The organism is Mesorhizobium sp. M1027 (assembly GCF_040318745.1).
Classification (GTDB): domain Bacteria; phylum Pseudomonadota; class Alphaproteobacteria; order Rhizobiales; family Rhizobiaceae; genus Mesorhizobium.
Genome location: NZ_JAMYMW010000010.1, coordinates 161,966 through 215,776 on the forward strand (window position 1 = coordinate 161,966; position 53,811 = coordinate 215,776).

At 62.9% G+C, this 53,811-nt stretch carries 64 protein-coding genes (1 of these 64 running past the window's edge); 33 read left to right on the forward strand and 31 right to left on the reverse strand.

The features are described from left to right. Positions 1-43 precede the first annotated feature (43 nt). Complete coding sequence (locus NKH50_RS20485; protein ID WP_352704321.1) at positions 44-559, forward strand: hypothetical protein; 516 nt, start codon at positions 44-46, stop codon at positions 557-559. Positions 560-757: 198 nt separating this feature from the next. Here NKH50_RS20485 and NKH50_RS20490 read toward each other — a convergent pair whose 3' ends face one another. From NKH50_RS20490 to NKH50_RS20505, 4 genes are all read right to left on the reverse strand, one after another. Further along, positions 758-1,630 carry an MBL fold metallo-hydrolase gene (locus tag NKH50_RS20490; RefSeq protein ID WP_352704319.1) on the reverse strand — a complete coding sequence of 291 codons (873 nt, stop codon included), beginning with the start codon at positions 1,628-1,630 and terminating at the stop codon, positions 758-760. 151 nt (positions 1,631-1,781) lie between these two features. Then, positions 1,782-2,441, reverse strand: a complete 660-nt coding sequence (locus NKH50_RS20495) for a peroxiredoxin (protein ID WP_023678511.1) — start codon at positions 2,439-2,441, stop codon at positions 1,782-1,784. Positions 2,442-2,615: 174 nt separating this feature from the next. Then, a complete protein-coding gene (locus tag NKH50_RS20500) occupies positions 2,616-2,981 on the reverse strand; it encodes a cell division protein ZapA (protein WP_292655609.1) in 366 nt (121 codons plus the stop codon). Between the two features lie 4 nt (positions 2,982-2,985). Continuing rightward, entirely contained in the window at positions 2,986-3,258 is a 273-nt protein-coding gene (locus tag NKH50_RS20505; RefSeq protein WP_006200774.1) for a DUF4164 domain-containing protein, read from the reverse strand. A 260-nt stretch (positions 3,259-3,518) separates the two neighbouring features. On the opposite strand from NKH50_RS20505, the gene tkt reads away from it, so the two are divergent. The 3 genes from tkt to NKH50_RS20520 all read left to right on the forward strand — a co-directional run bounded on the left by tkt (position 3,519) and on the right by NKH50_RS20520 (position 8,787). Continuing rightward, entirely contained in the window at positions 3,519-5,510 is a 1,992-nt protein-coding gene (gene tkt / locus NKH50_RS20510) for a transketolase (RefSeq protein ID WP_352880709.1), read from the forward strand. 158 nt (positions 5,511-5,668) lie between these two features. Beyond that, on the forward strand, positions 5,669-6,679 hold the full coding sequence (gene gap / locus NKH50_RS20515; protein ID WP_023678507.1) for a type I glyceraldehyde-3-phosphate dehydrogenase: 1,011 nt from the start codon (positions 5,669-5,671) through the stop codon (positions 6,677-6,679). A gap of 218 nt (positions 6,680-6,897) precedes the next feature. Then, positions 6,898-8,787, forward strand: coding sequence for a potassium/proton antiporter (locus NKH50_RS20520; protein ID WP_352880711.1), 1,890 nt, complete (start codon positions 6,898-6,900; stop codon positions 8,785-8,787). Between the two features lie 172 nt (positions 8,788-8,959). Here NKH50_RS20520 and NKH50_RS20525 read toward each other — a convergent pair whose 3' ends face one another. Beyond that, positions 8,960-9,877: a polyprenyl synthetase family protein gene (locus NKH50_RS20525; RefSeq protein ID WP_352505009.1), complete on the reverse strand. Its 918-nt coding sequence runs from the start codon at positions 9,875-9,877 to the stop codon at positions 8,960-8,962. Between the two features lie 79 nt (positions 9,878-9,956). On the opposite strand from NKH50_RS20525, the gene NKH50_RS20530 reads away from it, so the two are divergent. The 3 genes from NKH50_RS20530 to NKH50_RS20540 all read left to right on the forward strand — a co-directional run bounded on the left by NKH50_RS20530 (position 9,957) and on the right by NKH50_RS20540 (position 11,638). After that, positions 9,957-10,715: a biosynthetic peptidoglycan transglycosylase gene (locus NKH50_RS20530; protein WP_352505152.1), complete on the forward strand. Its 759-nt coding sequence runs from the start codon at positions 9,957-9,959 to the stop codon at positions 10,713-10,715. Positions 10,716-10,854: 139 nt separating this feature from the next. Then, positions 10,855-11,037: a 50S ribosomal protein L32 gene (gene rpmF / locus NKH50_RS20535; RefSeq protein ID WP_006203806.1), complete on the forward strand. Its 183-nt coding sequence runs from the start codon at positions 10,855-10,857 to the stop codon at positions 11,035-11,037. Between the two features lie 199 nt (positions 11,038-11,236). After that, positions 11,237-11,638, forward strand: a complete 402-nt coding sequence (locus tag NKH50_RS20540; RefSeq protein ID WP_023720966.1) for a hypothetical protein — start codon at positions 11,237-11,239, stop codon at positions 11,636-11,638. Between the two features lie 10 nt (positions 11,639-11,648). Here the strand turns inward: NKH50_RS20540 and NKH50_RS20545 are convergent, their stop codons facing one another. From NKH50_RS20545 to NKH50_RS20555, 3 genes are all read right to left on the reverse strand, one after another. Next, positions 11,649-12,080, reverse strand: a complete 432-nt coding sequence (locus NKH50_RS20545; RefSeq protein ID WP_352880713.1) for a GlcG/HbpS family heme-binding protein — start codon at positions 12,078-12,080, stop codon at positions 11,649-11,651. 97 nt (positions 12,081-12,177) lie between these two features. Then, complete coding sequence (locus tag NKH50_RS20550; protein WP_023678501.1) at positions 12,178-12,408, reverse strand: hypothetical protein; 231 nt, start codon at positions 12,406-12,408, stop codon at positions 12,178-12,180. Between the two features lie 28 nt (positions 12,409-12,436). Further along, positions 12,437-13,009, reverse strand: a complete 573-nt coding sequence (locus tag NKH50_RS20555) for a winged helix-turn-helix transcriptional regulator (RefSeq protein WP_352704313.1) — start codon at positions 13,007-13,009, stop codon at positions 12,437-12,439. 96 nt (positions 13,010-13,105) lie between these two features. Here NKH50_RS20555 and NKH50_RS20560 point away from each other — a divergent pair, with 96 nt between their 5' ends. Then, entirely contained in the window at positions 13,106-13,957 is an 852-nt protein-coding gene (locus tag NKH50_RS20560; RefSeq protein WP_352880716.1) for an alpha/beta fold hydrolase, read from the forward strand. A gap of 49 nt (positions 13,958-14,006) precedes the next feature. Further along, positions 14,007-14,663, forward strand: coding sequence for a glutathione S-transferase family protein (locus NKH50_RS20565; protein WP_352505005.1), 657 nt, complete (start codon positions 14,007-14,009; stop codon positions 14,661-14,663). Positions 14,664-14,805: 142 nt separating this feature from the next. On the opposite strand, the gene NKH50_RS20570 is transcribed toward NKH50_RS20565, so the two are convergent. The 3 genes from NKH50_RS20570 to NKH50_RS20580 all read right to left on the reverse strand — a co-directional run bounded on the left by NKH50_RS20570 (position 14,806) and on the right by NKH50_RS20580 (position 16,663). Continuing rightward, positions 14,806-15,093 (reverse strand): ArsR/SmtB family transcription factor, encoded by a 288-nt coding sequence (locus tag NKH50_RS20570; RefSeq protein WP_023678497.1) that lies wholly within the window; start codon positions 15,091-15,093, stop codon positions 14,806-14,808. 31 nt (positions 15,094-15,124) lie between these two features. Continuing rightward, positions 15,125-16,372 carry an MFS transporter gene (locus NKH50_RS20575; protein ID WP_023678496.1) on the reverse strand — a complete coding sequence of 416 codons (1,248 nt, stop codon included), beginning with the start codon at positions 16,370-16,372 and terminating at the stop codon, positions 15,125-15,127. A gap of 96 nt (positions 16,373-16,468) precedes the next feature. Further along, entirely contained in the window at positions 16,469-16,663 is a 195-nt protein-coding gene (locus tag NKH50_RS20580) for a DUF1192 domain-containing protein (RefSeq protein ID WP_023678495.1), read from the reverse strand. A gap of 124 nt (positions 16,664-16,787) precedes the next feature. Here NKH50_RS20580 and NKH50_RS20585 point away from each other — a divergent pair, with 124 nt between their 5' ends. The 3 genes from NKH50_RS20585 (at position 16,788) to NKH50_RS20595 (ending at position 19,108) form a co-directional block, all read left to right on the forward strand. Next, positions 16,788-17,798, forward strand: coding sequence for an NAD(P)H-quinone oxidoreductase (locus NKH50_RS20585; RefSeq protein WP_352704309.1), 1,011 nt, complete (start codon positions 16,788-16,790; stop codon positions 17,796-17,798). A gap of 132 nt (positions 17,799-17,930) precedes the next feature. After that, complete coding sequence (locus tag NKH50_RS20590; RefSeq protein WP_023720976.1) at positions 17,931-18,071, forward strand: DUF1127 domain-containing protein; 141 nt, start codon at positions 17,931-17,933, stop codon at positions 18,069-18,071. A 341-nt stretch (positions 18,072-18,412) separates the two neighbouring features. After that, positions 18,413-19,108: a DUF1013 domain-containing protein gene (locus NKH50_RS20595; protein ID WP_254816540.1), complete on the forward strand. Its 696-nt coding sequence runs from the start codon at positions 18,413-18,415 to the stop codon at positions 19,106-19,108. A 107-nt stretch (positions 19,109-19,215) separates the two neighbouring features. On the opposite strand, the gene NKH50_RS20600 is transcribed toward NKH50_RS20595, so the two are convergent. The 3 genes from NKH50_RS20600 to NKH50_RS20610 all read right to left on the reverse strand — a co-directional run bounded on the left by NKH50_RS20600 (position 19,216) and on the right by NKH50_RS20610 (position 20,665). Further along, positions 19,216-19,935: a helix-turn-helix transcriptional regulator gene (locus NKH50_RS20600; RefSeq protein ID WP_254816539.1), complete on the reverse strand. Its 720-nt coding sequence runs from the start codon at positions 19,933-19,935 to the stop codon at positions 19,216-19,218. Positions 19,936-19,953: 18 nt separating this feature from the next. Continuing rightward, the gene (locus tag NKH50_RS20605; protein WP_352821122.1) at positions 19,954-20,355 is read right to left on the reverse strand and encodes a hypothetical protein; all 402 of its coding nucleotides are present in this window, start codon (positions 20,353-20,355) and stop codon (positions 19,954-19,956) included. Positions 20,356-20,497: 142 nt separating this feature from the next. Further along, positions 20,498-20,665, reverse strand: a complete 168-nt coding sequence (locus tag NKH50_RS20610; RefSeq protein WP_254816537.1) for a hypothetical protein — start codon at positions 20,663-20,665, stop codon at positions 20,498-20,500. A 203-nt stretch (positions 20,666-20,868) separates the two neighbouring features. Here NKH50_RS20610 and NKH50_RS20615 point away from each other — a divergent pair, with 203 nt between their 5' ends. After that, positions 20,869-21,030 (forward strand): hypothetical protein, encoded by a 162-nt coding sequence (locus tag NKH50_RS20615; RefSeq protein ID WP_008873884.1) that lies wholly within the window; start codon positions 20,869-20,871, stop codon positions 21,028-21,030. A 115-nt stretch (positions 21,031-21,145) separates the two neighbouring features. Here NKH50_RS20615 and NKH50_RS20620 read toward each other — a convergent pair whose 3' ends face one another. The 7 genes from NKH50_RS20620 to NKH50_RS20650 form a co-directional block, all read right to left on the reverse strand. Further along, positions 21,146-21,877: an SGNH/GDSL hydrolase family protein gene (locus NKH50_RS20620; RefSeq protein ID WP_352880720.1), complete on the reverse strand. Its 732-nt coding sequence runs from the start codon at positions 21,875-21,877 to the stop codon at positions 21,146-21,148. An 86-nt stretch (positions 21,878-21,963) separates the two neighbouring features. Further along, positions 21,964-22,701, reverse strand: coding sequence for a DUF899 domain-containing protein (locus NKH50_RS20625; RefSeq protein WP_352880722.1), 738 nt, complete (start codon positions 22,699-22,701; stop codon positions 21,964-21,966). A gap of 152 nt (positions 22,702-22,853) precedes the next feature. Continuing rightward, positions 22,854-23,879, reverse strand: coding sequence for a class I fructose-bisphosphate aldolase (locus tag NKH50_RS20630; protein ID WP_352880724.1), 1,026 nt, complete (start codon positions 23,877-23,879; stop codon positions 22,854-22,856). 141 nt (positions 23,880-24,020) lie between these two features. Then, entirely contained in the window at positions 24,021-25,217 is a 1,197-nt protein-coding gene (locus NKH50_RS20635) for a phosphoglycerate kinase (protein ID WP_023678484.1), read from the reverse strand. A gap of 162 nt (positions 25,218-25,379) precedes the next feature. After that, a complete protein-coding gene (locus NKH50_RS20640) occupies positions 25,380-26,234 on the reverse strand; it encodes a transglycosylase SLT domain-containing protein (protein WP_352880726.1) in 855 nt (284 codons plus the stop codon). Between the two features lie 4 nt (positions 26,235-26,238). Beyond that, positions 26,239-27,492 (reverse strand): flavodoxin-dependent (E)-4-hydroxy-3-methylbut-2-enyl-diphosphate synthase, encoded by a 1,254-nt coding sequence (gene ispG, locus NKH50_RS20645; protein ID WP_352880728.1) that lies wholly within the window; start codon positions 27,490-27,492, stop codon positions 26,239-26,241. Between the two features lie 207 nt (positions 27,493-27,699). Further along, complete coding sequence (locus NKH50_RS20650) at positions 27,700-27,879, reverse strand: YdcH family protein (protein ID WP_254816530.1); 180 nt, start codon at positions 27,877-27,879, stop codon at positions 27,700-27,702. Positions 27,880-28,118: 239 nt separating this feature from the next. Here NKH50_RS20650 and NKH50_RS20655 point away from each other — a divergent pair, with 239 nt between their 5' ends. Then, positions 28,119-28,322 (forward strand): YdcH family protein, encoded by a 204-nt coding sequence (locus NKH50_RS20655; RefSeq protein WP_023678480.1) that lies wholly within the window; start codon positions 28,119-28,121, stop codon positions 28,320-28,322. Between the two features lie 32 nt (positions 28,323-28,354). On the opposite strand, the gene NKH50_RS20660 is transcribed toward NKH50_RS20655, so the two are convergent. Next, positions 28,355-29,158, reverse strand: coding sequence for an IclR family transcriptional regulator (locus NKH50_RS20660; RefSeq protein ID WP_352880730.1), 804 nt, complete (start codon positions 29,156-29,158; stop codon positions 28,355-28,357). A gap of 128 nt (positions 29,159-29,286) precedes the next feature. On the opposite strand from NKH50_RS20660, the gene NKH50_RS20665 reads away from it, so the two are divergent. From NKH50_RS20665 to NKH50_RS20720, 12 genes are all read left to right on the forward strand, one after another. Further along, positions 29,287-30,168: a transporter substrate-binding protein gene (locus tag NKH50_RS20665; protein WP_254816528.1), complete on the forward strand. Its 882-nt coding sequence runs from the start codon at positions 29,287-29,289 to the stop codon at positions 30,166-30,168. Between the two features lie 68 nt (positions 30,169-30,236). Further along, complete coding sequence (locus NKH50_RS20670) at positions 30,237-30,902, forward strand: amino acid ABC transporter permease (protein WP_352476157.1); 666 nt, start codon at positions 30,237-30,239, stop codon at positions 30,900-30,902. Position 30,903: 1 nt separating this feature from the next. Further along, positions 30,904-31,554, forward strand: a complete 651-nt coding sequence (locus NKH50_RS20675) for an amino acid ABC transporter permease (RefSeq protein WP_254816526.1) — start codon at positions 30,904-30,906, stop codon at positions 31,552-31,554. Positions 31,555-31,558: 4 nt separating this feature from the next. Beyond that, on the forward strand, positions 31,559-32,353 hold the full coding sequence (locus tag NKH50_RS20680) for an amino acid ABC transporter ATP-binding protein (RefSeq protein WP_352489302.1): 795 nt from the start codon (positions 31,559-31,561) through the stop codon (positions 32,351-32,353). 34 nt (positions 32,354-32,387) lie between these two features. After that, the gene (locus NKH50_RS20685) at positions 32,388-32,846 is read left to right on the forward strand and encodes a RidA family protein (protein WP_352880734.1); all 459 of its coding nucleotides are present in this window, start codon (positions 32,388-32,390) and stop codon (positions 32,844-32,846) included. Positions 32,847-32,872: 26 nt separating this feature from the next. Continuing rightward, positions 32,873-34,078 carry an aminotransferase class V-fold PLP-dependent enzyme gene (locus NKH50_RS20690; RefSeq protein ID WP_352880736.1) on the forward strand — a complete coding sequence of 402 codons (1,206 nt, stop codon included), beginning with the start codon at positions 32,873-32,875 and terminating at the stop codon, positions 34,076-34,078. Between the two features lie 166 nt (positions 34,079-34,244). Beyond that, a complete protein-coding gene (locus tag NKH50_RS20695) occupies positions 34,245-35,192 on the forward strand; it encodes a metallophosphoesterase family protein (protein ID WP_352504992.1) in 948 nt (315 codons plus the stop codon). Between the two features lie 11 nt (positions 35,193-35,203). Further along, positions 35,204-35,551: a cupredoxin domain-containing protein gene (locus tag NKH50_RS20700; protein WP_352821106.1), complete on the forward strand. Its 348-nt coding sequence runs from the start codon at positions 35,204-35,206 to the stop codon at positions 35,549-35,551. Between the two features lie 25 nt (positions 35,552-35,576). After that, positions 35,577-36,137: a sigma-70 family RNA polymerase sigma factor gene (locus tag NKH50_RS20705; RefSeq protein WP_352880739.1), complete on the forward strand. Its 561-nt coding sequence runs from the start codon at positions 35,577-35,579 to the stop codon at positions 36,135-36,137. Next, entirely contained in the window at positions 36,134-36,967 is an 834-nt protein-coding gene (locus NKH50_RS20710) for an anti-sigma factor family protein (RefSeq protein ID WP_352880741.1), read from the forward strand. Before NKH50_RS20705 ends, NKH50_RS20710 begins: the two co-directional genes overlap by 4 nt. 124 nt (positions 36,968-37,091) lie before the next feature. Next, entirely contained in the window at positions 37,092-37,589 is a 498-nt protein-coding gene (gene purE, locus NKH50_RS20715) for a 5-(carboxyamino)imidazole ribonucleotide mutase (RefSeq protein WP_352504988.1), read from the forward strand. Beyond that, positions 37,586-38,662, forward strand: coding sequence for a 5-(carboxyamino)imidazole ribonucleotide synthase (locus NKH50_RS20720; protein WP_352704289.1), 1,077 nt, complete (start codon positions 37,586-37,588; stop codon positions 38,660-38,662). Before purE ends, NKH50_RS20720 begins: the two co-directional genes overlap by 4 nt. 91 nt (positions 38,663-38,753) lie before the next feature. Here the strand turns inward: NKH50_RS20720 and NKH50_RS20725 are convergent, their stop codons facing one another. Then, positions 38,754-39,176 carry a lysozyme inhibitor LprI family protein gene (locus NKH50_RS20725; protein WP_352504986.1) on the reverse strand — a complete coding sequence of 141 codons (423 nt, stop codon included), beginning with the start codon at positions 39,174-39,176 and terminating at the stop codon, positions 38,754-38,756. A 235-nt stretch (positions 39,177-39,411) separates the two neighbouring features. Here NKH50_RS20725 and ykgO point away from each other — a divergent pair, with 235 nt between their 5' ends. Then, positions 39,412-39,537, forward strand: coding sequence for a type B 50S ribosomal protein L36 (gene ykgO / locus NKH50_RS20730; protein ID WP_006203764.1), 126 nt, complete (start codon positions 39,412-39,414; stop codon positions 39,535-39,537). A gap of 94 nt (positions 39,538-39,631) precedes the next feature. Further along, positions 39,632-40,231 (forward strand): tetratricopeptide repeat protein, encoded by a 600-nt coding sequence (locus NKH50_RS20735; protein ID WP_352687263.1) that lies wholly within the window; start codon positions 39,632-39,634, stop codon positions 40,229-40,231. A gap of 116 nt (positions 40,232-40,347) precedes the next feature. On the opposite strand, the gene NKH50_RS20740 is transcribed toward NKH50_RS20735, so the two are convergent. From NKH50_RS20740 to NKH50_RS20750, 3 genes are all read right to left on the reverse strand, one after another. Further along, on the reverse strand, positions 40,348-41,430 hold the full coding sequence (locus tag NKH50_RS20740; protein ID WP_352880745.1) for an NAD(P)H-dependent flavin oxidoreductase: 1,083 nt from the start codon (positions 41,428-41,430) through the stop codon (positions 40,348-40,350). Positions 41,431-41,648: 218 nt separating this feature from the next. Then, positions 41,649-43,079, reverse strand: a complete 1,431-nt coding sequence (pyk, locus tag NKH50_RS20745) for a pyruvate kinase (RefSeq protein WP_352687257.1) — start codon at positions 43,077-43,079, stop codon at positions 41,649-41,651. After that, a complete protein-coding gene (locus NKH50_RS20750; RefSeq protein WP_502894192.1) occupies positions 43,076-43,540 on the reverse strand; it encodes a DUF1036 domain-containing protein in 465 nt (154 codons plus the stop codon). Before NKH50_RS20750 ends, pyk begins: the two co-directional genes overlap by 4 nt. Positions 43,541-43,808: 268 nt before the next feature. Here NKH50_RS20750 and NKH50_RS20755 point away from each other — a divergent pair, with 268 nt between their 5' ends. The 4 genes from NKH50_RS20755 to NKH50_RS20770 all read left to right on the forward strand — a co-directional run bounded on the left by NKH50_RS20755 (position 43,809) and on the right by NKH50_RS20770 (position 46,742). Beyond that, positions 43,809-44,606, forward strand: coding sequence for an N-formylglutamate amidohydrolase (locus tag NKH50_RS20755; protein WP_254816514.1), 798 nt, complete (start codon positions 43,809-43,811; stop codon positions 44,604-44,606). A 26-nt stretch (positions 44,607-44,632) separates the two neighbouring features. Then, positions 44,633-44,941, forward strand: a complete 309-nt coding sequence (locus NKH50_RS20760; RefSeq protein ID WP_254816513.1) for a DUF1244 domain-containing protein — start codon at positions 44,633-44,635, stop codon at positions 44,939-44,941. Positions 44,942-44,952: 11 nt separating this feature from the next. Further along, on the forward strand, positions 44,953-45,414 hold the full coding sequence (locus tag NKH50_RS20765; RefSeq protein WP_352687254.1) for a cupin domain-containing protein: 462 nt from the start codon (positions 44,953-44,955) through the stop codon (positions 45,412-45,414). 146 nt (positions 45,415-45,560) lie between these two features. Further along, on the forward strand, positions 45,561-46,742 hold the full coding sequence (locus tag NKH50_RS20770) for an MFS transporter (protein ID WP_352880748.1): 1,182 nt from the start codon (positions 45,561-45,563) through the stop codon (positions 46,740-46,742). Here NKH50_RS20770 and NKH50_RS20775 read toward each other — a convergent pair. Beyond that, positions 46,700-47,611 carry a LysR family transcriptional regulator gene (locus NKH50_RS20775; RefSeq protein WP_352476142.1) on the reverse strand — a complete coding sequence of 304 codons (912 nt, stop codon included), beginning with the start codon at positions 47,609-47,611 and terminating at the stop codon, positions 46,700-46,702. The genes NKH50_RS20770 and NKH50_RS20775 overlap by 43 nt on opposite strands. Before the next feature lie 94 nt (positions 47,612-47,705). Here NKH50_RS20775 and NKH50_RS20780 point away from each other — a divergent pair, with 94 nt between their 5' ends. Continuing rightward, positions 47,706-48,668, forward strand: coding sequence for an SDR family oxidoreductase (locus NKH50_RS20780; protein ID WP_352701388.1), 963 nt, complete (start codon positions 47,706-47,708; stop codon positions 48,666-48,668). Positions 48,669-48,731: 63 nt separating this feature from the next. On the opposite strand, the gene NKH50_RS20785 is transcribed toward NKH50_RS20780, so the two are convergent. From NKH50_RS20785 to NKH50_RS20800, 4 genes are all read right to left on the reverse strand, one after another. Continuing rightward, the gene (locus tag NKH50_RS20785; protein WP_023678456.1) at positions 48,732-48,890 is read right to left on the reverse strand and encodes a DUF3309 family protein; all 159 of its coding nucleotides are present in this window, start codon (positions 48,888-48,890) and stop codon (positions 48,732-48,734) included. A gap of 98 nt (positions 48,891-48,988) precedes the next feature. Beyond that, the gene (locus NKH50_RS20790) at positions 48,989-52,165 is read right to left on the reverse strand and encodes an efflux RND transporter permease subunit (protein WP_352880751.1); all 3,177 of its coding nucleotides are present in this window, start codon (positions 52,163-52,165) and stop codon (positions 48,989-48,991) included. Positions 52,166-52,167: 2 nt separating this feature from the next. Further along, the gene (locus tag NKH50_RS20795; RefSeq protein ID WP_352880753.1) at positions 52,168-53,379 is read right to left on the reverse strand and encodes an efflux RND transporter periplasmic adaptor subunit; all 1,212 of its coding nucleotides are present in this window, start codon (positions 53,377-53,379) and stop codon (positions 52,168-52,170) included. Between the two features lie 383 nt (positions 53,380-53,762). Continuing rightward, positions 53,763-53,811: the final stretch of a patatin-like phospholipase family protein gene (locus tag NKH50_RS20800; protein WP_352880776.1), read on the reverse strand. 1,082 nt of this gene lie beyond the right edge of the window; the window shows 49 of its 1,131 coding nt (coding positions 1,083-1,131); the start codon falls outside the window, past its right edge; its stop codon occupies positions 53,763-53,765.

The following is a 53,811-nucleotide window of genomic DNA, read 5'->3' on the forward strand; positions in this document are numbered from 1 at the left end:
TGCGCCGGGCAGTTGAGCTCGTCTATTGAAAACGAAAGGCAGTATGACGATGACGATTTCCCCGTTTCTGACCGCTCTTGGATCCGAAGGTCCCCCAGCCGATCGTGCAAAAGACATGGCCCTCTATGGATGGCTAATTGGAAGCTGGGAAATGGACTCGGTCCGCTATCTCGACGACGGCACAATCCAGAAATGGGATGGCGAATGCCATTTTGGCTGGGTGCTCGAAGGCCGCGCGATTCAGGACGTTTGGATCAGGCCCAAGCGCCCTGCGCCGTCCACGATGTACGGCACTACCCTGCGCATCTTCGACCCTGGGATCGATGGCTGGCACATCATATGGAACGACCCGCTCAACCGGGATCACTCGCGCCAGATCGGCCGAGCCGAGGGTAAGGACATTGTCCAGCTCGGCGATGACTCGCGCGGTCTGAAAACTCGTTGGCGTTTCACAGAGATCACTGCCAACAACTTCCATTGGATCGGCGAGGAAAGATCTTCCGAGAGCGACCCTTGGCAAATCACGTATGAACATTTAGCCCGCCGAACAAAACCCTGACGCAGAGTAAACACCTAGCTGGCGTTCTGCGCCGCTCCTCATCCGGCTGCCGCCACCGTCTTCCCGTCTGGACCTATCGGATTCAAACATCGCAAAAATCGAATCAGGATCAATAACGATCAATAACTTGGATGACCGTCGCAGAACGATGAGGCGGCCCCAGTTTGGATGGCACTGTAGTGCCAGCGACCCATCTCCTCACAGGCAATCGAGCGGAAACTTCAGATAGCGCCGTCCGTTGGATTCCGGTTCCGGCAGGCGTCCGCCGTTCATGTTCACCTGCAGCGCGTGCAGGATCAGCCGCGGCATCGGCAACGTCCTGTCGCGGGCTTGGCGGAGCGCGACGAAGTCGGCTTCCGTCTTGCCGCCGGCAACATGGATGTTGCTGGCTTTCTGCTCCGCGACCGTGCTTTCCCACCGCGCTTCGCGACCGCCCGGCTGGTAGTCGTGACCGACGAACAGACGTGTCTCGTCCGGCAGCGCCAGGATGTCCTCGATCGAACGCCAGAGCCGCTCGGCACTGCCGCCCGGAAAGTCTGTCCTGGCGGTGCCGCTATCCGGCATGAACAACGTGTCGTGGATGAAGGCGGCGTCGCCAATGACGTAAGTGATCGAGGCCAGTGTGTGGCCCGGCGAGAACAGCACTCTCGCCGGAAGGCCGCCGACCGAAAAAGTTGCGCCGTCGGCGAATAGCCTATCCCATTGCGAACCGTCGGCGGAGAATTCCGACCAGTTGTAGATCACCTTCCACAATTTCTGGACGTCGATGACCTTTTCGCCGATTGCCGTCGGCGCTCCGGTTCTCCCCCTCAAATAATGGGCGGCGGAGAAATGATCGGCATGCGGATGCGTGTCGAGGATCCACTCGACCTCCAGCCCGCTTTCCCTGACGAAGTCGAGCAGGGCGTCGGCGTTCTTCGTTGCCGTTGCACCGGACCTTTCGTCGAAGTCGAGCACCGGATCGATGATGGCGCATTTGCGGGTCGCCATGTCGGCGACCACATACTGGACGGACCCGCTCGGCTCGTCATAGAAGCCGGTGACCTGCGACCTGGCCGATAATGCGTCCAATCCCAGCCTCCTTCGCCCCTCACCACGGCAGGAAGGATTTTCTCTGCCACGGCAAATGAAAGGCATGGTTGTCCGTCAACCAAGCGCCGTCAAGCACCTCATGCTCATAGGGTCAGGAAAACCGAAAATTCTCCGTGCCGCCCCTGCCTGCTCAGGCGGAAGGCTGCTTGGTCTTCCTGAGATATGGCAGGATCGTCTCGTAGGCACCGAAGCGCTTGATGGCATCCTCATTGGAGACGGCAGCGGTGATGATGACGTCCTCGCCCTGCTTCCAGTTCGCCGGCGTCGCCACCTGGTGTTTGGCGGTCAGCTGCATGGAATCGATGGCGCGCAGGATTTCGTCGAAGTTGCGGCCCGTCGTCATCGGATAGGTGAGAACCAGCTTGATCTTCTTGTCGGGCCCGATGACGTAGACCGAACGCACCGTGGCATTGTCGGCGGGCGTGCGGCCTTCCGAGCTCTCGCCGGCACCCGCCGGCAGCATCTCGTAAAGTTTGGCGACCTTGAGATCCTTGTCGCCGATCAGCGGGTAGTTCACCGAATGACCGGTCGCGGTCTTGATGTCGTTCTGCCACTTTTCATGGCTTTGGACGGGATCGACCGAGATGCCGATGATCTTGACGTTGCGCTTCCTGAACTCGCCTTCGAGCCCGGCCATCGTGCCGAGTTCGGTCGTGCAAACCGGCGTAAAGTTCTTCGGATGGCTGAACAATACTGCCCAGCCGTCGCCGATCCATTCATGGAAGCTGATCGGTCCTTGCGTGGTCTCAGCGGTGAAGTCCGGTGCGATATCGTTGATACGAAGGCTCATGGCGTGTCCCTACCCTGTGAGTGCAGATCGCAGCCGGCGTTGACCGGCGCTGCTTTTGCCTTTCTATCACTCCGGCGTCATCCTTCAAATGCCTGTTGCGCCGGCATCAAGGCCGGCGGCGAAATATTTTCATTGCTTCTCGGCAAATGCCGCAGGAATTTTCGCTGCGCTGGCTCAGGCCTTGCTCACTGCCAGCGTCGTCGCCAGGTCTTCCATGCGCTGGGCCAGCGCGCCGAGCGCCCCGGTCAGCACGGAATCGTTCTTATCGGCCTTGGTCAGTGCATCGTCGCGCGTCTTGCGCAGCGTCAGCACTTCGCTTTCCATGCCCTTGACGCGCTTTTGCAGTTCCGAAAGCTCGTCCATGACCATGATGCCGGCCATCACGGTCAGCCGCTGGTCGCCGATCTCGCCAAAAGAATCCTTCAGATGCGAGACATAGCGGTCGAAGCGCTCGGCAAGATCGATCAGATGCTCTTCCTGGCCCTCGTCGCAGGCCATCCGATATTGCTTGCCGTCGATGGAAACCGTGACTTGTGCCATTAGCCTACCTGTCCAGTACCGCGCGGATGGTCTCCATGGCTGTCACCAGCCTTCGCGACACTTCTTTGTTGGCATCTTCCAGCCGTTCGGCGCGAGCTTCGGAATTGTCGAGCTCCTGCGCCAGCCGCGAGCGGTCGGCGTTCATCCGCTGCACTTCGGCCTCGGCTTCCGAATAGTCCCGCTCGTGCTCGAGCTTGGCCGCGACGGCGTTTTCCAGCCCTTCGATGGCCTTACCCAGCCTGGCAATGACTTCCTTGAGGGTCGTTTCCCCGGTCATGGCTTTCGTCCTGCGCCCTGCCCATCACCGAATCATCCACGTTCAGAACGCGTTATCCCTGAAACATTACCCGTCGTGTGAACCGCACGTCAATAAAGCTGTCGCGACTGTCCCCTGCTAACGCTAATGTAAGTCGCGCATGGCCATCACAAGACCGGCAAAAGTACACCGATTTGTTGACTAAAAGGCCGCGCCTGCTATGTGTCGCGCACCCTTTTCAAGGGCTTTCCCAAGGCCCAAACCCCCATTTTGGAGGAAGCATGACCTCGCGCGAACAACATGACCGGATGGCCAATGCGATCCGTTTTCTCGCCATGGACGCCGTCGAGAAGGCAAACTCCGGCCACCCCGGGCTGCCCATGGGCTGCGCCGACATCGCCACGGTGCTGTTCACCCGCTTTCTCAAATACGATCCGAAAAACCCGCATTGGCCGGACCGCGACCGCTTTATCCTGTCGGCCGGCCACGGCTCGATGCTGCTTTACTCGCTGCTCTATCTAACCGGCTACGAAGACATCACCATCGACCAGATCAAGCAGTTCCGCCAATTGGGGTCGAGGACGGCGGGCCACCCGGAATACGGCCATGCAGCCGGCATCGAGACGACGACCGGCCCACTCGGCCAGGGCCTTGCCAATTCGGTCGGCTTCGCGCTCGGCGAGCGCATCATGAATGCCGCTTTCGGCAAAGATCTCGTCGACCACTACACCTATGTGCTGGCCGGCGACGGCTGCCTGATGGAAGGCGTATCCCAGGAAGCCATCGCGCTTGCCGGGCATCTGAAGCTGAACAAGCTGATCGTCTTCTGGGACAACAACAACATCTCGATCGATGGCCCGGTGTCGCTCGCCGATAACACTGATCAGGTCGCCCGCTTCCAGGCGTCCGGCTGGAATGCCAGCCATATCGACGGCCAGGACCCGGAAGCGATCGCCTATGCCATCGAAGCGGCCCGCCACTCCGACAAGCCGACGATGATCGCCTGCAAGACGACGATCGGCTTCGGCGCGCCGACCAAGGCCGGCACCAACAAGGCGCATGGCTCGCCGCTCGGCGCCGAGGAAATCGCTGGCGCCAGAAAATTCTTCGGCTGGGATTATCCGCCCTTCGAGGTTCCGGCCGATATCCTCGACGCATGGCGTACCGCCGGGCGGACCGGCGTCAAGGCGCGCACCGACTGGGAAAGCCGGCTTGCCAAGGCCGACGCCAAATTGCGCGCAGAGTTCGAACGCCGCATCAGTGGCACGCTGCCGGCCAACTTCGACGCCGTCATTGGCGATTACAAGAAGAAGCTCGCCGCCGACAAGCCGAAGGTCGCCACCCGTAAGTCATCGGAAATGGCGCTGGAGGTCATCAACGGCGCCGTGCCCGAAACCATCGGCGGCTCGGCCGATTTGACCGGCTCCAACAACACCAAGACCAGCCAGACCAAGAACATCACCGCCGAGGATTATGGCCAGCGCTATGTCCACTACGGCATTCGTGAGCACGGCATGGCGGCCGCGCTCAACGGGCTGACGCTGCATGGCGGCATTATCGCCTATGGCGGCACTTTCATGTGCTTTTCCGATTATGCCCGTCCGGCGATGCGGCTTGCCTCGTTGATGGGCATTCGCTCGATCTTCGTCATGACCCATGATTCGATCGGCCTTGGCGAAGACGGCCCGACCCATCAGCCGGTCGAGCATCTGGCAGCACTTCGCGCCATCCCGAACCACAATGTCTTCCGCCCGGCCGACGCGGTCGAAACCGCGGAATGCTGGCAGTTGGCCATTGAGTCGGAAAAGACGCCTTCGACATTGGCGCTGACCCGGCAGAACCTGCCGACGGTACGCAACGACTTCGTTGCGGAAAACCTCAGCAGCCGCGGCGCCTATGAACTTGCCGCCGCGAGCGGTGAAGCCGCGGTGACGATCTTCGCTTCGGGCTCCGAGGTCGAGATCGCGCTGGCCGCCCGCGAGGCGTTGGAAAAGCACGGCCATGCGACCCGCGTCGTCTCGGTGCCGTGCTTCGAATTGTTCGATAAGCAGAGCGCCGACTATCGCAGCAGGACGATCGGCAATGCGCCGGTCAAGATTGCCATCGAAGCCGGCATCCGCCAGGGCTGGGATCACTTCATCGGCACCGACGGCATCTTCATCGGCATGACCGGCTTCGGCGCCTCCGGCACTATCGAACAGCTCTACCCGCATTTCGGCATCACCGCCGAAGCAACGGTGAAGGCGGCGGAAGCCCGTCTGCACCGCAAATGAAGGTGAGCCCCGACCGGCAAAGGCTGGCATAGCGGTTTTGCCGGGCGGTGGAGCATTAATCGATTTAAATCCAAGCCTCGGCGGCTGGATTCTTTGCCCGTCCGCCGTTATGAAGCTGCGGACTTGATCTTCGGCCTCCAACTCCCAGGGAGAGAACAATGACCGTCAGAGTTGCCATCAACGGATTCGGCCGCATCGGCCGAAACATTCTGCGCGCCATCCATGAATCCGGCCGCAAGGATATCGATGTCGTCGCGGTCAACGATCTCGGCCCGGTCGAGACCAACGCACATCTGCTGCGCTTCGACAGCGTGCATGGACGCTTTCCGCATGAGGTGACGGTTGACGGCGACCAGATCATCGTCGGCAAGGAAAAATTCAAGGTCACCGCGATCAAGGATCCGACGCAACTGCCCTGGAAGGAGCTCGGCATCGACATCGCGCTCGAATGCACCGGCATCTTCACCGCCCGCGACAAGGCCGTCGCCCATCTGACCGCCGGTGCCAAGCGCGTTCTCGTCTCCGCTCCGGCAGAGGGCGCCGACCTCACCGTCGTCTATGGCATCAACCATGACAAGCTGACCAAGGACCACATCGTCATCTCGAACGCCTCCTGCACCACCAACTGCCTGGCGCCGCTGGCGGCCGTGCTGAATGAGGCGGTCGGCATCGAAAAGGGCATGATGACGACGATCCATTCCTACACCGGCGACCAGCCGACGCTGGACACTATGCACAAGGACCTCTACCGCGCCCGTGCCGCCGCGCTGTCGCAGATTCCGACCTCGACCGGTGCCGCCAAGGCCATCGGCTTGGTACTGCCCGAGCTCAAGGGCAAGCTCGACGGCATCTCCATCCGCGTGCCGACGCCGAACGTTTCGCTCGTCGATTTCAAGTTTATCGCCAAGCGGCCGACCACCGTCCAGGAGATCAATGACGCGGTGATCGCTGCCTCAAATGGCAAGCTGAAGGGCATCCTCGCCGTTACCCGTCACCCCAATGTTTCGATCGACTTCAACCACGATCCGCATTCTTCGATCGTGGCGCTCGACCAGACCAAGGTCATGGACGGCAACTTCGTTTCGGTGCTGTCGTGGTACGACAATGAGTGGGGCTTCTCGAATCGCATGGGCGATACCGCCGTCGCCTTCGGCAAGACCATCGCCTGATCGCAGAATCATCTTCTCGACCTGGAAAACGCCCGGCTCAGTCCGGGCGTTTTTCGTTGCAGCACGAACCGCTGACGCACGCTCTGCTGCTTGGGAATGCCAAAACTTTCGACGATCGGCAGCGTGGGGCAAAAAGCCACGCTGCTGCCTTGCAGCGGCCATGTCTTCGCCCCACTCTCCCGTGATGCCGGAGCATATCGACTAGGGGCGACCAACGAATGGAGCATGGTATCTATCTGGTGACGCTTGTTGGAGCAGCACTTGTCGTTGCCGCCGCGTTTTCGAGCTTGATCGCCTTCCGTTTCGGCGCCCCTCTCCTGCTGCTGTTTCTCTGCATCGGCCTCGCTACCGGAACCGACGGTCTCGGCATCCACTTCGACAACGCCCGAGTTGCTTATTTTGCCGGCTCATTGGCGCTGGCGGTCATCCTTTTCGATTCCGGCTTCGGTACGCCGATCAACGCCTTGCGGCAGGCGGCCGGGCCGGCGCTGTCGCTGGCGACATTCGGCGTCCTTTTGACCACCGGCCTGTTCGGCGCCGCCGCCTATTATCTGCTCGACCTGACCTGGCTGGAATCCTTCCTGCTCGGTGCCGCCGTCGCCTCGACCGACGCCGCGGCGGTGTTCTTCCTGCTGCGCGCCGGCGAGATCAATTTGCGCGAGCGCGTGCGGTCCACGCTCGAGGTGGAATCCGGCACCAATGACCCGATCGCCATCTTCCTGACCATCACGCTGGTCGAGGTCATCGCCGCCAACATCCACCCCGAGGCAAAGGTGTTGGTTACCGATCTTGCCGTCGGTTTCCTGGTCAACATGGGCCTCGGTGCGGTCATCGGCATTCTCGGCGGCATGGCCATTGTGCGTCTTGTCGATCGCCTCAATCTCGATCACGGCCTGTTGCCGATCTTCGTGCTGACGCTGTCGCTGATGGTGTTTGCTGCCGCCGGGGCCGTCGGCGGCTCCGGCTTCCTGGCGGTCTATCTCGCAGGCCTGATTGCCGGCAATTCCGATATCCGGGCCGTCACCATCCTCAAGCGCTTCCAGGACGGCATGTCGTGGCTGGCGCAGATCATCATGTTCCTGATCCTCGGCCTGTTCGCGACGCCTTCGCAATTTCCGGCGATCCTGATGCCGGCAGTGCTGCTCGGCCTGTTCCTGATATTTGTGGCACGGCCAATCGCGGTCTGGCTGTGCCTAGTGCCGTTCCGGCTGCCACGCCCGGAAGTCGCCTTTGTCTCATGGGTTGGCCTGCGTGGCGCCGTGTCGATACTGCTTGCCATCACGCCGCTGCTCGGCGGCCTTGAGAACGGCCGCCTCATCTTCAACACCGCCTTCATCATCGTGCTGGTCTCGCTGATCATCCAGGGATGGACCGTCGGGCCGCTGGCGCGCCGCCTCGGCCTTATCGTGCCGGCCCGCCTGGGACCGCTCGACAAGGTCGAATTGGAACTGCCGGGCTCCGCCCATCATGAGCTTCTCGCCTACCGCGTGGCACCCGGCAGCCCGGTGGCGCGCGGCGAACGCATTCCGCGCTGGGCGCGGCCATCGCTTGTGTTGCGCGACGGACGCTCGATGCGCTTCCAGGATATGGGCCGGCTGGCGGCCGGTGACCACGTCTACATCTTCGTGCCGGACCGCTATCCGCGCCTGCTCGACAAGCTGTTCGCCAGCCGTGCCGTGGTCGATCCCGAGGATGCCGACTTCTTCGGCGCCTTCGCTGTCGATCCGTCACGCTCCGCCGAGGAACTGGAGACCGCCTATGCGCCGGGCCTGACCGAAGCGGAACGCAAGCTCAGCATCGGCGACCTGGTCACGACGCGGCTCGGCGGCCACGCCGAATACGCCGACCGCGTGCTGCTCGGTCCGATCGAGCTGATCGTGCGCGACGTCGACGACAAGGGCAGGATCACCGGCCTTGGCCTGTCCTTCGAGCCGACCGCGCCGGTGGCGCGCGTTCCGGTGTTCCTCAGCGCCGGCGAAATCCGCGACCGCATCGCCGCCTTCATCCGCAACCGGCGCAAGCCGGCCGAAGCGCAGGCGGTCGAGGCGGAGGCCGAGCTGGTACCGGTTCCGCAGCCCGTGGCGGAAAAGGCAACTGGCGAAGGCTGACCGCTGTCGACGCTAGCCGCGGAACCCTGCCGCCGAGGGTTGAAGAATGGCTCGGCAACTGGCGTGGCGAGCCATATGGTCCGACATCGCCGGAGTCCCGATCGGCTGCTCCAAGGCATCTGGCCGAACAGTCGGCAATTCTCCGTGACTGTACGGCGCCATGGGAGCGCTTTTAATTGTTGCGGGCTGCTACGAACTGCGCCGCTTGTTTCAGAAGCGCGGCTTGTGCGCCAAAAGGCTCGAGCAGCGCATGAGCCTGGTCGACGAGGCCCTGGAGCTGGTCCCGCGCCCAGCCCGGTCCGTGCAGCGCGACCAGCGTCGCCTTGCCGGCCGCGGCGTCCTTGCCCGTGGCCTTGCCCATCTGATGCGCGTCGGCGGTCAGGTCGAGCAGATCGTCGGCAAGTTGAAAGGCAAGCCCGATCGCCGAACCAAATTCGGCCAGCCTTTCGCGGTCGCCCGACGGCGCGCCGGCAAGCATGGCTCCCGCTTCGCAGGCAAAGCGGATCAGCGCACCGGTTTTCATCGCCTGAAGCCGGATGATGCCGGCCTCGTCCGGCCGGCTTTGTTCGGCCTCGAGATCGAGCATCTGGCCGCCGACCATGCTTCCCGCCCCGGCGGCACGGGCCAGTGCCAGCACCAGCGCTGCCCTGCGCTCGGCCGGCAGCATTGTCGCCTCGTCGGCAAGGATGTCGAAGGCAAGTGTCAGCAAGGCGTCGCCGGCAAGAATGGCGGTCGCCTCATCGAAAGCCCTGTGCACGGTCGGCTGGCCGCGGCGCAAATCGTCGTCGTCCATGGCCGGCAGATCGTCATGGATGAGCGAATAGCAGTGCACGCATTCGAGCGCCGCCGCCACGCGCAGCGCCGCCTCGCCGTCGGCTGAAAACAGTGCAGCACTTTCCATAACCAGGAAGGGACGCAGTCGTTTGCCGCCGTTCAGCACGCCATGTCGCATTGCCGCCATCAGGCGTTCGGGCCGCGCGACCTCGCCTGAAAGCGTGCGTCCGTCGAGCAACCGCCTCAGCAGCGCCTCGAGCGGAACTGCCCGGGCAATAAGTGCAGCTTCGAACGCCATTTGGTCGTCTTTCGTCATGGTCGGGAGCGGTAGCCGACACTCAGACGTTGCGCAAGAAGCCAAGCGCCATTATGCCGGGGGCAGGGAGTAGCGCGGACTGGGTGGCTTGGCGGAACCGATCGTCGATCACGAAACCGAAGGGTTGGACATGGCGAGACCGAGACGCGGCAGCCGCATCGGTCTTCAACGCTGGGTCCGGCGCGGCATCGCCGTCGCCGTCGTGCTGGCGCTGGTGCCGGTGCTGCTGACCTTCCTGTACCTGCCGTCATTCGTGCATCCGGTGTCGACATTGATGCTGAAGGACCTGGCGACGTTTTCCGGCTACGATCGGCGCTGGGTTTCCATCGACGAGGTCGCGCCGGTGCTGGCATATTCGGTCATCATGTCGGAGGACGGGCAGTTCTGTTTCCATCGCGGCGTCGATCTGGGCGAGTTGCGCGGCGTTGTCGACGATGCGCTCGCCGGCGAGATGACACGTGGCGCCTCGACCATCACCATGCAGACGGTAAAGAACCTTTATCTATGGTCGCGGCCGTTGGGCTCGGTCCGTAAGGTCGTCGAACTGCCGCTGGCCGTCTATTTCGATGCGGTGCTGTCGAAACGGCGGATCATGGAGATCTACCTCAACATCGCCGAATGGGGACCGGGCGTCTACGGCATCGAGGCCGCCGCCCAGCATCATTTCGGCGTCTCGGCAAAACAGCTGTCGCGCCGGCAGGCAGCGCTGCTTGCCGTCACCTTGCCGAACCCGATCGTGCGCAATCCAGCGAAGCCCGGGCCAGGACTGAGGCGGCTTGCCGCGTTGATCGAGCGGCGCGCGGGCCGCGCCGGCGCCTATGTCGGTTGCCTGCGATAGTGTCAAAAAAAAACACGGCGACGCTGGCCAAAACGCCATCGGGCGTGTATAGGCAGCCGACTTTCTCAGATTCCGGCCCCTGATGTGGCCCTTTCACGAGGGCCGCCGGGGCGTTTTGACCATGTAGTGGAGCATATCCATGGCCGTTCCGAAACGAAAAACCTCTCCGTCGAAGCGCGGCATGCGCCGTTCCGCCGACGCACTGAAGGCCCCGACCTATGTCGAGGACAAGAACTCCGGCGAGATGCGCCGTCCGCACCATATCGACCTGAAGACCGGCATGTATCGCGGTCGCCAGGTTCTGGAGCCGAAGGAAAGCTGAGAGAGCTTTCGACGGTTTACAGGTTGCGAAGCGACCGGCCATTGGCCGGTCTTTTTGCGTTTGTGACAACTGATCGTATCAGCCGGGCCTGACATTGTTGTTTCAAGCCGTCTTTGTCCGTGTTTATCGGTCGCACGAAAATTCTTGACGGCGAACGCCGGGCGCACTCTACAAAGATCAGTCCAACCGGAGCCGCCACATGTTCGGTGCCATCCCGCTGCTGATCGTGCCTTTCATCCTCTACAATCTCGGGCTTCTAGGAATATTCGGTAGCGGCGACGATCCGTGGGCGACCGAAATGTTTTCGGTCCGGATGATGTCGGGTGGCGTGTTCTCGATGACCCTGGGCGATCTCATCGTGCTGATCGCACTGATCTTCTTGTTCGTCGAAGTAGTGAAGTCGACGCGTACGACAAATGCCTCGATCATGGACCACCTTTTGTCGACCTTCGTCTTTGTGGCCTATCTGGTCGAGTTCCTGCTGGTGAAGGGCGCCGCCCATTCTGTTTTCTTCACACTGATGGTCATAGCGCTGATCGACGTGCTGGCCGGCTTTTCGGTGTCGATGCGGTCGGCCAGCCGCGACATCAATATGAATTAAGGATCCCGGCTCAGCCCGGGTCGGCGCCAAAGCCAGCCGCCTCGATGCCGGCGATGGCTGCCGTTTCGTCATTGTCGGACGTGTCGCCGGAAATGCCGACGGCGCCGATGATCGTGCCGGCCTCGTCGCGGATCAGCACGCCGCCGACGACCGGCAGGACGCGCCCGCCCGACACGTCGGAGACGCCGGCGATCAGATGCGGGCGCTCCTTGGCGAAGGCTTCCACCCGGCGCGAGCCCATGCCGATAGCGAGCGCGCCATAGGCCTTGCCGGCCGACATTTGCGGACGCAGGAACGACGCGCCGTCCTGACGCTGGAACGCGACCAGATGGGCGCCGGCGTCGAGCACCGAGACGCCAAGCGGCCTGAGCTTGAGCTCGGCACCCATGGCAAAGGCGGCGGCGATGATTTCAAGGGCTTTGTCGAGCGTCAGTGCGGTCATGGCCGTCTCCTAAACGCCAGTTATCAACCGGCAGAACAGATCGCGGTGAAACTGTTTCGCGTACGAAAGGAAGCAGTGGGATCCAGGGAGCGCCGGCTTATTTCTTCTTGGCGCGAGGCTTCTTCACCGGCGCCGGAGGCGCATTGGCCAGGTCTTCCGCTTCCTTGGCGAGGCGCAGCGCCCGCAGCTTGTTGGTTTTGGCTTGGCGCGCGTCGCTCTCGGCGACATATTCCGCCATCGCCTTCTGGCGCACCGTGGCTGCCTCTTCCTGTTTCTTGAAACGCAAATCGGCCCGCGCACGGGCAGTGTCCTTAGAGTTCTCGACCAAGAGCGTTATCCAATCCCGTAAATTATCTTCAGTCCCTTGATAGCAGAGCCAGCCCGCAATTGGGAAAATAAGTTGGTGATGGCGCCGGATCGCAGCCGACTCGCTCCGCGTTGCGGGCGACCACCGCATCGTATCCGGCCTGCAAGATCGCGCGGACAGCGGGTCCAGTTGGCGCGGGAGATGTGCCCAGATGCTCGTAGCGTAACTCGTTCATGAACTGCTCCCACATCGGCGGGCCGCCTTTTTCCAGAAGCTCGGCACGGATCGAGAGCTCGTCGCTGACCGGCAGCCAGACGCGGCCCCAGGCGCCGAGATGGGCCAGGATCGGCACCAGCGTAATCGCCATTTCGGTCAGGCTGTAGATCGCCTTTTGCTTGTGGGAGGGATCGCCCGTCTTGGTCAGCATGCCGAGCTCCATCAGCCGCTTCAGCCGGTCGGCGAGGATGTTGGAGGCGATGCCCTCCATCGAGCCGTTGAGCAGTTCGCGAAAGTGGCGTCTGCCGCCGAAGATGATGTCGCGAAGGATGATCAGGCTCCACCGGTCGCCGAACACTTCGAGCGACAGGTTGATGGGGCATCCGGACCGACGATCGATGTTCATGCGAATCTCCAAAACCGGTTGCATTATTGTATCGGTTTTAATATCGTGCAACTGATTGCAATTTGCAATCGGATCGGAAGCCCACGGAGGAAAACCATGAAAAGCGCCGGACACCCCGAAATCGTATCGCAGACCTTCGGCGACCCGGCCCATCCGGCGGTGTTGTTGATCATGGGCGCGATGGCTTCCATGCTTTGGTGGCCCGAAGCGTTTTGCCGGAAGCTGGCCGGCGAGGGTTGCTTCGTGATCCGCTATGACAATCGCGATACCGGCCGTTCGACCAAATACGCGCCGGGCGAGCCGCCTTATACATTCGACGACATGGCGGACGATGCTATCCGCGTCCTTGACGACCATGGAATCCGAAAGGCGCATATGGTCGGCATGTCGATGGGCGGCATGATCGCGCAGCTCGTTGCGTTGAAATACCCGTCGCGTGTCACTTCGCTGACGGTGATCAGCAGCTCGCCCTTGGGCATCGATACGTCGCATCTGCGCGGAACCACCGAGGCCTATAGGAGACATTCGGCCGAAGGCGCGAAGGTCGACTGGTCGGACCGGGGCCAAGTGGTCGATTTCATCGTTAAGGACGCGCATGCGCTCACCGGTGCGGCGCACTCTTTCGACGAGCAGCGAACACGGGCTTTCGTCGAACAGGATTATGACCGGTCCGGCGGTTTTCTAAGTGCGACCAATCATTTCATGCTCAAAAGTGGCGAAGATGGGAACGGCGAGGACTGGACCGGTCGGCTGCGCGACATGAAAATCCCACTCCTTGTTATCCACGGCACCGACGATCCCATCTTTCCAGTCGAGCATGGCGCCGCTCTTGCCGACGCGGTCGCCGGTGCAAGGCTGCTCCGGATCGAGGGCGGTGGCCACGAACTGCATCCCGACGACTGGGCTGCGATCATCGATGCCATCGTCGCCCACAGCCAGGCCAGATAGTTATCCGACCCCGACACCGCGAGACAGACCACCCAAGGAACGAAAAACAATGTCCCTGATTATGCACCTTCATCCACTGGCCTCCTTCTGCTGGAAACCGCTGATCGCGCTCTATGAGAACGGCACGCCATTCACATCCGTCGTTGTCGATCTCGGCAATGAACAGTCGCGCGCCGCGTTTCTGAAATTGTGGCCGCTCGGCAAGATGCCGGTGCTGCGCGATGAAGCGCTGGACCGGACCGTGCCGGAATCGACGATCGTCATCGAATATCTCAACGCGTATTATCCTGGGCCGGTCGAACTGATCCCCGCCGATCTCGATCTCGCTCGCCAGACCCGGCTCGCCGACCGCTTCTATGACTTCTATGTCCAGGAACCGATGCAGAAGATCGTTGGTGACCGGCTGCGGCCGGAGGGCAAGACCGATCCGTTCGGCGTCGAGCAGGCCCGCGCCCAGCTGCGCAGCTCCTACGCCATCATTGAACAGGACATGCAGTCGACGACATGGGCGGTGGGTGCGAGCTTCACCATGGCCGACTGCGCTGCCGCCCCCGCGCTGTTCTACGCCAACAAGGTCGAGCCGTTCGGAGACGAATATCCTGCGGTCAGGCGCTATCACGACCGGTTGCTGCAACGCCCCTCGGTTGCCCGTGTGATCGAGGAAGCGCAGCCGTATTTCAAGCTCTTCCCCTACAACAATGGCTAGAGTAGTTCATCGTTCACGGAAACGCCGAACCGCTCTGTCTCTTTGTTTTTGCGCAATTCCGCACGGAAAACCGTTTCACACTTTTCCTGGAATTGCTCTAGGCCCGATGCTGCATAGTTGCTCGACGCGCTGACGATGCCTCTCAGCTTCCGGGTGAACCGAGCTGCTCCGCATCCCAGAACTGGTCAAGCCAGATGTTGAGCTTCAGGAAGCCGGCATTGCTGACCGTATAGACGCGCCTGGTGCCTTCCGGCTTGGCGTTGACCAACCCCGCATCAAGCAGCACCTTCAGGTGCTGCGAAACGGCCGGGCGGGACACCGGCAAGCCGGATGCCAATTCGTTGACGGTCTTCGGTCCGCGCCGGAGCTCTTCCAAGAGATGGCGCCGGTTGGGATCGGCAATCGCCATGAAGGCGTCGGAAAGCATCATGCCTTATTTGTGGGGCAAAGCGCCTCGAATCTCAACTGTCGGCTTCAGCTTTTCTACGCGGGTCGAGCCGCAACGCTTCCGGCGTCACCGAGCGATCGGCGGGCTGGGTCTTGAAGGCATCGCGGCCTTCGATCGGCACCGGCGCGCGACGGCTGATGCGCAGCAGCGTATAGCCAGCCAGGCTGAGATGCGCGAGCGCAGTGGCCAGGAACAGCCCCTCAGGGCGCATCCAGCCCATCAGGCCGGCGGCCACCAGCGGACCGATCATCGTGCCGAAGCCATAAAGCAGCAGCAGGCCGCCCGACACTTTGACGAAGTCCTCCGATCGCGCATGGTCATTGGCATGCGCCACCGCGATCGAATAGAGCGTGTAGGCGAAGGCGCCGTAGGCGGCGGTGCAGACGATGACGAAGACGCCGGAGCGCGGTTCGAACAGGAAGATGGCGATGGCAAACAGCGCAGCGCCGAAGGCCGCGCCCGCCAGCACGAAACGACGGTCCGTCGTGTCGGAGAGCCGCCCGGCCGGAAGCTGCATGGCAGCGCCGGCGATGACCACGAGGCTCATCATCAGCGCGATCTCGGCTGTCGAGATGCCGATGCGCGCTCCATAGACGGCACCAAGTGTACCCCAGGCGCCGTTGGCGATGCCGATCAGCACGCAAGCGATCGCCGACACCGGCGAATTGACGTAGAGCCCCTTGACGTCAAGCGACACGTCCTGCAGCGGCTTGGGGTGAGACGCCGTCGAGACCGCCGTCGGGATCAGCGACAGGCAGAACAGAATGCCGGTGATCATGAACAGCGACGCCGATCTCACATCGCCGCCGGCAACGATCATCTGACCGCCCATGATCGAGGCATAGGTGACCATCATGTAGAGGCCGAAGACGGTGCCGCGGTTTTCGTTGGTGGCCTTCTCGTTGAGCCAGCTTTCGATGACCATGAAGGCGCCGGCCATGGTGAAGCCGGTGAAGGCGCGCAGCAGGATCCAGGTATATTCGTCGATGATCAGGCCGGTGAGCAGTGCGACGATCGCTCCCGATGCGGCAAAGGCGCCGAAAGCCCTGACATGACCGGCGCGGCGCACGATGCGTGGCGCAAAGAAGCAGCCGGTGACGAAGCCGCCGGCCCAAGCCGTGCCCATCAGGCCGAGCGATGCCGTCGAGAAGCCCTCCACCTGGCCGCGCAGCGGCAACAGCAGACCGTGCAGTCCGGATGCCGCCAACAGGAACGCGGTGCCGCGCAGCAGCGAGAGGATCGGTCTGTAGCTTGCGAACATTTTTCAATCCGGCTGGGGTTTAGGGCACAAGTCTGGAGACAGCGGCATTCGGGCTTTTCGGCGGCGTGCCCGAGCTTTTGGAATTACCCGCAGTAACTACCCACGGCGAAACAGCGCCTCTGCCGCCGACTTGGTCGAGCCCTTGGTCTTGAGCTCGGCTTCCAGCCGGGCGATCTCGTCGCGCAGGATGCCGATCCGTTCGGACAATTCATCGACAGAAAGCAGCGACAGATCCTGCCCGATCTCGTGCGGGCGCGCTTTCTTCTTGGGTTCGTCGTCGAAGATCGCCATCGTCGCTCCTCCGTGATTGCCCATTTGCCTGATTTGCCAATGAGCATACATAGGGCAAGGGTATGGATGCAAATGGCGGGCAAGAGCTGGCACGAGAAACCGGCGGAGCACGACGGGAAAATTCATGGCGAACGCACAGAAAATTCCGGCGAAGATGATGGCGATCGCCATATCGGAACCGGGCGGGCCGCGGGTGCTGAAAGCGGAAACCCGCGACGTACCGGATCCCGGTCCCGGCGAGATCCTGATCCGGGTGCGGGCCGCCGGCGTCAACCGGCCGGACGTGCAACAGCGCAAGGGCGCCTATCCGCCACCGCCGGGAGCGTCGGATCTGCCGGGCCTGGAAGCAGCAGGCGAAGTCGCTGCCCTTGGTGATGAGATATCGCGCTGGCGCGTCGGCGATCGGGTCTGTGCTCTGACGGCGGGCGGCGGCTATGCCGAATATGTCAGAGTGCACGCCGGCAGCGTGCTGCCGCTGCCCGCCGGCTTTACCTACACCGAAGCGGCGGCGTTGCCGGAGAACTACTTCACTGTTTGGCACAATGTCTTCGAGCGCGGCGGCCTGAAGAGCGGCGAGACCCTGCTCGTGCATGGCGGCTCGTCGGGTATCGGCACCACGGCGATCCAGCTTGCTGCCGCTTTCGGCGCCTATGTCGTCACCACCGCCGGCAGCAAGGAGAAATGCGACGCCTGCCTCAAGCTCGGCGCCGACCGGGCGATCAACTACCGCGAGGAGGACTTCGTCGCCGCAGTCAAGGAGGCAACCGGCGGCAAGGGCGCCAATGTCATCCTCGACATGGTCGGCGGCGACTATGTGGCGCGGAACTATGAGGCTGCAGCCATGGAAGGCCGCATCGTCCAGATCGCGACGCAGGGCGGAGCGGTGGCGAGCGCCGATTTCTTCAAGATCATGGCAAAGCGGCTCGTGCACACGGGATCGCTGCTCAGGCCACGCACCGTGGAGTTCAAGGCGGCAGTCGCGGCGGCACTGGAGGCGCAGGTTTGGCCGCTGCTCGGCACGCGCAAGGTTGCGCCGGTGATGGACACGATCTTCCCGCTCAAGGAAGCCTGGCGGGCGCATGAGCGGATGGAGGAGGGTGAGCACATCGGCAAGATTGTGCTCGATGTCGCCTGACGACCGGCAAACAGACTGAACGAAAGCTTAATGGTGCAATGCAACAAACGCATTGCGGCCATGCAAAAGCGTCTGTTCAATTTTTCATCGCCGATGCCTACTTACGCGGCATCGAAACGATGGAGGACTACCATGAACCCGATCCGCGCTTTCCGTAACTGGCGCATGTACAACGAAACCGTGCGCGAACTGAACCGGCTGAACGCTCGTCAGCTCAACGACCTCGGCATCAACCGCGGCGACATCGAGAGAATCGCCCGCCAAGGGCTTTGATCTCGAGCACGATCCCGCCCGAAGACCGGGCGTTGCTTTTCCGCAACGCCGAGCCGCGGTTCGGGATCGAGCCTTAGAAGCCAGAGCCGCAGCAGACGGATTTCCGTCGCCGGTTCCGAGCCCGCCCGACCTTGGTCTGGCGGGCTTTGTCTTTTTGAAGCTTTCGACTGCATGGCGTCATCTGCCGATCCCGTCGCGGTCTGCCGGCCGTCCTTGACACGCGCCTCCCAAAAACATTGCGAAACGGCGAGCGAGCGGTTATATAGACCGCGATTTTCCCATTTTGGTGGCTCTAAACCACCGCCCGCGCGGGAACGCGGGCGAACGAGAAGGATTTTGTGATGGCCAATACGCTGCTGATGCCAAAGGCGACCGCCGTCTGGCTGGTTGACAACACAGCGCTCTCCTTCGAGCAGATCGCGCAGTTCTGCGGACTGCATCCGCTTGAGGTCAAGGCGATCGCCGACGGCGAGTCGGCGCAAGGCATCAAGGGCATGGACCCGATCATGACCGGCCAGCTAACTCGCGACGAGATCGCGCGCGCCGAGAAGGACCCGAACCACCGACTGAAGCTCTCCGATCCCAAGGTGCGTGTGCCGGAGTCCAAGCGCAAGGGTCCGCGCTACACGCCGCTGTCGAAGCGCCAGGACCGGCCCAACGCCATCCTCTGGCTGGTGCGCAACCATCCCGAGCTCAAGGATGCGCAGATTGCCCGCCTTGTCGGCACGACGAAGTCGACGATCGACCAGATCCGCGACAGAAAGCACTGGAACTCCGCCAATCTCCAGCCGATGGATCCAGTGACACTCGGCCTGACGTCGCAGATCGACCTCGATATGGAAATCAACCGCGCCTCGCGCGGCCGTGAGCAGGCGCAGCCGGTCGGCGATACGCTGCTGCCGGCCGCCTTGACCGAACGACTGGTGCCGGCGCCGGAAAAGCCGAAAGACGAGGACCAGGAACTCGACGCCAACGCCGTCTTCGCCAAGCTTTCGGCGCTAAAGTCGAAGGACAAGGATGCCGACGAAGAGGAGTAGGCATCTCGCATCCAAAACAAAACGCCCGCTTTCAAGCCGGCCGAATCGGCGGGGTTTGTCAGCGGTCTGAGACCGCTTTCAAGCGGGCTTTTTTGTGATCTTCCGTGTCAGCTCCGCGCCGCCCGGTCCGGCGCCATGCCGTAATCCTCGCTGCGCTCCACCGCGCGATAGAAATCGGCGAGCTGCTTGCCGCGCTCCGGCTTGAAGGTGCGGCCGGCGATGACCACCGAGGCGATGCGGTCAATGCGGAAAGCGCGGAAATCGCTGCGCATCTCGCACCAGGCGACCAAGGTCCACACCTTGCCCCAGAACCACAGGCCGAGCGGGCGGATGTCGCGCGCGGTGCTGCGGCCGGCCTCATCCGAATAGTCGATGGTCAGCACCTGACGTTTCTCGATGGACCGCTCGATCAGGTCGATGGCTTCGCGGGCGGCATCGCTTACCACCCACATCGGCGTGTGGATCTCGGTACGGGCGATGCGGTCCTTTTCGGCGTCGGGCAACACGGCGCCTATCTTAACCAGCGCCTCGTCGGCGGCTCGTGCCATGGCCGCGCCGCCAAAGGCGCGCACCATGCGGGCGCCGGCGACCAGCGCGACGATCTCGTCACGCGTGAACATCAGCGGCGGAAGGTCGAAACCCTCCCTCATCATGTAGCCGACACCGGCCTCGCCGTCGATCGGCACGCCGGTCGACTGCAGGTCGGCGATGTCGCGATAGATCGTCCGCTCGGAAACCTCGAGCCACGTGCCCAGCTTCTGGGCAGTGACCAGACGGCCACCACGCAGATGCTGCACGATCTGAAAGAGCCTGTCGGCGCGGCGCATCGTATGGACCCTCGGCGTCTATCGTTCCAGCCCTTCGCGCTTGCGCTGCGCGGCGACGAAGGCCACGCCGAAGGACAGTTTCCTAGTTGTCGGCATGCTTGCGTCGAGCACCCGCCAGAACGGCGCAATGTCGCTCAGCGCCATGCCACGCTCAAGATCCTTGTTGGCGGCCTCGGCGACAGTGCGCAGATGATAGCCGATGGTGACCGGACATGTCACCTCGGCACCGTGCTCGATGGCGAGAACGGTGCGCAAAGCGCGGATATCCATGCCTTCGGGGATGGAGCGGATGAATGCATCGACCTGGCGAGCTGTAGGAACCGGCATCGACTGCCCTTCGACGACGTCGCCGAGGGTGCGTGGCGACGGTTTTATGCCGTTGATGCCAGGCGTGTTCAGCCCGTCGCTCCAGCTATTCATCGATCGTCCTCTCAGCCATCCGTCTCCGGCGGCCATCGCACTATGGCACGAGCCTCCTGACACCATACTGTCAGGAGGTTTCAGCATGCCCATTTCAGCTCGTCGCCAGGTTGCATCCAAAACGCCACCCAGAAAGCTTGCGTCAATTGCCGCCATTGCGGCGGTCGCCATACATGTCCGGCCAACCAATATCCTTGCGGATGTCCGCCGGCAGGGTATTCATGAACCGCTGGGTGCGGATCTCATTGCGCATCGTCCGGATCTTGCCGACATAGTGCTGCACGCTTCGCAGAATGGTAAAACCGTTCATGGCTGGTCTCCTCTCTTTCGATGCAGGCACTATCGCACACCCCTGCTGACAGCAGTCTGTCAGGAGGGTGCGTCTCTCCTGACCGGCGTTTCGATTTGTCGACCGACGTGATCAGGCAGTGCTGAAAAGAGGCCTGCCGCACTGGAAAGACGACGATCTCGGAGCCGCTTTGACAGCCAGCCGCGATGCTGATCAAAGGCGGCATGTCGAAACTTCTCGCGCTCGTCATCATCGCCATGATGGTCATCCAGCTCATCAAGCCGCTCGGCTGGCCCGGACTGAAGCGGCGCAGCGATTTCTGGAAGCTGGCGCTGCTGGCGATGGCGGCGATTTCGATTACGGCGGTGCTCGGGCACTGGACGTGATGCATGTCGCGCAAAGTGTGCAGCGGTTTTGCGACAACGACATGCATGGAAACAGGATCTGAAGCACGTCGGATGAGGCCAGTCGAACGCGACGCGCTTTGGTGCCGGCGGCCCGCTACGCGACGCCCGGTTCGTTGGCGAGCACCAGGCTGACCAGATGTTCCGCCCAGGCTCGGTAGCCGGCTTCCGAAGCATGAAATCCATCCGACGCAAAGCCGGCCTCGGCATCGGTGATCGGCAGGCGGGGCGCCGGTATGGCGCCGCGCTCGAGGCAAAGGCGCGCGCCCATCCGGTTCATTTCGACGGCACGGATTTCGAGAATCTTGCCGAGCAGCGGCGGCATTGCCGGCGCCCGGGTGAACTCCAGCACCGGCGACCACACGACGCGCGCCTCCGGCCATTTGGCGCGCAGCGCGTAAAGCAGGCCGCCAAACTCGCGCTTGAACCGCGGTACCGAATGAAAATTCTTGGTGTCGTTGGTGCCGATGGCCAGCACGATATGCGTCCACGGATCGGCCGATAGATTGGGCAGCACATGATCGCGGATCTGGCCGGAGGTTGCCGAGTTGAAGCCGGCTGCCCGCCAGCGCACGATGCGGCCGGTGCGTTGCGCAATCAGAACGGCCAGTTGCGCGGCCAATCCGTTTTCGGAATTGCCGATGCCTACCGAGGCGGCGGAGGAATCGCCAAGCACCAGAACCGAGATTGCTGGCGTCAGGCCAGATATCTCGTGCATGACCGGACCTTGTGCCGGCAGCATGCGGGTGGTGCGGCGACGCACGCCAAGTCCTTGCCAGACATAGACCGGAAAGGCGAACCAGGTGAGAAGGGTCGGAAAGCGCCGCATGGCAAGTCCCTTTTAGGGCATAGCGAACAGCACTTAGCGCATGTTGCATTGGAGGTGAACGACCTTGCAGTGACACCCTTGTCGCCTCAATGGCAGCAGTCATGTGTCCCGGATTGATCTTCGTACTCGTCATGCAGCCGTACCCAGTCGACGAGGCTATGATGCGGGCCGGTTTCGTTGCGACCCTTCGGCGTCAGGTCGAGATAATGATAGGCGCCGATCAGCGGATCGCCGCCTCGGGAGCGCAAGACGAAGGTCAGGAAGATGTCGCCCTTCTCGTCGCGATAGAACACGCTGGCGCCGGGAAGGTCTTTCGAGTTTCGCGCACGCCGCTCGAAATTGTAGGTCGTATCGCCGGCCGCGATCTGCTTGTCCGTGAATGACACCTGCATATCGAAGTTGAAGTCCGAGGCGTAGGACGACACCCAGTCGAATTTCCAGCCCATACGCTGCTTGTAGGGCAGCAATTCGGCCAATGGCGCCCGCGCTACCACGACAAGTGAGACATCGTGGTGCCTGAGATGCTGGTTGGCGCCGTCGATATGATCGGCAAGGAATGAGCAGCCCTCGCAGCGATAATCGGCGCCCGGCCCGAACATGAAATGGTAGACGATCAGCTGGCTGTTGCCGCCAAACAGGTCGGGCAGTTTCTTTGGCCCTTGCTCGGTTTCGAAGACGTAGTCCTTGCGGATCTTCAACCACGGCAGTTCGCGGCGTTCGGCGGCGACACGATCGCGAAAGCGGGTCAATTCCTTTTCGCGCGCCAGATGCGCCTTGTGCGCCTGAAACCAGTCTTCCTGCGAAACGGTCTTGTTGTTTGGCATAGGTCTGCTCCTCTTTTCACGGAGGACGTTCGGCAGCGAGCAATACCGACACCGGGCTGCATTTCAGTTGCAGGAAAATTGCAGCCCTTGCTGCTTTCAAACAAAAACCCGGGCACGTGGCCCGGGTCGGGAGAAACGCAAGATGTCTTCGGTCAGGCGGCTTGCTCAAGCGTCGGCTGCCATTGTCCAAGCGCTGCCAGATGATTCATGTGGGCGCGATGGGCGAAGGCGGCCTGCGCGGCGGCGACGTTCGCTGCCTTGCCGCCCCAGGCCTTCTGCGGAGCGGCCTGCAAGGCGCGGCCATAGGAGAAGGTCAGCTTCCACGGATGCGGGCCGATGGCGTTGATGGCATTGAGGTTGGCGGTCGCCTCCTCGTCCGATTGTCCGCCCGAAAGGAAGGCGATGCCTCCAATCGCGGCCGGCACCGTCTCGCGGAACAGTTTTATGGTCCTTTCGGCAACTTCCTCGGGGCTGCTGACCTTGCCCGATTTCTTGCCGGCGAGGACCATGTTCGGTTTCAGGATGGTGCCTTCGAGCGCGACGCGGGCCGCATAGAGCTCGGTGTACAACTTTGTCAGTGTCGCCTTGCTGATCTCGTAGCACGTGTCGATGTCGTGGGCGCCGTCCATCAGCACCTCCGGCTCGACGATCGGCACGATGCCGGCCTCCTGGCAAAGCGCGGCGTAACGGGCGAGCGCATGGGCGTTCGAGCCGATCGAGGTAGCGGAAGGCACGCCCTTGGCAACATCGATGTCGATCACCGCGCGCCATTTGGCAAAGCGGGCGCCGAGCTTGTAATAGTCGGCAAGGCGTTCGCGCAGGCCGTCCAGGCCCTCGGTGATGGTGTCGCCGGGAAAGCCGGCCAGCGGCTTGGCGCCGGCGTCGACCTTGATGCCGGGGATAGCGCCTGATGCCTTGATGATGTCGACCAGCGGTGTGCCGTCGGCGGCCTTCTGGTGAATGGTCTCGTCGTAGAGGATGACGCCGGAAATGTACTTGGTCATTGCATCGCTGGCGCGGAACATCATCTCGCGATAGTCGCGGCGGCTGTCGGCGGTCGACTCGACGCCGATGACATCGAAGCGCTTCTTGATGGTGCCGGAGCTTTCGTCGGCGGCCAGCAGCCCCTTGCCATCGGCCACCATCGCGGCGGCAATGTCCTCGAGACGTTCGCTCATTTTTGCTTCTCCTGAAAGAATTGATCCGCGCCCAGCAGACCACCAGAGCAACGCAGGTTCAAGTCGAACCATTTCGTCAAACAAGCGCGAATCGATTGAAAGTCGCGGGCGCACTCCTTCGCGCTGCTCTTGCGGCCGCGCTCAGCGCTTCAAAACGTCGACGCCGGGCAAGGGCTTGCCTTCCATCCATTCGAGGAAAGCGCCGCCGGCCGTCGAGACATAAGTGAAATCATCGCTGACGCCGGCATGGTTGAGCGCCGCCACCGTATCGCCGCCGCCGGCGACCGAGATCAGTCTGCCGGCCCTGGTGCGCGCTGCCGCGTGCCTGGCCGTCGCCACCGTTGCGTGGTCGAATGGCTCGATCTCGAAGGCGCCGAGCGGCCCGTTCCAGACCAGCGTCGCGGCACGGTCGATCCATTCGGCAATGGTTTTCACGGTCTTTGCGCCGACGTCGAGGATCATGCCGTCGGCCGGCACGTCTGCTATGGCGACGGTCTCGCTGACGGCGCCGGCCCTGAACTCCCTGGCGACAACGCCGTCGGCGGGCAGGATGATGGCGCAGCCGGCCTCGGCCGCCTCGATCATGATCTGCTTGGCGGTGGTCGCGAGATCATGCTCGCACAAGGATTTCCCGACGTCGGTGCCGCGTGCCGCGAGAAACGTGTTGGCCATGCCGCCGCCGATGACCAGCGCATCGACCTTCTTCACCAGGTTCATCAACAGGTCGATCTTGGTCGAGACCTTGGCCCCGCCGACGATGGCGACAACCGGACGGACAGGATTGCCGAGACCCTTTTCCAGCGCATCGAGCTCGGCCTGCATGGTGCGCCCGGCGAACGCCGGCAGCACATTCGCCAGGCCTTCCGTGGACGAATGGGCGCGGTGCGCAGCCGAGAAGGCGTCGTTGACGAAGATGTCGCCGTTGGCGGCGAGCTTTTCGGTGAAGGTCGGGTCGTTCTTCTCCTCAGCTTTGTAGAAGCGGGTGTTCTCGAGCAGCAGCACGTCGCCGTTATTCATGGCAGCAACGGCATTTGCCGCCTTGTCACCGATGCAGTCGGAGGCAAAGCCAACCGGACGGCCGAGCACGTCCGCCGTCGCCTTGGCGATCGGCTCGAGCGAGAATTCCGCCGCCGGTCCATCCTTGGGCCGGCCGAAATGGGCAAGCAGGATGACCTTGGCGCCCTTGCCGGAGAGCTCGGCGATGGTCGGCGCAATGCGCTCGATGCGGGTGGCGTCGGTGACCTTGCCCTCGGTGACGGGAACGTTGAGGTCGACACGGACCAGCACACGCTTGCCGCTGATATTGCCGATGTCGTCCAGTGTCTTGAAGCCGGCCATGCTGATCCCTTTCGCGAAAAATCGCGGGGACCTTACCCCGCATCGACGACGATGCAAGACCTGCCTAACGGTTCACCGAAAATATGATTCACGTATCGAGGACGAAGTGCCCACGGGGAGCGAGATGGGCAGCAATGGCGCAAAACGCACCGACATATGGCTTTACCGGTTGCGCACCACGATGCAGGCGCCGCCGACGCTTTGCAGCTTGTCGCAGATTGTGTCGGCCTTGGCTCTGCTATCGGCGCCGATCCGCACGGCATAGATGCCGCGCCTGCCGATCGGTGTGCGGACCCGGCTGACCACCGGATCGTGGCCGGCAAGCAGTGCCGGGAACCGGCTTTTCACTCTCAGCCACTGGTTGAGCGCCGCGGCGCGGCGGAAATTGCCGGCCACCTGCACGCCCCACGGCTTGATGTTGATCGACGACATCGGCACGGTTCTGGACATGATCACCGGCAGCTCGCGGCAAGCGGCAGCGAAACTCGCCTTCTTGTCGAGCGGCCGGATGACGCCGGCGTAGGCGGCATCGGTGAACCTGTCGGCCGGCTCGCCCATGACGTCCAGGACGTAGCTTTCGGTCTCCATCGGGAGGAATCCGCCGGAATTCAGCCAGCGCGTCACCCGGCTCTCGCCGGCATTGTATGCAGCTGCGGCGAGGCCCAGATTGCCAAAGCCGGTCTTCATTTCGGCGAGATATTTTGCCGCGGCCGGGATAGCCTGCTCGATATCGAACGAATTGGCGAGCCCGCGCATCTTGGCGGTACCCGGCATGAATTGGGCGATACCCTCCGCGCCGACGGGGCTGACCGCGTTGGGATCGAAACGACTCTCCTTCCAGATCAGCCGGGCAAAGAAATCCCGGGGCAGACCGTTCTGGTCGGCATGCGTCTCGATAAGATCGCAAACTCGATCGATCAGCTTCTGCTTGGCGGGCCGCGGCGGATCGGCCTGGACGGCCGCCGCCCAGCCCAGCCCGGAAATGACAACCAGCGTCGCCCCAAGCAAACGCCGCATCGAACTACTCCGCCGCGGCTTTGCCGTGTTGCCCAAACCGCCGTTCGATATAGTCGGAAACCATTTTCTCGAAATCCGCGGCGATCGACGGGCCGCGCAGGGTCGCCGCCTTCTTGCCGTCGACGAACACCGGGGCGGTCGGCGTCTCACCGGTGCCGGGCAGCGAAATGCCGATATCGGCGTGTTTGGATTCGCCCGGACCGTTGACGATGCAACCCATCACCGCGACCTTGAGGTTCTCGACGCCGGGATATTGTTCGCGCCACACCGGCATGTTCTTGCGCAGGTCGGCCTGGATGTTCTGAGCAAGCTCCTGGAACACGGTCGAGGTTGTGCGCCCGCAGCCCGGGCAGGCGGCGACGATCGGCACGAACTGCCGGAAGCCCATGGTCTGCAACAGCTCCTGCGACACCTGCACCTCGCGCGTGCGGTCGCCGTTTGGCTCTGGCGTCAGCGAGATGCGGATGGTGTCGCCAATGCCCTGCTGAAGCAGGATGCCCATGGCCGCGGACGAGGCGACGATGCCTTTCGAGCCCATGCCCGCCTCCGTCAGGCCGAGGTGCAGCGCATGGTCGGAACGGGTGGCAAGCTCGGTGTTGACGGCGATCAGATCCTGCACGCCGCTGACCTTGGCCGACAGGATGATTTTCTCGCGGGCAAGGCCGATCTCTTCAGCCATTTCGGCCGACAGGATTGCCGACTGCACGATTGCCTCGCGCGTCACTTCCTGGGCGGTCAGCGGAAAGCCCTGGGCCTGGTTGTCGTCCATCAGCCGGGTCAGCAGCTCCTGGTCGAGCGAACCCCAATTGACGCCGATGCGCACCGGTTTGTCGTATCGGATCGCCATCTCGACGATCGCAGCGAACTGCCGGTCTTTCTTGTCCTTGAAGCCGACATTGCCGGGATTGATGCGGTATTTAGCCAGTGCCTCGGCGCAGGCCGGGTGGTCGGCCAGGAGCTTGTGGCCGATATAATGGAAATCGCCGACCAGCGGCACATCGATGCCGAGTCGTTCCAGCCGCTCGCGGATGGCCGGCACGGCGGCAGCGCTTTCGTCGCGATCGACGGTTATGCGCACGATCTCGGAGCCGGCGCGATGCAGCGCCGCCACCTGTGCGACCGTCTGATCGACATCGGCCGTGTCGGTGTTGGTCATTGACTGGACGACGACCGGCGCGCCGCCGCCGACAATCACGCCGCCGACATCGACACCGACCGACCTGCGGCGTGGGAAGGGTGAGGAAAAATATCCGGTCATGCCGGCTGCCTTTAATCTTGAAGGTCCGGGCATGAGGTGGAGGAGCAAAGATGGCTTGTCAATGGCGACTGGCGCGCAGGCCTAGCAAATCGGAAATCACAAGACGGCAGCTTGCCGCAAATCCACAGGCATTTCCGGCAGCGCAGCAATACGCCACCGGAAAGAGACGCGCGCCGGGCGGCGCGCGCTTCTAGTCTTGGAAGGACTTCAATGCGTCGTCGGTTTCGCCTTCAGTTTTTCAATCTCGTCCTTGAGCGCCAGCTTGCGCCGCTTGAGATTCACGATTTCGAGGTCGTCTACCGATGGATGGGCCATCGCATCGTCGATTTCCCGTTCGATGTCGCCGTGTTTCCGCTGCAGCTCATCAAGATGGGATGCAAGAGACATGATTGGTTCTCCCTTTCATGGTTTCCTCGATTGCAGCCGCCAAGGCACGTCCACCGCAGGCTCGCTTCTGTGACGGCATAATGACAGTGTGCCACCATCGAGCACCGATGTCGAATGCTGCGTGGTAGCATTCCACGACAATGTGAAATGTGGTATGGGCTGCGCGCCGGTGCAAGAAGGCCCCGGTCCCGCCCAATCAGGCCCAGTGTTTGGGCGCCGCAGACGTGCAGACGGTAAAAATGTCCGATCAGGAACAGGCGGATATCCGCCTCGAATATTCCCGGCTGAAGCAGGAACACGCCGATTTCGACGCGGCCATCAATGCGATGATCGCCATGAATTGCGACCCGCTGCAGATCCAGCGCATGAAGAAAAAGAAGCTTTTCCTGAAGGACAGGCTGATGGCGCTGGAAGACAAGATCATTCCAGACATTATTGCTTGAACGAACGCCGGCGCCGGCCTGCTGGTAAAGCGCTATGCCGCGATCGAAAGCCGTGCGGCGCGCTCGCGCAACAACGCTATCAGATCGTCGGTCTTTTCGCTCGAAGTATCGATCGGAACCACCAGGCACATCGTCGCCTCGACCCTGCCCGGCGCTGAAAAGACCGGCGCGGCCAGGCATTTCGTATAGGCATCGACAAGGCCCGAGGTGACGCAATAGCCGGCCGACTTGGCGACGGCGATGTCGGCTATGAAATCGTCGAGCCGCAACCTGCGACCGTCCGGCAGCACGAGATCGTCTTCCGAGACCATATCCTCGATCGCCGCCCTGTCGAACCCGGCGAGGAGCAGCCGCCCGGAAGCTGTCCAGGGAAGCGGTATTTGCAGACCCGTCGCCGAACTGATCCTGAATGGCCTCGTTCCCGGGCTTGAATGGACGATAGTGTAGCGGCCGCTTTGCAGCATGCACAGCTCCGAGGTCTCGCCGGTCTCGCGCGACAGATGGTCGACTTCCTGGCGCCCTCGCCTGAGCAGGTCGTTGCCCCGCACATAGTCCATTCCGTAGAGATAAAGCTTCTTTCCGAAATAGACCCGATTGCCGTCTCCGGCCATCTCAAGCAGGCCTGCGTCGACCAGCGAGCGCACCAGCGTATAAGTCGTCGAACGCGGCGCGTTCACTCCCTTGGCAAGGTCGCCAACGCCGATCGCGCGCTGGGTCGTGTGGAGAAACTCCAAAATCTGGAGAACCCGGTTGAGACCCTTCTCCCGAGACCCCGAGATCTTGTCTTCGTCCAGTCCGACGTCCGGTCGAGCGGCCAAGGCATTGCCATCTTGCATTATCGATCCCTGATGTTAATCTGTCTTGTACAGAGTACAGGCGTCTCTTGTAAGAGACAATTACATCAGTTGCAACCGACGCCTGTATCGCTGGTCCAAAGGGGAACACAACACGAAAGGAGGTCGCCGTGAACGACACATCCAAAAGGCGCGAATTTCTGAAACTGGGAATGGCCGGGCTTGCAACGGCCGGAGTGATGAGCGCCGCTACTGCGGTCGACGTTCAGAAAGCGGCGGCCCAGGCAGCGCCGGACAGCCTGCTGCGCACCGTCCTCGAGCGCGGCAAGGTGATCGTCGGCACCGGCAGCACCAATGCGCCCTGGCATTTCGAGAACGACGCCGGCGAACTGGTGGGCATGGACATCACCATGGGTCGCATTCTCGCCAAGGGGCTCTTCGACGACCCGACCAAAGTCGAATTCGTCATGCAGGATCCGGCTCAGCGCATTCCGAACGTGACCACCAACAAGGTCGACATCACCATCCAGTTCATGACCATGACCGCCCAGCGCTCGCAGCTGATCCACTTCTCCAGGCCCTACTACGTCGAAGGCATCGCCTTGCTGACCCTTCCGAACGCCGAGAACAAGACCTTCGACAAGCTGCTTGCCGCCGGTTCGGCGACCCGGATTTCCATCCTGCAAAACGTTGATGCCGAGGCAAATGTGCATATCGTGCTGCCGGAGTCGCAGGTGATGCAGATAGACACGCAGGCCAACGTGCTGCAGGCCCTGGAATCCAAGCGCGTCGACGCTGCCGCGGTTGATCTGTCAACGGTCCGCTGGCTCGCCTCGCGCAATCCGGACAAATACTTCGATGCCGGCAAGAGCTGGTTCTCGATGCTTTATGGCGCCGCACTGCGGCAGGGCGACCTCGACTGGCTGACCTTCGTCAACCAGACCTTCACCATCGCCATGTTCGGCCATGAAACGGCACTCTACGACGCTGCGTTCAAGGATTATTTCGGACAGGAGCCGCCGGCCCGCCATCCCGGTTTCCCGGTCATCTGATGCAAGCAGGCGGAAGGACAAACGTCCTTCCGCCCCCCTCTCATCACAGCCCTCTATGACGGGGATGCATGGGTTATACCCTCAACTTCAACCTGATCTGGCGGCATTTCGACAAGCTCTGGGGCGGACTGCTGTTAAGCCTCGAACTGGCCGTCATCTCGATCGCTATCGGCATCGTCATCGGGCTCGTTCTGGCGGTCTGGTACGTATCGGCCGGACGTGCGGTGCGGACCATCATCGCGGCCTATGTCGAGTTCATCCGCAACGTGCCGCTGATCCTGCTCGTCTATCTGGTCTTCTACGGCCTGCCGACGGTGGTCGACATTGCCTACAGTGCGCAAACCTCATTTATTGCCACGCTATCGCTCTACAGCGGCGCCTACCTGGTCGAGGTGTTTCGCTCGGGGCTCGAGGCGGTGCCGCGCGGACAGCTCGACGCCGGCAAGGCAATCGGCCTGACGCCATGGCAAAGGCTGCTCCACGTGCGCCTGCCGACGATGCTGCGTATAACCCTGCCGGCGCTTTCCAACACATTCATATCGCTCTTCAAGGACACGTCCGTGGCATCGGTCATCTCGGTACCCGAGCTCACCTACGGCGCCCAGTGGATCAACTTCAACACGTTCCGCATTGTCGAGGTCTATCTGGTGGTGACGGCGATGTACCTGTTGACCGGCTATGCACTGCTTTTCGCGTTGCGGCTGGTCGAGCGCCGGTTCAAGGCGGCGCGCTGAGATGCTGAGCCAGATCATTTACGCCTTGCCGTTCCTCGCCGAAGGCTTTGCCGTGACCTTGTGGGTGTCGCTGCTGGTCGTGGTGTTATCGCTCATCGCCGGCGTGCTGATGGGCGTCGGCCTTGTCTACGGTCCGGCTCCGCTGCGCTGGGCAGTGCGCATCTTCAGCGACACCATACGCGGCATTCCGATCCTGGTGCTGATCTTCTTCGTCTATTACGGCCTGCCCGCGGTGGGGCTGCATCTGGAATCCTTTTGGGCGGCCGTACTCGCCCTCACCCTCTTCAAGACCGCACAAGTGGTCGAATATCTGAGGGGCGCCGTCGGCTCGATTCCCAAGGGTCAGTCCGAGGCGGCGATGGCGATCGGACTGACCTTTCGCCAGCGGCTGGCCTACGTCATTTTTCCGCAGGCGTTCAGGCGCTTCCTGCCACCCTGGATCAACGGCGTGACCGACGCGGTGAAGGGCAGCGCGCTGGTCTCGCTGCTCGGCATCACCGACCTGATGCAGGCGATCAACCAGGTCATCGGCCGCACCTATGAGGCGATGCCGCTCTACATTCTCGGTGCGCTCGTCTACTTCGCCGTCAACTACGCCCTCTCCTTGGCCAGCCGGCGGCTGGAGCAGCGTTTCTCATTCATCCGGGAATAGCAAGATGTCCAATGCCTCGCACCAGAATCCGGCACTTCTCGATGTCTCCGAGGTTTCCAAAGCCTTTGGATCCGTCGAGGTCCTGCGCTCGGTCAGTCTCAAGGTGACACGCGGCGAGGTGGTGACTGTCATCGGCCCTTCCGGCAGCGGCAAGACCACGCTGCTGCGCTGCGTCAACTTCCTGGAGAGCTACGACAGCGGCTCGATCCGTATCGATGGCAAGGAGGTCGGCTATCGCGAGACGGGAACACGCCAGCGACGCAGCGAGCGCGACCTGGCGGCGATGCGAGCCGAGACCGGAATGGTGTTCCAGAGCTTCAATCTGTTTCCGCATTTGACTGCCGCCGGCAACATCATGCTTGGCCTGCGCAAGGTGCGCGGCAAGAGCAATGCCGAGGCCCGCACCATTGCCGAGCACTGGCTCGGCCGGGTCGGCCTCGCCCATAAGGCCGACAGCCTGCCGGCCGAGCTGTCCGGCGGCCAGCAGCAGCGCGTCGGCATCGCCCGCGCCGTGGCGATGGAGCCGAAGATACTGCTTCTCGACGAGATAACTTCGGCGCTCGACCCCGAACTGGTTGGCGAGGTGCTCGAGGTCGTTCGCAGCCTTGCCGAAGACGGCATGACGATGCTGATGGTCACGCATGAGATGGCTTTTGCACGCGATGCATCGAGCCGCATCGTTTTCATGGCGGACGGCGGCGTCAGCGCCGTCGGACCACCCGCCGAGATTCTGGCGGCGGGGTTCGACAATGAACGTCTTCGCAGCTTCCTGGCGCGGTTTCGCGCCTCGCATTTTTGACATCGGACGGCGAAAGCTGTCGCAAGGAGCTTTTATGACGCCTTACATCCGGCTCGCGGAATTGGGCCTGACACTGCCCGAGCCGCCGAAGCCCATCGCCAACTTCGTCACCTATGCCGAGAGCGGACGGCTGATCTTCCTCTCCGGCCAGGGGCCGTTGCGCGCCGCCGGCGCGCTCTACACCGGCAAGGTCGGCGACGACGTCAGCGTTGAAGAGGCCTATGATCATGCCCGTCTGACCGGCCTGAACCTGCTCGCCGTCATGCATGCGGCGGCCGGCGACCTCGGCCGCGTCGTTCGCGTCGTCAAGCTGCTTGGCTTTGTCAATGCGACGCCGACATTCAGCGAGCACCCCAAGGTGGTGAATGGCTGTTCCGATCTTTTCGCCGCCGTCTTTGATAGGATCGGCGGACATGCCCGCTCGGCAATCGGTGTCGGCTCGCTGCCGGGCAACATCACAGTCGAAATCGAGGCGGTCGTCGAGATCGCCTGAAATCGTTCGAAACAGGATCTGCAGAGATGACGACCTATGCCGCTGACCGTTCCAACACGACAATCCGCGAACGGCTTGGCCTTCGCCCGATCATCAACGTTTCCGGTACGATGACGGCGCTCGGCGCTTCGATCATCGTGCCAGAAGCGATTGCCGCAATGTCGGAAATCGCCTCGCAATGGGTCGAGATGGACGATCTGCAGCGCGCCGCAAGTATTGTGATTGCACGCCTGACCGGCGGCGAGGCCGGCTTCATCACCGCGTGCTGCGCCAGCGGCATAACCATGGCGATTGCCGGCGCGATGACCGGAACCAGCCTTCTTGCGATCGAGCGGCTGCCGGACGACATTGAGGGCCTCAAGTCGGAGGTCATCGTCCAGCTCGGTCACATCGTCAATTACGGCGCGCCGATCGACCAGTCGATCCGGTTGGCCGGGGCGAAGACAATACCCGCCGGCACGGTCAGCGTGACGCAGGATTATCATGTGCGCGACGCGATCCGCGACCGCACCGCGGCCGGCCTCTACGTAGTTGCGCATCACACGGTGCAATACGGCATGCTTTCGCTCGAGGAGTTCTGCGAGATCTGCCACGCCAAGGGCGTGCCGGTGATCGTCGACGCCGCCTCCGAATACGACCTGCGCGGCTTTCTCGCACGCGGCGCCGACATCGTCGTCTATAGCGGGCACAAGTTCCTCAGCGGACCGACAAGCGGCATCGTGACGGGGCGCAAGGATCTGGTGCGGGCCGCCTATCTCCAGAATCGTGGCGTTGCGCGGGCGATGAAGGTGGGCAAGGAAAGCATTGCCGGCACCATGGCGGCCCTGGAAGCCTGGGAGCGGCGCGACCATGCCGGCATCCGTCAGCGGGAGGAAGCCGCCCTGCATCTGTGGAAAGACGCATTGCAAGGACTGCCCGGTATCGCCGCGCATATCATTCCCGATCCGACCGCCAATCCGCTCGACCGCCTGCAGGTGTTTGTTACGCCTGAAAGCAGGTTCACCGCCGCCGGCCTTGCCTCGGCGCTGGCGGCGGGCTCGCCCCCCATCATCGTGCGCAACCACGAGGTCGAGCGCGGTCACTTCTTCCTTGATCCGTGCAACCTGCACCCCGGCGAGGCAGAAATCGTCGCCGAGCAGCTTCGCGCCGTGCTGACCGCGAAGGAGCGTCCTGCGGATGCGATGAAACCCGCTCGCAAGCAGTCCGCCGGGGCCTTGCGCTGGCCGGACTAGACATCGCCATAACGTGGTCGAGCCAGTGCCTTCCAGCGCCGGCTTGGCATCGGGCCATTGCGCCATCACGGCACTGTGAATGACTTTTTGGTCGTCGGGCGGAATAAACCACCCCGCCCATTGGTCTCCCAAGCAGACGCCATTTCCGGCGTTGCAGGAGACCGGTATGACCCACCACCACGACAATGAAGCTGACGGCATCAGCCGCCGTCATGCACTGGAATGCATGATCTGGGCCGGCACGGGAGTGCTATGGACGATTTCGGCCGGCGTGCCGGTTTCGCTCAGCCTGCTCGGCGCGGCGCAAGCCGCAGAAGCCTTGGCCACCGGCTTCACTTTCCTCCAGATCTCCGACAGCCACATCGGCTTCGACAAGGCTGCCAACCCGCACGCCATCGACACGCTGAAGGAGGCCATCGGCAAGATCCAGGCGTTGCCGCAAAAGCCCGCTTTCATGATCCACACCGGCGACATCACCCATTTGTCGAAAGTCGCGCAGTTCGACAACGCTGCCCAGATCATCGGCGGCGCAGGCTTCGACGTACATTATGTGCCCGGTGAGCACGACCTGATCGATGACGGCAATGGCCAGGCCTATCTCGACCGCTACGGCAAAGGCACCAAGGGCGCTGGCTGGTATTCGTTCGACCAGAACGGCGTCCATTTCATCGGGCTGGTCAACGTCGTCAACCTGAAGGCTGGAGGGCTGGGCAATCTCGGCGCCGACCAGTTGGCATGGTTGGCCGATGATCTGAAGGCGGTCACCGCCTCGACGCCAATCGTCGTCTTTGCCCACATCCCGCTATGGGCTGTTTATCCCGAATGGGGCTGGGGCACCGACGACGCGGCGCAGGCCTTGGCCCTGCTCAAGCGCTTCGGCTCTGTCACCGTACTCAACGGCCATATCCACCAGATCATGCAGAAGGTCGAAGGCAACGTTACCTTCCATACCGCGCGCTCGACCGCTTTCCCGCAACCGGCGCCGGGCACCGCAGCCTCACCCGGGCCGATGACGGTGCCTGCCGGCCAGTTGCGCAGCCTGCTCGGCACGAGCAGCGTGACGGTCAAGCAAGGCGGGCAGGACCTCGCCATCATCGACAGCACGCTGGCTTGAGGAGAAATGCGATGATCCGCTTCCCATCCCGCGTCTTGGTCGTATCCCCTGTCACGTTCGGTTTGGCGGCGATCCTGATAATGGTTGCCATGCCACTGAACGCAGCAGACCAGCCAATGGTCAAGATCGAGAACTTTGCCTTCACACCGGCGGTGCTGACGATAAAGCAGGGCACTACCGTGACCTTCGAGAATGACGACGACATCCCGCATCTGGTGGTCGCCAACGATGCCTCGTTTCGCTCCAAGGCGCTTGACACCGGTGACACATATGCCTTCACCTTCACCAAAGTGGGCGACTATGCCTATTTCTGCGGGCTTCACCCGCACATGCAGGGCAGGATCACCGTCGCTCCGTGAGGATTTTCGGAAGGTTCTGCCCGGGATGCCGGGCGATGCGACGGTGTTGAACCAAGAGGCCGCGACCGAGCGCTTTCGCGAGGTGGTTCTGCCCCATCTCGCGGATGCGCTTGCGCTTGCCCGCTGGCTGACGGGCAACGCAGCCGATGCGGAGGATGTGGTGCAGGAGGCCTGTTTGAAGGCGCATGCGGGCATCGCCGGCTATGCCGGCGGCAATGCGCGCGCTTGGCTGCTGGCGATCGTGCGCAACGCCTCTTACTCCTGGCTGGCGCGCAACCGGCCGCGCAGTATCGTCGCCGTCGGCGACCTGAGCGACCTCGATGACATGACGGCTGCATATGGCGCCGGCCTGCCGGATACGGATAATCCTGAGGCAAGCCTGATCGCCAAGGCCGACACGGCCGCACTCGAGGCGGCGATCGCCGCGCTGCCGCACCAATTTCGCGAGACTGTGGTGCTGCGCGACGTCAACGGCCTCAGCTATCGCGAGATCGCGACGCTGCTTGGCGTGCCGCTAGGCACGGTGATGTCGCGGCTGGCGAGGGCGCGCGGTCTGCTGATATCCCAACTTGGGAGGGCGCCATGAGCGCGCACAACGATGGACTGCCCGATGACCCGGCGGGCGTGGCGCTGATGATCCACGCCTTGGTCGATGGCGAGCTCGACGCAGCAGCAGCATTGGCTGTCGAGCGACGCATCGCCGCCGACCCGGCGCTCGCCGCCGAGCATGCCCGCATCGTTGCGCTGCAGACGGTCGTCAGCGGGCTGCCGAGGCTCGATGTCCGTGAGGATTTCAAGGCTCGCATCGCTGCAATCGGGACAGCCGGTACGGAGAAAGTGCTGCCGGCGCCGGCGCCCGCCGCTCGAGTGCCGCCGGCACACAGAGCCGTGCACCGATTTGGCGCGTTCGACTGGCGCGCGCTGGCGGCGTCGATCGTCGTTACCGCCGTGCTGGCCAGCGGCGCGACGCAGTGGATGATGCTGAGCAGGGCGCCCGACAGCTTTGCCGCCGCGGTCGCCAACGGCCACCGCCGCAGCCTGCTGTCAGCCAGCCCGGTGGACGTCGTCTCGTCGGACCGGCACACGGTCAAACCCTGGCTGGATGGCAGGGTCGGCCTGTCGCCGCCGGCACCTGACCTTGCCAGTGACGGCTTCGCGTTGCTCGGCGGCCGAGTCGAGGTGATCGCCGACCAGCCAGTGCCGGCACTGGTCTACAGGCACCGCGAGCACCTGATCACTCTCGTCGCCGCGCCCGAGGAAACCGGCTCGACAGCCGGACCGGTCGATCTTTCTGCTGGTGGCTTCTCGCTGGTCCACTGGAGCGACAGCGCCTTTTCCTACTGGGCGATTTCCGATACCGAACGGCCTGAACTTGACGACTTCGTCAACCGCTTCCGAGCAGCGGCCGCCCGATGACAGACCGCCCAAGTCCATGTGCGTAGCCACGCAGACGGCACAAGCGGCTTTGCCGTTTCCGGCCATCCTTGCGGCTCCCCTCGATTTCCGCTAATGCGCGCCTTTGCCGCCGGAGAGCAGAAGCTTGGACGATCACCGCGCCGACGTCGCCATCATCATGGGCAGCCAGTCCGACTGGGCGACGATGCGCCACGCCGCCGAAACGCTTGAGGCGCTTGGCATTTCGCACAAGCGGCTGATTGTCTCGGCCCACCGCACGCCCGACCGGCTCTATGAGTTCGCCAAGGGCGCCAAGGCGGCCGGCTACAAGGTGATCATCGCCGGTGCCGGGGGTGCGGCGCATCTGCCCGGCATGACGGCGGCGATGACGCCGCTGCCGGTGCTCGGCGTGCCGGTGGAATCAAAGACGCTGTCGGGCCAGGATTCGCTGCTATCAATCGTGCAGATGCCGGCCGGCATTCCGGTCGGCACTTTGGCCATCGGCAAGGCCGGCGCTGCCAACGCTGCCCTTCTCGCCGCCGCGGTGCTGGCGCTGAGCGACGAAAAGCTCGCCGCCCGGCTGGATAGCTGGCGCGCCGCGCAGACCGCCAAGGTGGCCGCCGAGCCCACGGACGCGCCGTGAGCCTGCCGGCGGGATCGAGCATCGGCATCATCGGCGGCGGCCAGCTGGGCCGCATGCTGGCGATGGCCGCGGCCCGCCTCGGCTATCGCATCGTCGTGCTGGAGCCGCAGCCGGATTGCCCGGCGGCACAGGTCGCCAACCGGCAGATCGTCGCCGCCTACGACGACGCGGCCGCGCTTGGCGAGCTGGCTGCGGCCAGTGCCGTCGTTACTTATGAATTCGAGAACGTTCCGGTCGCGGCTGCCGCGGCACTTGCCTCTACGGTGCCGGTCTATCCGCCGGCACGCGCACTGGAAGTGGCGCAGGACCGGCTGGCGGAAAAGAAATTCCTCAATGGTATCGGCATACCGACCGCGGATTTCAGTCCCGTCGACAATGACGAGGAACTGACGGCTGCGCTGAAACAGTTCAACGGCAGCGGCATATTGAAGACGCGCCGCATGGGCTATGACGGCAAGGGCCAGCGTGTCTTCCGCAACATGGAAACAGGCGGCTTTGCCGGCACTTGCGAGGCGATGGGCAACGTGCCGTTGATCCTGGAATCCTTCGTCACCTTCGAGCGCGAGGTTTCGGTGATCGCCGCGCGCGGCAGCGACGGCTCGCTCGCCGCCTACGATCCAGCGTGGAATGTCCATCGCAACGGTATTCTGCACAGCTCGACGCTGCCGGCCGGAGTAGAATCCGAGACGGCGGCTGCGGCTCAAACGGCGGCGGCGGAGATCCTTGCAGCGCTCGACTATGTCGGCGTCATCGGCGTCGAATTCTTTGTCCTTGCCGACGGTTCGCTGTTGGTCAACGAGATAGCGCCGCGCGTCCACAATTCCGGTCACTGGACGGAGGCCGCCTGCACCATCTCGCAATTCGAGCAGCACATCCGCGCCGTCGCCGGCCTGCCGCTGGGAAGTCCCGCCCGGCAGTTCGACTGCGTCATGGAAAACCTGATCGGCGACGACATCCGGCGCGTTCCTGAGCTGCTCGCCGAGCCCGATCTGATGCTGCACCTCTATGGCAAGGCCGAGGCGCGGCCCGGCCGCAAGATGGGCCATTTTACGCGCGTGAGCCGCCGCAGCTAGAGCATGATCCCGAACCGAAGGTCCGCGCTAGCGAAAAGTGGAATCCGGTTTCGGAAAAGATCATGCTCAAACACAAAGTTAGAACCTACGCTTACTGGATGTCGCCGCTCTCGTCCTCGTCGGGGCTGGCGCAGCTCACATCGCCTTCTGCGCAGGTCGAATCGGCGGTGAGCTGCTTAGTGCGATCGTCGGTCAGCCGCGTCAGGCATTCCGATATCAGCATCGGATAGATCGAGCCGCCTTCGCTGTCCGCGGCGGAATAGCTGCATTCCGCGTCGCGAAAAGCGATCCAGGCGCGCTGCGCCGTCTGCAACAGCTTCCTGGCTTTTGCGTCACTTCCGCCGATGAGATCCTGGTAGGCCTTGTTGAGCTTGGCGTCGGCGGATTTGTAGTCCGCGTCGGCGCAGATGTTCATCATCTGCTGGCTGTCGTCGTTGCGGTCGCATTCCTGCGCATGGGCAACAGAGCCTGCCGCGAGGACGACAAGACAGGCGGACACAAGAATTCGGCGCATGACGATCTCCAATTCGCAACCGCATCATTCCAGCCGTCGCAAGCCTGCGCAATGCCGCAAGGCGCCAGTGGCGGATATTTGATGATACGAAACGGTCCGTATCGTTTAGGCAACGCGCTTGCGGTTGACACGGGCAACGCTCCTCGTCTATGAGCCACGCACAGTTCAAAGGCGCGTCTGTGGGCGCGCCTTAATAATTCGGCCCGTGACCGGGCCCAGACCGACGGGCAAGACCATGAAAATCAAGAATTCGCTCAAGGCGTTGAAGGCGCGTCACCGCGACAACCAGCTGGTTCGTCGCAAGGGCCGCATCTACATCATCAACAAGACCGCGCCGCGCTACAAGGCGCGCCAGGGTTGAGTTTTCGACGGAGGCTGCGCGCCTCCGTTCGCATGATACGACACTCACGCTAAATTCAGTTTGACGATCCGGCGTCGGGGGCTAGATTCCCGCGATGCGGATTCTTTTTGCATTTTTCACGGCTTTCCTCGTTTCCGGCGCTGTCTCGCTGCCGGCGTGGGCTGAAGATCCGACCACAACTCCGCCGACAGCACCTCCGGTCGTCAAGACGAAACAGGCGCGGCTCGATCAGCTGTTTGCCGATCTCAAGCGCGAACGCAATGAAAAGGCGGCCGAGCGCATCGCCGGACGGATCGGCAGCGAGTGGTCCCAGTCGGGCAGCGCCTCTATCGACCTGATGATGCAATGGTCGCAGAAGGCAATCGAAAATCAGAAATTCGATGTCGCGCTCGATTTTCTCGATCAGGCGGTGACTTTGCAGCCGACCTATGCGGAAGGCTGGAACCGGCGCGCCACTGTTCATTTCATGATGAAGAACTACGGGAAGTCGATGGCGGACATCGACCGCACCCTGCAGCTCGAACCACGCCATTTCGGCGCGCTTTCGGGCCTGGCTCAGATCATGGCCGAAACCGGCCACAAGCAGTCGGCACTTGAAGCCTGGCAGCGCGTTCTCGGCATCTACCCGATGATGCGCAGCGCCCAGGACCAGGTCGCCGCACTTTCCGAGGAGCTTGCCGGCGAAGGCATTTGAAGCCAGTAGGGCAATAGGGGAGTAAGGCAGTATGTGAGGTGTAGATTGCACTGCGGAACGCATGCCCCCTACTCCCCTACTCCCCTACTCCCCTACTCCCCTACTCCCCTACTCCCCTACTCCCCTACTCCCCTATAGGCCCGATCTACGCCGCTTGCTTCCGTGACGAGTTTCTCCACAAGCGCGGCGGCCGGCATCTGCCGCAGCTTCGCAACGCCCTGCCCGGCCCAAATGGGCAAGAAGTCAGCCCGCTTGCTTTCATCCTTCGCCATCGAAAGCGGCATGACCAGACTCGCCTGTAGCGGAAACGCCAGCGCAGCATCTTCCTCACCAGCCATTTCCATCACAAACCGGTTGCGCACCACGCGCGCTGGGCGGCCAGTGAAGCAGCGAGTCACCGACGTGCTCTCGTCGTTGGCCGAGCGCAATGCTGCGCGATAGACTGGCTGCACATTGGCTTCAGGACAGGCCAGGAAAGCCGTGCCGATCTGCACACCAGATGCACCAAGTGCAAAGCTGGCGGCAATGCCGCGACCGTCGAAGATACCGCCGGCGGCAATTACAGGCACCCGCACGGCATCAACAATCTGCGGTACGAGGGCCATGGTGCCGGCTGTGCCGATAGCAGGGTCGCCAGTGAATGTGCCGCGATGCCCACCGGCCTCGTATCCCTGGGCGATAATGGCGTCCACCCCTCCTGCCTCAAGCTGGCGCGCTTCCGAGACGGTGGTAGCCGAACACAAGACAGTACAGCCGGCCGCTTTCAACTGCTGCACAATTGCGGTGTCGGGTAGGCCGAAGTGGAAGCTGACCACCTTCGGGCGCAGCTCGAGCACAATTTCGAGACGCTCACGATCGAAGGTGGGGAAGGGCTCGCCCGGCTCGGGCACCGGTCCGAGGCCGACCTCCTCATAGCAGCCGCGAAGGCGGTCTCGCATGCTTTGGGCTGCCGCATCATCGCGTGCCGGCGGCGGGTGCGCAAAGAAGTTGACGTTGATCGGACAATTGGTGGCGTGCTGCGTCGCCGTGAGTTGCTCGCGGATAGCCGCCGCAGGCAGAATGCCGCATCCGAGCGAGCCAAGCGCCCCGGCATTGCTGACTGCCGCCGCCAGTTCCGGCGTGGTGATGCCGCTCATCGGCGCCTGGATTATCGGGTGCTCAATGCCGAGGAGTTCCAGAAGATCAGTGCGCATCCACATTGGATCACCCTCCTCTTTCTCCCAGGAGAGATTTTACCCTAACTGACCTCCAGCTCAAGTCGGATGGGGCCTCCGAACCGGCTCGCGGCCGGCCACAGGCTGATGCACGCGGGCGGGAGTTCGGCGTCGACCCTGATCTACCTGCCGTCGATGCGCCGGGCTGGCGCCGCGTTTACGACGCGCCATGCAGCCGGCCCATCCGGCAGCCGCCGCCGACATTAGCGGCCGACTTCCGATCCGACATAGGCGATGCGCAGCATGTTGGTCGAGCCGGGCGTCCTCAGCGGAACGCCGGCCGTGATGATGACGCGGTCGCCGGGCTTGCCGAATCCTTCGTCCAAAGCGATGCGGCAGGCGCGATCGACCATGTCGTCGAGGTCGATGGCATCGGGAGAAACGACGCAATGCGTGCCCCACAACAGCGACAGTCGCCGCGCCGTGTTGAGGATCGGCGACAGCGCCACGATCGGCACTTGCGGCCGCTCGCGCGCGGCGCGCAGGCCGGTTGTACCCGAGGCCGTGTAGGTGATGATGGCCGACAGCTTCAGCGTCTCGGCGATCTCGCGGGCAGCAAGCGAAATGGCGTCGGCGCCGGTCGCTTCCGGTTCCGAGCGCTGCGCGTTGATGATGCCGGCGTAGGTCGGGTCGGTTTCGACCTTGGTGGCGATCCGGTTCATCATCGCCACCGCCTCGACCGGGTAGGCGCCGGCGGCGGACTCCGCCGAAAGCATGATCGCGTCGGCGCCTTCAAACACGGCGATCGAGACGTCCGAGACTTCGGCGCGGGTCGGCACCGGCGCGGTGATCATCGATTCCAGCATCTGCGTGGCAACCACCACAGGCTTGCCGGCGCGGCGGGCGGCGCGGGTGATCTGCTTCTGAATACCAGGCACGGCTTCGAGCGGCATCTCGACGCCGAGATCGCCGCGGGCGACCATCAGCGCATCCGAAAGCTCGATGATCTCGGCCAGCCGGGCGACGGCCTGCGGCTTTTCGATCTTGGCCATGATCAGCGCCCGGCCGCGCGCGATCTTGCGCGCTTCGGCCAGGTCCTCGGGCCGCTGCACGAAGGACAGCGCCACCCAGTCGACGCCGGTCGCCAGAACCGCGTCAAGATCCCGGCGGTCCTTTTCCGTCAGCGCGCCGACCGGCAGGTCGGTGTCGGGCAGGCTGACGCCCTTCTTGTCGGAAATGGTGGTGCCGGCGACGACGGTGCAGACGATCGCCTTGCCGTTGCTGCTGACCGCCTTGAGCTCGAGCTTGCCGTCGTCGATCAGCAGGCGATGACCGGCCTCGACCGAACGCAGGATTTCGGGATGCGGCAGGTAGACCCTCTTCGAATTGCCGGGCTCGGGATTGTCGTCGAGCGTGAAGGTCTGGCCGACGGTCAGCACTTCTTTGCCGTTGGCGAACTTACCGACGCGCAGCTTTGGCCCTTGCAGGTCGGCGAGAACGCCGATCGGCCGGCCGACCGCCTCCTCGACGGCACGAATGCGGCCGACAAGCGTCCGCATCAATTCATGGTCGGTGTGGCTCATATTGATCCGGAACACGTCGGCGCCGGCTTCGAACAGCTTCTTCAGCATCTCCTCGGACGAGGAGGCCGGACCGATGGTGGCGAGGATCTTGACCTTGCGGCTGCGTCTCATTGACTGTTTGTTCCCGGGGCGGCTGCAGCGCCATCCGTTGCGGGCTCGTCAGTCAGCTGGACCATCCAGCTTGCCTGCTCGCCCGTGTCATATTCCTGAAATCCGGCGCGCTGAAAGCCCCGGGCGACGCAGTCGGTAACGCCGGCAATCTTAAACTCTTTTTCGGCCACGCACATGTTGATCGGGCCATCCCAGCGTCCGCCGCGCTCGGCGTCTTCTGCATAAAGATAGTAAAACCTTGATGACAACGGTCCCTCGATCAGCGTCTTGCAGCTCGATCCTTCGATGTGCCACCAGCCTTCGGTGATCCAGCCGGCCTTGGCGCGATAGCCGATGCCGACGCCTACCAGGTTCTGCGTGGCGTTGCAGACCCGGAAATCGGCCCGTGCCGGCGAGGCCGTGATCACCGCGAAAAGGCCCATTGCCGGTATCAGGAGCGGCATGGCCAAGGCATGGCGCACACGCAGCCTGCCGGCGAAACCCATCCTGAAACCCCTCAAGAACCACATTTGCATCTCTCAACGCCCCTTTTCGGAAAAGTCCGTACGCATGTCAACGCGCCGATCTGTCCAATTCCAATCGATTTAGAAGGCTCCGGCGCGCTTGCGGTCGCCCCTGCTCAGTTTTTTGGCAGAAACCGTGGCCAAACAACGGCATTGCGCAAGCGTTCTCTTCGTGGAATGACGATACCACCCTCCCAGGAAGCCCGCGAACAGACCTTTCCCGCCGATGACCCGATCCACAGTTTTCGCGCCTTTCGACATCGTCGAAGGCGACCGCAAGCGCGGCATGGTGCTTTTGGCCGATCACGCTCGCCGCGACCTGCCGGAGGAGTATGGCAGCCTTGGCCTGCCAGCGGCGGAGTTCGACCGCCACATCGCCTACGACATCGGCGTCGAGACTGTAACCCGCGAACTCGCAAGTCTGCTCGGCGTTCCGGCGGTGCTTGCCAATTTTTCACGGCTGCTGATCGATCCCAATCGCGGCGAGGACGATCCAACGCTGATTCGCCAGCTCTATGACGGCACCATCATCCCGGGAAATTATCCCATGGCGCCGGAGGAACGCGAAAGACGTCTGGACCGCTTTTACCGCCCCTATCATGATGCCGTCGGCGCCATGATCGCCTCGGTGGCGCAAGCGTCCGCGCAGGCACCTTTCATCTTTTCGGTGCATTCCTTCACGCCGACCATGCAGGGCTTCGTGCGGCCGTGGCACGTCGGCATATTATGGGATCTCGACGATCGCGTTGCGCGGCCGCTGATCGACATGCTCGCCAAGGACAAGAGCCTCATCGTCGGCGACAACGAACCCTATGACGGCGCACTGCGCGGCGACACCATGTTCAGGCACGCCATCGTCAACGGATTTGCCCATGCGCTGCTCGAGATCCGCCAGGACCTGATCGCCGACCTTAAGGGTGCCCTCGACTGGGCCGAACGGCTGGCGCCGATCGTTGACGCGATCGATCGACGTGCCGATATACATGCGGTGAAAATATTCGGCTCGCGCACCGGACCGGTGTGACGGAAGGCCCAAGGGACGCCAAAGACATGACCGAACTCAGCGACGAACAAAAGCGCGATTTCGAAGCCGCTGCCTTCCGCCGGCTGGTCGCGCATCTGCGCGAGCGTTCCGACGTGCAGAACATCGACCTGATGAACCTCGCCGGCTTCTGCCGCAACTGCCTGTCCAACTGGTACCGCGATGCGGCGCAGGCCGAGGGTGTCGAACTCAGCAAGGAACAGTCGCGCGAGATCATCTACGGCATGCCCTATGCCGAGTGGCAGGCACTGAACCAGATCGAAGCCTCCGATGCCAAGAAGGCCGAGTTCGAGGCAAGGCGCCCCAGGGATCACTAGGGGAGGAAGCCGTGCCTAAAATTGACGTTGCCGACGTGCCCGGACGCAAGGGCTCATCCTATCCACCGCCGTTCGATGCACCCTGTGCCGAACGCGTGCGGCAGCAGCTGGGCAACGCAGGCGGGCTCACCGACTTCGGCATCAATCTCATGCGCCTGCCGCCGGGCAACTGGTCGAGCCAGCGCCACTGGCATTCGCACGAAGAGGAATTCGTCTACGTGCTTGAAGGCGAGCTGACGCTCGTCGAAGATGCCGGCGAGACGGTGCTGCGCGCTGGTGACTGCGCGGCCTTTCCGAAAGGATCAGGCAACGGCCATCACATGATCAATAAATCGGGCGCGATGGCGATCTATCTCGAAGTCGGTTCGCGCTGGCCCGATGACGTCGCCACCTGCTCCGACATCGACATGATGAGCACCAACGCTGATGGCCGGTTTGTGCACAAGGATGGCGCGCCTTATCCCGAGCCGTAAGGATTTCGGAGTGGACCGCCGAGATGGTTGGCCGACGCGAGAGGACGTAGCGTCTGGTCCAAGCACTTTCGGCAAAGAGCGCTTGACTGTGAATTGAATCGATCTAATTTGCCGCGCGAAGCCATTTCCGGACCGGATTCTACCCGATGGACGCGCAGAAAATGACGCAGACCGCGATTCGTGGACGCTGGGCAGTGGCCGGCATCTTCCTCGCCAATGGCTTCCTGACCGGCAGCTGGGCGCCGCAGATCCCGGTGTTCCTCACCCGGCTGGACATCAGCAAATTCACGCTCGGCCTGTTGATTCTGTTGTTCGGGGCCGGGGCCGTAACCGCCATGACCTGGTGCGGCCATCTGATCTCGAAGCATGGCTCGCGCACTGTGCTGCGCTGGTTCGGACTTGCCGGCAGCTTCGGCCTGTTGGTCGTGGCTCTGGCCCCCAACGTGCCCCTCGCGGCCGTCGCCATGTTCATCTTCGGCGGTTCGATCGGCGGCATGGACGTCGCCATGAATGCCAACGCAGTGGCAGTCGAACGGCGGCTGTCCCGTGCCATCATGTCGTCCTCGCACGGCTTCTGGAGCCTTGGCGGTTTCGCTGGCGGCGCTTTGGGCGGTTTCGCCATCCAGAACTACGGTCACCTCGCCCATGCGACAGTGGTGACGGCTCTTGCCTTTGCCGTCATCGCCGTAGCGATCCGCTACCTGATCGCCGAGGACAAGCACCCAGTCGCCGAGCACCACAAATTCGCGCTGCCGGCAAACCCGCTGGTCTATCTGGTTGGGCTGATGGCACTGCTGACGATGATCTCCGAAGGTGCGGTGCTCGACTGGGCGGCGCTGTATCTCAGGCAGGAGCTCGGCGCCGATCTTGCCATCGCAGGCCTGGCCTACGCCGCCTTTTCCGGTGTCATGGCCGTCATGCGCTTCCTTGGCGATGGCGTCCGCAACCGTTTCGGTGCCGTTACGACGTTGCGCGCCTCGGCCCTTGCCGCTGCTGCCGGCATGCTGGTGGCCGGGCTGGCTCCCTCGCCGTGGCTCGCCATTGCCGCCTTTGCCTTTTGCGGCCTCGGCATTGCCAACATGGTGCCGATCATCTTTTCGGCCGGCGGCAACCAGGAGGGCATGGCGTCCGGCACCGGCATGAGCGTCGTCACCACAATGGGTTACTCAGGCATTCTGGTGGCGCCGTCGGCGATCGGCTTCATCGCCGAACACTCGAGCTTCGGCCCCATCTTCGTCGCTCTTTCCGGGCTGCTGATCGTCGTGCTGTTGATGGCCGGGCTCGCTCACCGCGCTGAATTCGCAGCCGAGGCAGCACCGGCTGAATAGCGCTTGAACTCTTCGTAGAGGAAATCCGCGACGCGGCGGATGCGGACGCTTGTACGCACGTCGCGGTGCATGGCGAGCCACACCGGCAGCGTCGGCAGCGGGAGACCCGGCAGCACTGTCTCGACCAGCGGATCACGGTCGGCGAGCGGCTCCTGGCCAAAGCCGATGCCGTTTCCCGCCCGCACTGCTTCCCACAGCACGATCTGATTATCGGTCCTGAAGCGGAAGGCATTGCGGGCGAGCGGGACGCCGAACTGGGCAAAGCCGCGAATGATCTCATCGCTGCGGTCGAAGCCGACCAGATCATGGCCGGCGAGATCGCGGGCCTCGCGCGGACGGCCACGCCGGTCGAGATAGGATTTTGCCGCGCAGGCGCGGAGCGGAATGTCGGTCACCTTGCGCGCGACCAGTTCATTCTGCGCCGGCTTGACCATGCGAATGGCGATATCGGCATCGCGACGCAGCAGATTCTCGACCTGGTTCGAGGCGACGATCTCGACCTCGATGCCCGGCTCCTCGAAACCAAGCCTCGCCATCATTTCCGGCAGTACATAGGCGGCCACCACTTCGCTGGCGGCAATGCGCACCGTACCCTCTATCGCCTCGACCGATCCCAGCGCCAGCAGCGAAAAGGCGCTTGCCTGCTCGCTCACCGCGCGACCCTGTTCAAAGAGCGTGCTGCCTGCTTCCGTGAGCGCATAGCCACGCCGCCCGCGCCGGAACAGGGTGACGCCGAGCGCCTGTTCCAGCTCGGCGATGTGGCGGCCGAGCGTCGGCTGGCTTGCTGCAAGTTTTCGCGCGGCGGCCGACAGGCTGCCGGTCTCCGCCACGGTGACGAAACTCTTGATCAGGTTCCAATCGATATCCATTCAAAATTGAATATCAGATTGCCATCTTTAGTCAATTTTCATTCGCTTGCGAAGAGACCACAACAGGGTCTCAACACAAACACGGAGACGAACAATGACCAAGATCGCAATTCTCGGCGCCAACGGCCGGCTCGGCCGCACGGTGGCCAAGGCCTTCCTCGATGCCGGCTACGATGTCCGCGCCGTCACCCGCGGCGGCGAGGTGCCGGCCGAGCTCAAAGGCGCCACGGCAATCGCCGGCGACGCGCTCGACCGCAAAGCGCTGATCCGCGCCACCGAAGGCGTCGACATCATCTTCAACGGCCTCAACCCGCTCTACACCGACTGGGGCAAGTGTCTGCCGATGGCGGAGAACGTCATGGCTGCCTGCCGGGCGAACGGCGCACTGCATCTCTTCCCGGGCACCGTCTACAATTACGGCTCGCCGATGCCGGCGGTGATCGCCGAAGACACGCCGTTTCGCCCGACGACGGAAAAGGGCCGCATCCGCGTCGCCATGGAAGATCTGTTTCGCCGCGAGGCGGACGCGGGTCGGGTGCGCACGATCCTGCTGCGCGCCGGTGATTTCTTCGGCGGCACCGGCAGCGGATCGTGGTTCGATCTGGTTGTCGCCGCCAAGATGACCAAGGGTATCTATACGGCACCGGGACCGGTCGATCTCGTGCATGAATGGGCCTATCTGCCCGACCTGGCCAAGACCTTCGTCGGGCTGGCTGACAATCTCGACAAGCTCGGCTCATACGAGGCGCTGAATTTTCCTGGCCATGCGGTGACCGATCTGGACATCAAGGCGGCCGCGGAGAAGGCGCTCGGGCACGCGCTGAAGCTGACGAAGATGCCGTGGTGGGTGCTGCGCGCCGGCAGCCCGTTCGTGGCGATGTGGCGCGAGATCGTTTCGATGTCCTATCTCCGCTTCGAGCCGCACCGGCTGGCTTCAGCCCGGCTGGAAGGCATTATCGGTACGATCCCGCACACGCCGCTGGAAGATGCAGTATCGGAAGCGCTTGAGGATATCGGCGTCGCCACAACCAAGCCGGTGCAGCAAGCTGCCCAATAAGGAAGTTGAAAAAGACGGATGGTCTGACGGTCATCCGCCGCTTGTCCGGACCAATGATTGCGCTCAGATCCGGCCCATCAACAGCAGCACCAGGACAACGATCAGGATGACGCCGACGATGCCGGATGGGCCGTAACCCCAGGACCGAGAATGCGGCCACGCCGGAACCGCGCCGATCAGGATAAGAATAAGAATAATGATGAGAATGGTGCTGATCGTCATCAGAAAATCCTCGCTTTGAGGTTGCAATGACGAAACAATGCAGAAGGCCGCCCATTGTTCCCGGGCGGCCTTTGCTTGATCAGGGCAGCAATCGGACTCTATTCGGCGGCCTTCGGGAAGGCGATCGCCGGCTCGGCGCCCAGATCGGCGTCCAAGCTTTTCGACGGGATGTCGGCCTTGCGACGCCCCAACAGGCTACTGAACCAGCCACCGCGCGCACCGGGTTTGACCTTGGCGCGCGTGAACACCATCAGCATCGACGGCGTCACCACCAGCGTCAGCACGGTGGCGAAGGACAGCCCGAAGACGATAGCCGAAGACAGCGAAATCCACCATTGCGTCGACGGCGCGTTGATCGTCGTCTCGTGGTGGAAGATTTCGAGGCCGAGGCCGAAAGCGATCGGCAGCACGCCGAGGATCGCCGACACTGCCGTCAGCACCACCGGGCGGGCACGTTCGCGGCAGGTCTGCAGAACGGCTTCGTATTTGTCCCAGCCCTCTTCGCGCAACCGGTCATAGGTGTCGATCAGCACGATGTTGTTGTTCACCACCACGCCGGCCAGCGCAATGACACCGATGCCCGACATGACGATGCCAAATGCCTCTCCCGTCAGCAGCAGCCCCAGGAACACGCCGATCGTCGCCATGACCACGCAGGACAGCACCAGCCAGACGCTGGTGAACTTGTTGAACTGCGCCAGAAGCACGATGAAGATCAGGAAGATCGCCGCACCGAAGGCTTTGCTGAGGAAGGCCCCGGCCTCTGCGCTGTCCTCATTCGAACCGGCAAGCTTCCAGCGAATGCCGCTGCCGAGGTTCATGTCGGCGACAGCTTTGGTGACCTCCTGCTGGACGGCAGCCACCTGCGCGCCGGCAGCGACGTTGGCCTGGACGACCACCGTTCGCGCGCCGTCGATGCGGTTGAGGATACCGACCGTCGGCTCCGGCTTGCGCACGACGAAGTTCGAGATCGGCACCGAGCCTTGCGCGGTCTGCACCCTGAGTTCGTCGAGCGTCGACAGCGTGCGCCGATCCTCGGGCAGGCGCAGCCTGATGTCCACCGCATCGTCGGCGCCGGCGGGCCGGTACTCGCTGAGCTTCAGCCCGTTGGTCACCAATTGCACGACCGTCCCGACCGCGGTCGGACTGATGCCGTACTGCGCCGCCTTGGCGCGATCGACTTCAAGCGCCCAGTCGACGCCGGGCGGCGGCAGACCGTCGGAAATATCGATGACGCCGGGCACCTTGGCAATGCGCGCGGCGACGGCGCGGGCCTTGTCGTCAAGGCCCTTCGGATCGACGGCCGAAAGCCTGATCTGGATCGGCTTGCCGGTGGGCGGGCCGGCTTCCGGCACGCGAACCTCGACGTCGACACCGGGAATGCCGGCCATCACGCCGCGCAGTTCGTCCAGGATTGAGTTCGCCGATTTGCGCTCGCGCCAGTCGACGAATTCGTACTGGATCACGCCGACCACGTCTTCCGGAACGTCCTGGCCGCCGCCCTGCGTCTTGCCGACACGCGTATAGACGGACTTCACGCCCGGCCAACCGAGCAGCCGATTTTCCGCCGTCTTGGTGGCCGCGTCCATTTCGGCAAGCGAAAGATTGCCGCGGGCGTGGACATAGAGCAGGCCGTAGTCAGGCTCGACATTCGGGAAGAATTCGACGCCGGCGCCGAATTTCGAATAGGCGTAGCCGACGCCGAACAACAGCGCCACGGTGAGGACAAGCACGGTGATGGGATAGTGCACCGCCTGCTTGACCACGGCCATGTACCAGCCGTCGCGATTGTCGTCGGGGTGATGGGCCGGCGCCTTGGCAAATATCGCGCCCAGCGTCGGCGCGAAGACCAGCGCATAGAGCATCGAGGCCGAGAGCGTCACGATCAGCGTGATCGGCATATATTTCATGAAGTCGCCGATGATGCCCGGCCAGAATAACAGTGGCGAGAAGGCGGCAATGCGCGTCATCGTCGCCGCGATGACCGGGCCGGCCATGCGCTTGGCGGCAAGCGCGAACGCCTCTTGCTTCGGCATGCCCTCGCTCATGCGACGCTCGGCGAATTCTGTGACGATGATGGCGTCGTCGACCAGCATGCCGACCGCCAGGATGAGGCTGAACAGCACGATCATGTTGATCGTGTAGCCCATCATTGCCAGCAACAGGATACCGATCAGGAAGGATGAGGGGATGGCCAATCCGATCAGCAGCGAGGCACGGCCGGACAGCGCGTAGAGGATAACGATGAACACCAGGATGACGGCGATCATCACGTGGTTCTGCAGGTCGCCGAGCAACTGGTTCACGAAAACGGACTTGTCTTGCGTGTAGGTGACGTGCATGCCCTCCGGCATCGTCTTGATGAATGCGTCGGACACCTCCCTGACCTTGCCAATCGTATCGATCAGGTTGGAGCCGATGCGCTTCTTCACCTCGATGGCAATCGCCGGCTTGCCGTCGAGGCGGGTAACCGTCTCGGCGTCCTTGAAGGTCGAGCGGATGGTGGCGATATCCTTGGCCTGCACCACGGCATTGGGGCCGGCGACGACCGGAAGCGCCGCCACATCCTCTGGCGTCTCGATAAGCGAAGGGACCTTGACTGCGTATTTGCCCTCGGACCCTTCGATATTGCCGGCGGCGACAAGACTGTTGGAAGCGCCGACCGCACCGATCAACTGGTCGAGCTGCAGCCCGTAGGAAGACAGCTTCATCGGATCGATGACCACTTCGACGAGGTCGTCGCGCGCACCCTGCAGCGAGCCCTCGAGCACGCCAGGCACTTCCTCGATGCGGTCGCGCAACTCGCGCGCCGCCGCCGTCAGCACGCGCTCGGGCACCTCGCCCGACAGCGTCACGACCAGGACGGGGAACTCGGAGATGTTGACCTCTGAGACCACGGGCTCCTCGGCCGCTTGCGGCAGGTCGGCCTTGCCGTCCTGCACCTTGCTGCGCGTGTCCTGCAGCGCGGTGGCGAGATCCGTCTGTGGCTGGAATTCGACCAGCACATAACCGCCGCCCTGGAAGGCGGCCGAGCGCATCTCCTTGAGGCCCTTCAGGCTCTTCAGCTTGGCTTCCATCGGCCGCAGCAGGAGGCGCTCGGAATCTTCCGGCGAGATGCCCTGGTAGATCAGGCTGACATACATCATCGGAATCGGAACGTCCGGTTCCGCTTCCTTCGGCGTCGACTGGTAAGCGACCGCACCGGCAAGGATGAGAAAGACCAGGACCGAAATGGTCAGCCGGGCATTGCTGATTGCAAGTTTGACGATATCCATGATTACTGCGTCCCGGCCGTCGCTTCGCCCAACAGCTTTTGGATGGTCGCCTGGTCCGCTTCGACCGGCTTGACCACTTCGCCTTCCTTCACCAGCTCCTGGCCGGCGACGATGATGCGGGCGTCGGCCGGAATGCCGCCGAGCACCAGGCCGGTCGGCGTGTCGTCGACCAGGTCGATCGGGAAGAACACGACCTTGTCGTCCTTGTCGACGGCGCGGATGCCGAGGTCGCCCTTGTCGCCGAGCGTCACCACCGAGCGCGGCAGCATGACGGCGTCGGTCGGCTGGGCGCTGAGCACGATTTCGGCCGTCATGCCGGCCGGTACGGAACCATCTGCATTCGGGATGGCCACTTCGACCCGGAAGGTACGGGTTGCCGATGATGCATCCCGGCTGATGTAGCGCACGATACCCTCGACGTTCTGGCCGCTGACCAGACGCACATTCGCCTTGTCACCGATCTTCAGATAGCCGAGATCGCGTTCGCTGACCTCGCCGCGCGCAATCACCGGGTCGAGGCTGAGAATAGTAGCCACCTCGCCGCCCTGCATCACGGAACTGCCAAGCTCCACCGGCACCCGGTCGATAACGCCGTCGAAGGGCGCCTTCACCTCGTTGCGGTCGAGTTCGGCTTGCGCTGCGTCCAGTTGCGACTTGGCCAGCGTCAGGTTGGAGCGGGCTGTATCGAGCTGCAACTTGGGCAGATTGCCGGTTTTCATCAGCCGCAGGGCAGCAGCCAGCTCTGCCTCACGCTGCACGACAAGCTGCTTGGCATTGTCGACCGCCGAGATTTTTTCCTCGGCGGCAAGCATCAGGATCAGGTCGCCGGTCTTGACGTGCTGACCCTGCTTGACCGGCAGCTTGTCGATGACGCCGGCGACGCGTGTCGCCAGGACGGCGCGCTTGTCGGCTTCGGTCAGTCCGGAAATGCGGATAGCGCGTGCATAGGTGCGCCGCGGCGGGGTTATGACCGCGACCGTACGTAACGGCGCCTTGGGCTGTTCCGCCTCGGAAGTCCCCGGCTTGGCAGCCCCCTGTTCGCCAGTTTGGGGCTTGCCTCCGTCGGCTGTCTTGGGCTGCTCGACCTCTCCTGCCTTGGGCTTGTTGTCGGCGGACGCGCTGCCGACGGACGAGAACTCGCCTGTCGCCATCCAGCCGGCGAAACCGATGAGCACAACAATGGCTGCAAGCTTGTGAAACCTGAATTTCGGCATCGTTATTTTTCCAGTGCGCGGGGTTCGGCCAGGCCGCATCTTCTACTTGGGGCGCGTCGCCGATATGGGTGCGCGCGAGGCCGTATTCAAATTGCCGTGATCGGCGAAGCGCGCTTCTACCTCAAAGTTGCGGCGCAATATAGTCAGAAAAGTAGATGGATTGTTGCTTTGTTCGCAAAGATGCGGCTGCAGCATCGGCTGTTGATCGCCAAAACAGCGGTATGGCAGCAAGTGTCAGGATAATCGGACAGATTGCGATGTCATCTGCTTTGCGGAGGAGCAAGAGCAATTCCAGGAAAAGTGTGAACGGTTTCCGTCCGGAATTGCGTCAAACAAAAACAAAAAGATAGAGCGGTTCGGCGTTTCCGAAAGGATTGACCGTTCTAGGCCGGACGGCGGGCGGCCTCGGGCTGCTTGCGCGCCGCAAGAAAC

Excerpts from the sequence above, each read along its gene's own strand:
- NKH50_RS20485 (WP_352704321.1), top strand. The coding sequence starts at position 44 with ATGACGATGACGATTTCCCCGTTTCTGACCGCTCTTGGATCCGAAGGT.
- NKH50_RS20495 (WP_023678511.1), bottom strand. The coding sequence starts at position 2,441 with ATGAGCCTTCGTATCAACGATATCGCACCGGACTTCACCGCTGAGACC.
- NKH50_RS20500 (WP_292655609.1), bottom strand. The coding sequence starts at position 2,981 with ATGGCACAAGTCACGGTTTCCATCGACGGCAAGCAATATCGGATGGCC.
- NKH50_RS20505 (WP_006200774.1), bottom strand. The coding sequence starts at position 3,258 with ATGACCGGGGAAACGACCCTCAAGGAAGTCATTGCCAGGCTGGGTAAG.
- tkt (WP_352880709.1), top strand. The coding sequence starts at position 3,519 with ATGACCTCGCGCGAACAACATGACCGGATGGCCAATGCGATCCGTTTT.
- gap (WP_023678507.1), top strand. The coding sequence starts at position 5,669 with ATGACCGTCAGAGTTGCCATCAACGGATTCGGCCGCATCGGCCGAAAC.
- NKH50_RS20520 (WP_352880711.1), top strand. The coding sequence starts at position 6,898 with ATGGAGCATGGTATCTATCTGGTGACGCTTGTTGGAGCAGCACTTGTC.
- NKH50_RS20525 (WP_352505009.1), bottom strand. The coding sequence starts at position 9,877 with ATGACGAAAGACGACCAAATGGCGTTCGAAGCTGCACTTATTGCCCGG.
- rpmF (WP_006203806.1), top strand. The coding sequence starts at position 10,855 with ATGGCCGTTCCGAAACGAAAAACCTCTCCGTCGAAGCGCGGCATGCGC.
- NKH50_RS20540 (WP_023720966.1), top strand. The coding sequence starts at position 11,237 with ATGTTCGGTGCCATCCCGCTGCTGATCGTGCCTTTCATCCTCTACAAT.
- NKH50_RS20545 (WP_352880713.1), bottom strand. The coding sequence starts at position 12,080 with ATGACCGCACTGACGCTCGACAAAGCCCTTGAAATCATCGCCGCCGCC.
- NKH50_RS20555 (WP_352704313.1), bottom strand. The coding sequence starts at position 13,009 with ATGAACATCGATCGTCGGTCCGGATGCCCCATCAACCTGTCGCTCGAA.
- NKH50_RS20560 (WP_352880716.1), top strand. The coding sequence starts at position 13,106 with ATGAAAAGCGCCGGACACCCCGAAATCGTATCGCAGACCTTCGGCGAC.
- NKH50_RS20565 (WP_352505005.1), top strand. The coding sequence starts at position 14,007 with ATGTCCCTGATTATGCACCTTCATCCACTGGCCTCCTTCTGCTGGAAA.
- NKH50_RS20570 (WP_023678497.1), bottom strand. The coding sequence starts at position 15,093 with ATGATGCTTTCCGACGCCTTCATGGCGATTGCCGATCCCAACCGGCGC.
- NKH50_RS20575 (WP_023678496.1), bottom strand. The coding sequence starts at position 16,372 with ATGTTCGCAAGCTACAGACCGATCCTCTCGCTGCTGCGCGGCACCGCG.
- NKH50_RS20580 (WP_023678495.1), bottom strand. The coding sequence starts at position 16,663 with ATGGCGATCTTCGACGACGAACCCAAGAAGAAAGCGCGCCCGCACGAG.
- NKH50_RS20585 (WP_352704309.1), top strand. The coding sequence starts at position 16,788 with ATGGCGAACGCACAGAAAATTCCGGCGAAGATGATGGCGATCGCCATA.
- NKH50_RS20590 (WP_023720976.1), top strand. The coding sequence starts at position 17,931 with ATGAACCCGATCCGCGCTTTCCGTAACTGGCGCATGTACAACGAAACC.
- NKH50_RS20595 (WP_254816540.1), top strand. The coding sequence starts at position 18,413 with ATGGCCAATACGCTGCTGATGCCAAAGGCGACCGCCGTCTGGCTGGTT.
- NKH50_RS20600 (WP_254816539.1), bottom strand. The coding sequence starts at position 19,935 with ATGCGCCGCGCCGACAGGCTCTTTCAGATCGTGCAGCATCTGCGTGGT.
- NKH50_RS20605 (WP_352821122.1), bottom strand. The coding sequence starts at position 20,355 with ATGAATAGCTGGAGCGACGGGCTGAACACGCCTGGCATCAACGGCATA.
- NKH50_RS20610 (WP_254816537.1), bottom strand. The coding sequence starts at position 20,665 with ATGAACGGTTTTACCATTCTGCGAAGCGTGCAGCACTATGTCGGCAAG.
- NKH50_RS20615 (WP_008873884.1), top strand. The coding sequence starts at position 20,869 with ATGTCGAAACTTCTCGCGCTCGTCATCATCGCCATGATGGTCATCCAG.
- NKH50_RS20620 (WP_352880720.1), bottom strand. The coding sequence starts at position 21,877 with ATGCGGCGCTTTCCGACCCTTCTCACCTGGTTCGCCTTTCCGGTCTAT.
- NKH50_RS20625 (WP_352880722.1), bottom strand. The coding sequence starts at position 22,701 with ATGCCAAACAACAAGACCGTTTCGCAGGAAGACTGGTTTCAGGCGCAC.
- NKH50_RS20630 (WP_352880724.1), bottom strand. The coding sequence starts at position 23,879 with ATGAGCGAACGTCTCGAGGACATTGCCGCCGCGATGGTGGCCGATGGC.
- NKH50_RS20635 (WP_023678484.1), bottom strand. The coding sequence starts at position 25,217 with ATGGCCGGCTTCAAGACACTGGACGACATCGGCAATATCAGCGGCAAG.
- NKH50_RS20640 (WP_352880726.1), bottom strand. The coding sequence starts at position 26,234 with ATGCGGCGTTTGCTTGGGGCGACGCTGGTTGTCATTTCCGGGCTGGGC.
- ispG (WP_352880728.1), bottom strand. The coding sequence starts at position 27,492 with ATGACCGGATATTTTTCCTCACCCTTCCCACGCCGCAGGTCGGTCGGT.
- NKH50_RS20650 (WP_254816530.1), bottom strand. The coding sequence starts at position 27,879 with ATGTCTCTTGCATCCCATCTTGATGAGCTGCAGCGGAAACACGGCGAC.
- NKH50_RS20655 (WP_023678480.1), top strand. The coding sequence starts at position 28,119 with ATGTCCGATCAGGAACAGGCGGATATCCGCCTCGAATATTCCCGGCTG.
- NKH50_RS20660 (WP_352880730.1), bottom strand. The coding sequence starts at position 29,158 with ATGCAAGATGGCAATGCCTTGGCCGCTCGACCGGACGTCGGACTGGAC.
- NKH50_RS20670 (WP_352476157.1), top strand. The coding sequence starts at position 30,237 with ATGGGTTATACCCTCAACTTCAACCTGATCTGGCGGCATTTCGACAAG.
- NKH50_RS20675 (WP_254816526.1), top strand. The coding sequence starts at position 30,904 with ATGCTGAGCCAGATCATTTACGCCTTGCCGTTCCTCGCCGAAGGCTTT.
- NKH50_RS20680 (WP_352489302.1), top strand. The coding sequence starts at position 31,559 with ATGTCCAATGCCTCGCACCAGAATCCGGCACTTCTCGATGTCTCCGAG.
- NKH50_RS20685 (WP_352880734.1), top strand. The coding sequence starts at position 32,388 with ATGACGCCTTACATCCGGCTCGCGGAATTGGGCCTGACACTGCCCGAG.
- NKH50_RS20690 (WP_352880736.1), top strand. The coding sequence starts at position 32,873 with ATGACGACCTATGCCGCTGACCGTTCCAACACGACAATCCGCGAACGG.
- NKH50_RS20695 (WP_352504992.1), top strand. The coding sequence starts at position 34,245 with ATGACCCACCACCACGACAATGAAGCTGACGGCATCAGCCGCCGTCAT.
- NKH50_RS20700 (WP_352821106.1), top strand. The coding sequence starts at position 35,204 with ATGATCCGCTTCCCATCCCGCGTCTTGGTCGTATCCCCTGTCACGTTC.
- NKH50_RS20705 (WP_352880739.1), top strand. The coding sequence starts at position 35,577 with ATGCCGGGCGATGCGACGGTGTTGAACCAAGAGGCCGCGACCGAGCGC.
- NKH50_RS20710 (WP_352880741.1), top strand. The coding sequence starts at position 36,134 with ATGAGCGCGCACAACGATGGACTGCCCGATGACCCGGCGGGCGTGGCG.
- NKH50_RS20725 (WP_352504986.1), bottom strand. The coding sequence starts at position 39,176 with ATGCGCCGAATTCTTGTGTCCGCCTGTCTTGTCGTCCTCGCGGCAGGC.
- ykgO (WP_006203764.1), top strand. The coding sequence starts at position 39,412 with ATGAAAATCAAGAATTCGCTCAAGGCGTTGAAGGCGCGTCACCGCGAC.
- NKH50_RS20735 (WP_352687263.1), top strand. The coding sequence starts at position 39,632 with ATGCGGATTCTTTTTGCATTTTTCACGGCTTTCCTCGTTTCCGGCGCT.
- NKH50_RS20740 (WP_352880745.1), bottom strand. The coding sequence starts at position 41,430 with ATGTGGATGCGCACTGATCTTCTGGAACTCCTCGGCATTGAGCACCCG.
- pyk (WP_352687257.1), bottom strand. The coding sequence starts at position 43,079 with ATGAGACGCAGCCGCAAGGTCAAGATCCTCGCCACCATCGGTCCGGCC.
- NKH50_RS20755 (WP_254816514.1), top strand. The coding sequence starts at position 43,809 with ATGACCCGATCCACAGTTTTCGCGCCTTTCGACATCGTCGAAGGCGAC.
- NKH50_RS20760 (WP_254816513.1), top strand. The coding sequence starts at position 44,633 with ATGACCGAACTCAGCGACGAACAAAAGCGCGATTTCGAAGCCGCTGCC.
- NKH50_RS20770 (WP_352880748.1), top strand. The coding sequence starts at position 45,561 with ATGGACGCGCAGAAAATGACGCAGACCGCGATTCGTGGACGCTGGGCA.
- NKH50_RS20775 (WP_352476142.1), bottom strand. The coding sequence starts at position 47,611 with ATGGATATCGATTGGAACCTGATCAAGAGTTTCGTCACCGTGGCGGAG.
- NKH50_RS20780 (WP_352701388.1), top strand. The coding sequence starts at position 47,706 with ATGACCAAGATCGCAATTCTCGGCGCCAACGGCCGGCTCGGCCGCACG.
- NKH50_RS20785 (WP_023678456.1), bottom strand. The coding sequence starts at position 48,890 with ATGACGATCAGCACCATTCTCATCATTATTCTTATTCTTATCCTGATC.
- NKH50_RS20790 (WP_352880751.1), bottom strand. The coding sequence starts at position 52,165 with ATGGATATCGTCAAACTTGCAATCAGCAATGCCCGGCTGACCATTTCG.
- NKH50_RS20795 (WP_352880753.1), bottom strand. The coding sequence starts at position 53,379 with ATGCCGAAATTCAGGTTTCACAAGCTTGCAGCCATTGTTGTGCTCATC.